Annotated in this window: 54 protein-coding genes, 1 other RNA gene, 1 pseudogene and 1 riboswitch (2 of these 57 cut by a window edge); of the genes and pseudogenes, 20 read left to right on the top strand and 36 right to left on the bottom strand. The window is 62.0% G+C overall.

Going from position 1 to position 55262, the window contains the following annotated elements:
* From ACHMXK_RS14790 to ACHMXK_RS14775, 4 genes are all read left to right on the top strand, one after another.
* Window positions 1-414 carry the 3' portion of a hypothetical protein gene (locus tag ACHMXK_RS14790; RefSeq protein WP_397441312.1) on the top strand. It extends 87 nt beyond the left edge of the window, so the window shows 414 of its 501 coding nt (coding positions 88-501); the start codon falls outside the window, past its left edge; its stop codon occupies window positions 412-414.
* A gap of 34 nt (window positions 415-448) precedes the next feature.
* Entirely contained in the window at window positions 449-874 is a 426-nt protein-coding gene (locus ACHMXK_RS14785) for a hypothetical protein (RefSeq protein ID WP_397441311.1), read from the top strand.
* 75 nt (window positions 875-949) lie between these two features.
* Window positions 950-1612 (top strand): FABP family protein, encoded by a 663-nt coding sequence (locus ACHMXK_RS14780; RefSeq protein WP_397441310.1) that lies wholly within the window; start codon window positions 950-952, stop codon window positions 1610-1612.
* Window positions 1613-1805: 193 nt separating this feature from the next.
* Entirely contained in the window at window positions 1806-2066 is a 261-nt protein-coding gene (locus ACHMXK_RS14775) for a hypothetical protein (protein ID WP_397441309.1), read from the top strand.
* A 291-nt stretch (window positions 2067-2357) separates the two neighbouring features.
* On the opposite strand, the gene ACHMXK_RS14770 is transcribed toward ACHMXK_RS14775, so the two are convergent.
* Complete coding sequence (locus ACHMXK_RS14770; protein ID WP_397441308.1) at window positions 2358-3182, bottom strand: AraC family transcriptional regulator; 825 nt, start codon at window positions 3180-3182, stop codon at window positions 2358-2360.
* A gap of 74 nt (window positions 3183-3256) precedes the next feature.
* On the opposite strand from ACHMXK_RS14770, the gene ACHMXK_RS14765 reads away from it, so the two are divergent.
* Entirely contained in the window at window positions 3257-4495 is a 1239-nt protein-coding gene (locus ACHMXK_RS14765) for an MFS transporter (protein ID WP_397441307.1), read from the top strand.
* 5 nt (window positions 4496-4500) lie between these two features.
* Here the strand turns inward: ACHMXK_RS14765 and ACHMXK_RS14760 are convergent, their stop codons facing one another.
* The 11 genes from ACHMXK_RS14760 to ACHMXK_RS14710 form a co-directional block, all read right to left on the bottom strand.
* On the bottom strand, window positions 4501-5058 hold the full coding sequence (locus ACHMXK_RS14760; protein ID WP_397441306.1) for a DNA-3-methyladenine glycosylase: 558 nt from the start codon (window positions 5056-5058) through the stop codon (window positions 4501-4503).
* Between the two features lie 21 nt (window positions 5059-5079).
* Entirely contained in the window at window positions 5080-5973 is an 894-nt protein-coding gene (locus tag ACHMXK_RS14755) for a DMT family transporter (protein ID WP_397441305.1), read from the bottom strand.
* A 145-nt stretch (window positions 5974-6118) separates the two neighbouring features.
* Complete coding sequence (locus tag ACHMXK_RS14750) at window positions 6119-7210, bottom strand: DNA glycosylase AlkZ-like family protein (protein ID WP_397441304.1); 1092 nt, start codon at window positions 7208-7210, stop codon at window positions 6119-6121.
* A gap of 48 nt (window positions 7211-7258) precedes the next feature.
* Window positions 7259-8137: a sugar phosphate isomerase/epimerase family protein gene (locus ACHMXK_RS14745; RefSeq protein WP_397441303.1), complete on the bottom strand. Its 879-nt coding sequence runs from the start codon at window positions 8135-8137 to the stop codon at window positions 7259-7261.
* Between the two features lie 44 nt (window positions 8138-8181).
* On the bottom strand, window positions 8182-9069 hold the full coding sequence (locus tag ACHMXK_RS14740) for an NAD(P)-dependent oxidoreductase (protein ID WP_397441302.1): 888 nt from the start codon (window positions 9067-9069) through the stop codon (window positions 8182-8184).
* 4 nt (window positions 9070-9073) lie between these two features.
* Entirely contained in the window at window positions 9074-9775 is a 702-nt protein-coding gene (locus ACHMXK_RS14735) for an SDR family NAD(P)-dependent oxidoreductase (RefSeq protein ID WP_397441301.1), read from the bottom strand.
* 11 nt (window positions 9776-9786) lie between these two features.
* Window positions 9787-10752 (bottom strand): Bug family tripartite tricarboxylate transporter substrate binding protein, encoded by a 966-nt coding sequence (locus ACHMXK_RS14730; protein WP_397441300.1) that lies wholly within the window; start codon window positions 10750-10752, stop codon window positions 9787-9789.
* A 120-nt stretch (window positions 10753-10872) separates the two neighbouring features.
* Entirely contained in the window at window positions 10873-12057 is a 1185-nt protein-coding gene (locus ACHMXK_RS14725) for a dihydrodipicolinate synthase family protein (protein WP_397441299.1), read from the bottom strand.
* Window positions 12058-12120: 63 nt separating this feature from the next.
* On the bottom strand, window positions 12121-13284 hold the full coding sequence (locus ACHMXK_RS14720; RefSeq protein ID WP_397441298.1) for a Gfo/Idh/MocA family protein: 1164 nt from the start codon (window positions 13282-13284) through the stop codon (window positions 12121-12123).
* Between the two features lie 111 nt (window positions 13285-13395).
* Window positions 13396-14379, bottom strand: a complete 984-nt coding sequence (locus ACHMXK_RS14715; RefSeq protein ID WP_397441296.1) for a tripartite tricarboxylate transporter substrate binding protein — start codon at window positions 14377-14379, stop codon at window positions 13396-13398.
* Between the two features lie 149 nt (window positions 14380-14528).
* Entirely contained in the window at window positions 14529-15179 is a 651-nt protein-coding gene (locus tag ACHMXK_RS14710) for a TetR/AcrR family transcriptional regulator (protein WP_397441295.1), read from the bottom strand.
* A 165-nt stretch (window positions 15180-15344) separates the two neighbouring features.
* Here ACHMXK_RS14710 and ACHMXK_RS14705 point away from each other — a divergent pair, with 165 nt between their 5' ends.
* Together ACHMXK_RS14705 and ACHMXK_RS14700 are read left to right on the top strand one after the other, a co-directional pair.
* Entirely contained in the window at window positions 15345-15653 is a 309-nt protein-coding gene (locus ACHMXK_RS14705; protein WP_397441294.1) for a hypothetical protein, read from the top strand.
* A gap of 160 nt (window positions 15654-15813) precedes the next feature.
* Window positions 15814-17526 (top strand): thiamine pyrophosphate-binding protein, encoded by a 1713-nt coding sequence (locus ACHMXK_RS14700; protein WP_397441293.1) that lies wholly within the window; start codon window positions 15814-15816, stop codon window positions 17524-17526.
* Window positions 17527-17650: 124 nt separating this feature from the next.
* Here ACHMXK_RS14700 and ACHMXK_RS14695 read toward each other — a convergent pair whose 3' ends face one another.
* The 6 genes from ACHMXK_RS14695 to ACHMXK_RS14670 form a co-directional block, all read right to left on the bottom strand.
* On the bottom strand, window positions 17651-19300 hold the full coding sequence (locus tag ACHMXK_RS14695) for an ABC transporter substrate-binding protein (protein WP_397441292.1): 1650 nt from the start codon (window positions 19298-19300) through the stop codon (window positions 17651-17653).
* 131 nt (window positions 19301-19431) lie between these two features.
* Entirely contained in the window at window positions 19432-20427 is a 996-nt protein-coding gene (locus ACHMXK_RS14690) for a dipeptide ABC transporter ATP-binding protein (protein WP_397441291.1), read from the bottom strand.
* A complete protein-coding gene (locus ACHMXK_RS14685; protein ID WP_397441290.1) occupies window positions 20424-21455 on the bottom strand; it encodes an ABC transporter ATP-binding protein in 1032 nt (343 codons plus the stop codon). The genes ACHMXK_RS14690 and ACHMXK_RS14685 overlap by 4 nt, the downstream gene beginning before the upstream one ends.
* A 133-nt stretch (window positions 21456-21588) precedes the next feature.
* On the bottom strand, window positions 21589-22488 hold the full coding sequence (locus ACHMXK_RS14680) for an ABC transporter permease subunit (protein WP_397441289.1): 900 nt from the start codon (window positions 22486-22488) through the stop codon (window positions 21589-21591).
* A complete protein-coding gene (locus ACHMXK_RS14675) occupies window positions 22485-23495 on the bottom strand; it encodes an ABC transporter permease subunit (RefSeq protein WP_397441288.1) in 1011 nt (336 codons plus the stop codon). The genes ACHMXK_RS14680 and ACHMXK_RS14675 overlap by 4 nt, the downstream gene beginning before the upstream one ends.
* A 238-nt stretch (window positions 23496-23733) precedes the next feature.
* Window positions 23734-24192, bottom strand: a complete 459-nt coding sequence (locus ACHMXK_RS14670) for an SWIB/MDM2 domain-containing protein (RefSeq protein ID WP_397441287.1) — start codon at window positions 24190-24192, stop codon at window positions 23734-23736.
* A gap of 466 nt (window positions 24193-24658) precedes the next feature.
* Between ACHMXK_RS14670 and ACHMXK_RS14665 the strand changes: the two genes are divergently transcribed.
* The gene (locus ACHMXK_RS14665; RefSeq protein WP_397441286.1) at window positions 24659-25129 is read left to right on the top strand and encodes a ribonuclease; all 471 of its coding nucleotides are present in this window, start codon (window positions 24659-24661) and stop codon (window positions 25127-25129) included.
* Here ACHMXK_RS14665 and ACHMXK_RS14660 read toward each other — a convergent pair.
* A complete protein-coding gene (locus ACHMXK_RS14660) occupies window positions 25112-25816 on the bottom strand; it encodes an ArsR/SmtB family transcription factor (protein ID WP_397441285.1) in 705 nt (234 codons plus the stop codon). The genes ACHMXK_RS14665 and ACHMXK_RS14660 overlap by 18 nt on opposite strands.
* Before the next feature lie 89 nt (window positions 25817-25905).
* On the opposite strand from ACHMXK_RS14660, the gene ACHMXK_RS14655 reads away from it, so the two are divergent.
* Genes ACHMXK_RS14655 through ACHMXK_RS14645 form a run of 3 tightly spaced genes read left to right on the top strand, consistent with a single transcriptional unit; the run spans window position 25906 to window position 27818 of the window.
* A complete protein-coding gene (locus ACHMXK_RS14655) occupies window positions 25906-26379 on the top strand; it encodes an OsmC family protein (RefSeq protein ID WP_397441284.1) in 474 nt (157 codons plus the stop codon).
* A gap of 4 nt (window positions 26380-26383) precedes the next feature.
* Window positions 26384-27460 carry a cytochrome P450 gene (locus tag ACHMXK_RS14650; RefSeq protein ID WP_397441283.1) on the top strand — a complete coding sequence of 359 codons (1077 nt, stop codon included), beginning with the start codon at window positions 26384-26386 and terminating at the stop codon, window positions 27458-27460.
* Window positions 27461-27473: 13 nt separating this feature from the next.
* A complete protein-coding gene (locus ACHMXK_RS14645; protein WP_397441282.1) occupies window positions 27474-27818 on the top strand; it encodes an antibiotic biosynthesis monooxygenase family protein in 345 nt (114 codons plus the stop codon).
* Window positions 27819-27835: 17 nt separating this feature from the next.
* Here the strand turns inward: ACHMXK_RS14645 and fdhF are convergent, their stop codons facing one another.
* The 6 genes and pseudogenes from fdhF to oxc form a co-directional block, all read right to left on the bottom strand.
* The gene (gene fdhF / locus ACHMXK_RS14640; RefSeq protein ID WP_397441281.1) at window positions 27836-30673 is read right to left on the bottom strand and encodes a formate dehydrogenase subunit alpha; all 2838 of its coding nucleotides are present in this window, start codon (window positions 30671-30673) and stop codon (window positions 27836-27838) included.
* A 9-nt stretch (window positions 30674-30682) separates the two neighbouring features.
* The gene (locus tag ACHMXK_RS14635; protein ID WP_397441280.1) at window positions 30683-32383 is read right to left on the bottom strand and encodes an NAD(P)H-dependent oxidoreductase subunit E; all 1701 of its coding nucleotides are present in this window, start codon (window positions 32381-32383) and stop codon (window positions 30683-30685) included.
* A gap of 52 nt (window positions 32384-32435) precedes the next feature.
* The gene (frc, locus tag ACHMXK_RS14630) at window positions 32436-33683 is read right to left on the bottom strand and encodes a formyl-CoA transferase (RefSeq protein WP_397441279.1); all 1248 of its coding nucleotides are present in this window, start codon (window positions 33681-33683) and stop codon (window positions 32436-32438) included.
* 127 nt (window positions 33684-33810) lie between these two features.
* Window positions 33811-34257 carry a PAS domain-containing protein gene (locus ACHMXK_RS14625; protein ID WP_397441278.1) on the bottom strand — a complete coding sequence of 149 codons (447 nt, stop codon included), beginning with the start codon at window positions 34255-34257 and terminating at the stop codon, window positions 33811-33813.
* A 116-nt stretch (window positions 34258-34373) separates the two neighbouring features.
* Entirely contained in the window at window positions 34374-35645 is a 1272-nt protein-coding gene (gene frc / locus ACHMXK_RS14620; RefSeq protein ID WP_397441277.1) for a formyl-CoA transferase, read from the bottom strand.
* Between the two features lie 28 nt (window positions 35646-35673).
* Window positions 35674-37390: pseudogene (gene oxc / locus ACHMXK_RS14615) on the bottom strand (oxalyl-CoA decarboxylase).
* A gap of 250 nt (window positions 37391-37640) precedes the next feature.
* Between oxc and ACHMXK_RS14610 the strand changes: the two are divergent.
* A complete protein-coding gene (locus ACHMXK_RS14610; protein WP_397441276.1) occupies window positions 37641-38249 on the top strand; it encodes a Crp/Fnr family transcriptional regulator in 609 nt (202 codons plus the stop codon).
* 75 nt (window positions 38250-38324) lie between these two features.
* Here ACHMXK_RS14610 and ACHMXK_RS14605 read toward each other — a convergent pair whose 3' ends face one another.
* From ACHMXK_RS14605 to ACHMXK_RS14580, 6 genes are all read right to left on the bottom strand, one after another.
* Window positions 38325-39854 (bottom strand): tripartite tricarboxylate transporter permease, encoded by a 1530-nt coding sequence (locus ACHMXK_RS14605; protein ID WP_397441275.1) that lies wholly within the window; start codon window positions 39852-39854, stop codon window positions 38325-38327.
* A gap of 53 nt (window positions 39855-39907) precedes the next feature.
* Window positions 39908-40429 (bottom strand): tripartite tricarboxylate transporter TctB family protein, encoded by a 522-nt coding sequence (locus ACHMXK_RS14600; RefSeq protein ID WP_397441274.1) that lies wholly within the window; start codon window positions 40427-40429, stop codon window positions 39908-39910.
* 112 nt (window positions 40430-40541) lie between these two features.
* Window positions 40542-41564, bottom strand: a complete 1023-nt coding sequence (locus tag ACHMXK_RS14595) for a Bug family tripartite tricarboxylate transporter substrate binding protein (RefSeq protein WP_397441273.1) — start codon at window positions 41562-41564, stop codon at window positions 40542-40544.
* 611 nt (window positions 41565-42175) lie between these two features.
* Complete coding sequence (locus ACHMXK_RS14590; RefSeq protein ID WP_397441272.1) at window positions 42176-43186, bottom strand: 2-dehydropantoate 2-reductase; 1011 nt, start codon at window positions 43184-43186, stop codon at window positions 42176-42178.
* A 20-nt stretch (window positions 43187-43206) separates the two neighbouring features.
* Window positions 43207-43974 carry a fumarylacetoacetate hydrolase family protein gene (locus ACHMXK_RS14585; RefSeq protein WP_397441271.1) on the bottom strand — a complete coding sequence of 256 codons (768 nt, stop codon included), beginning with the start codon at window positions 43972-43974 and terminating at the stop codon, window positions 43207-43209.
* Between the two features lie 9 nt (window positions 43975-43983).
* Window positions 43984-44358 carry a hypothetical protein gene (locus ACHMXK_RS14580; RefSeq protein ID WP_397441270.1) on the bottom strand — a complete coding sequence of 125 codons (375 nt, stop codon included), beginning with the start codon at window positions 44356-44358 and terminating at the stop codon, window positions 43984-43986.
* 149 nt (window positions 44359-44507) lie between these two features.
* Here ACHMXK_RS14580 and ACHMXK_RS14575 point away from each other — a divergent pair, with 149 nt between their 5' ends.
* Window positions 44508-45482: a LysR family transcriptional regulator gene (locus tag ACHMXK_RS14575; protein ID WP_397441269.1), complete on the top strand. Its 975-nt coding sequence runs from the start codon at window positions 44508-44510 to the stop codon at window positions 45480-45482.
* On the opposite strand, the gene ACHMXK_RS14570 is transcribed toward ACHMXK_RS14575, so the two are convergent.
* From ACHMXK_RS14570 to ACHMXK_RS14550, 5 genes are all read right to left on the bottom strand, one after another.
* Window positions 45466-46389, bottom strand: a complete 924-nt coding sequence (locus ACHMXK_RS14570) for a methionyl-tRNA formyltransferase (RefSeq protein ID WP_397441268.1) — start codon at window positions 46387-46389, stop codon at window positions 45466-45468. The genes ACHMXK_RS14575 and ACHMXK_RS14570 overlap by 17 nt on opposite strands.
* Before the next feature lie 22 nt (window positions 46390-46411).
* Window positions 46412-47212: a sulfite exporter TauE/SafE family protein gene (locus ACHMXK_RS14565; RefSeq protein ID WP_397441267.1), complete on the bottom strand. Its 801-nt coding sequence runs from the start codon at window positions 47210-47212 to the stop codon at window positions 46412-46414.
* Between the two features lie 34 nt (window positions 47213-47246).
* Window positions 47247-47426, bottom strand: a non-coding RNA gene (gene ssrS / locus ACHMXK_RS14560) — 6S RNA.
* 47 nt (window positions 47427-47473) lie between these two features.
* Window positions 47474-47833 (bottom strand): cell division protein ZapA, encoded by a 360-nt coding sequence (locus ACHMXK_RS14555; protein WP_397441266.1) that lies wholly within the window; start codon window positions 47831-47833, stop codon window positions 47474-47476.
* The gene (locus ACHMXK_RS14550) at window positions 47830-48087 is read right to left on the bottom strand and encodes a DUF904 domain-containing protein (protein ID WP_397441265.1); all 258 of its coding nucleotides are present in this window, start codon (window positions 48085-48087) and stop codon (window positions 47830-47832) included. The genes ACHMXK_RS14555 and ACHMXK_RS14550 overlap by 4 nt, the downstream gene beginning before the upstream one ends.
* A gap of 35 nt (window positions 48088-48122) precedes the next feature.
* Window positions 48123-48410: riboswitch (cobalamin riboswitch) on the top strand.
* Between the two features lie 81 nt (window positions 48411-48491).
* Between ACHMXK_RS14550 and ACHMXK_RS14545 the strand changes: the two genes are divergently transcribed.
* The 7 genes in view from ACHMXK_RS14545 to ACHMXK_RS14515 are tightly spaced (at most 11 nt apart) and all read left to right on the top strand, a layout consistent with a single transcriptional unit that may run on beyond the window.
* On the top strand, window positions 48492-50324 hold the full coding sequence (locus tag ACHMXK_RS14545; protein ID WP_397441264.1) for a TonB-dependent receptor domain-containing protein: 1833 nt from the start codon (window positions 48492-48494) through the stop codon (window positions 50322-50324).
* A gap of 11 nt (window positions 50325-50335) precedes the next feature.
* Window positions 50336-51682 (top strand): cobyrinate a,c-diamide synthase, encoded by a 1347-nt coding sequence (locus ACHMXK_RS14540; protein WP_397441263.1) that lies wholly within the window; start codon window positions 50336-50338, stop codon window positions 51680-51682.
* Window positions 51675-52526 carry a cobalamin-binding protein gene (locus ACHMXK_RS14535; RefSeq protein ID WP_397441262.1) on the top strand — a complete coding sequence of 284 codons (852 nt, stop codon included), beginning with the start codon at window positions 51675-51677 and terminating at the stop codon, window positions 52524-52526. Before ACHMXK_RS14540 ends, ACHMXK_RS14535 begins: the two co-directional genes overlap by 8 nt.
* Window positions 52519-53100 (top strand): bifunctional adenosylcobinamide kinase/adenosylcobinamide-phosphate guanylyltransferase, encoded by a 582-nt coding sequence (gene cobU / locus ACHMXK_RS14530; RefSeq protein WP_397441261.1) that lies wholly within the window; start codon window positions 52519-52521, stop codon window positions 53098-53100. The genes ACHMXK_RS14535 and cobU overlap by 8 nt, the downstream gene beginning before the upstream one ends.
* On the top strand, window positions 53097-53966 hold the full coding sequence (locus ACHMXK_RS14525) for an ABC transporter substrate-binding protein (protein WP_397441260.1): 870 nt from the start codon (window positions 53097-53099) through the stop codon (window positions 53964-53966). The genes cobU and ACHMXK_RS14525 overlap by 4 nt, the downstream gene beginning before the upstream one ends.
* The gene (locus ACHMXK_RS14520) at window positions 53963-54982 is read left to right on the top strand and encodes a FecCD family ABC transporter permease (RefSeq protein ID WP_397441259.1); all 1020 of its coding nucleotides are present in this window, start codon (window positions 53963-53965) and stop codon (window positions 54980-54982) included. The genes ACHMXK_RS14525 and ACHMXK_RS14520 overlap by 4 nt, the downstream gene beginning before the upstream one ends.
* On the top strand, window positions 54982-55262 hold the 5' end (the start) of the coding sequence (locus ACHMXK_RS14515; protein ID WP_397441258.1) for an ABC transporter ATP-binding protein. 511 nt of this gene lie beyond the right edge of the window; only the first 281 of its 792 coding nucleotides appear in the window; the start codon lies at window positions 54982-54984; its stop codon lies beyond the right edge, outside the window. The genes ACHMXK_RS14520 and ACHMXK_RS14515 overlap by 1 nt, the downstream gene beginning before the upstream one ends.

The raw sequence follows: 55262 nt of genomic DNA, 5'->3' as shown, positions 1-55262 counted from the left end.
GAAATTAGTCACTCAATACTTAACGTTAAGCAAGACGATGAGAGAGGGAAGAAGGTCGTTACCATTTCGATAAAGCAAGGTTCCGTATTTTCTGGTGGCAACACGACCAAGGATGTTCTCGAAGGGCTAATGGCTCATTTTCAAGCAACACAATTTGATGAAGTCAAAATCATCATGGTAGAAACTTTGATGGATAAATACGGGAAAGAATTTCCTGAGCCAATACTGGAACTAACCTATTCCCGCGAGGAACTCGCCAAGGTCAATTTCGAGAATCTTGTTGGTTGGCACATTCTGAATCTCTCGCAGCCTAAGCGCATTGGCAATCTGTCGGTGCATGTATTGCAGCAAGAATGTGCAGAAGAAGGTAATGCCAAGTACGCAGCAGAATTCTGCGAGAAGGCGTTGCGGTAAGGGGCCCCTGAGCTTGGGCGTTGGAGGTCTTACGATGGAAGCAACTACATTTCTCAATATTCTCGGAGCATCGGTGGGCTTCATTTCTGCTGCCTTCTTTGCTCTTGGCTCAGTGACACTTACCGCCAAAGATATTTACAGCACGGTGGTCGTTCGCCACACGATTAACGAGCACTGGTACAAGGCGGTATCAAATCAGCGTGCTGAATATTTGGCCGGTTCAGCGCTCCTGTTCTTGGCCTTCCTGATCCAGCTTATCGCAAACTTGGTTCCGAAAGGTGCCTCATATTCATTTCTCAATTCGCCAGTCTGTGCGTGGTTGTCGTTGGGTTTATTGGTTCTGCTACTACTGATGGCCGCGATCCTATTCCGTCGCCTAGCTGCGGCCTCATGCAGCCGTAAGGTGCGTGACATGTGGGAGCAAAAAATCGCTTCTTACGGGCAAAAAAATGCAAATTAAATTTTGGGCTACGACCTCTAGCCTCTCGTATGTGGACTCCCCCACAAGCGCAAGAAACTGACCTATAGACTAACCATGGAAAACTACCCCAAAGACATCTACACCGAACCCGAGCCGGACGTTGATACGCTGGCCAATCTGGGGCCGCTCACCGGAATGGCAGGCATCTGGACCGGCACGCGCGGTCTTGACGTCAACCCCAAGCCGGATGGCCCTGAAAAGCAGGCTTTCATCGAACATGTGGAGTTGCAGCCCATCGATGCTCAGACCAATGGGCCGCAACTGTTCTACGGCTTGCGCTACCACACGCGGATCGTCAAGCCTGATGATGTCGAGACATTTCACGACCAGGTTGGCTACTGGCTGTGGGAGCCGGCGACGGGCAATGTGCTGCAGACGCTGTCGATACCGCGTGGGCAAACGGCGATGGCTGTCGGTCACGCGGCAGCTGATGCGAAAACGTTTCGCCTCCAGGCGGTGCGGGGATCCCTGACGAATGGGATCGTGTCCAATCCGTTTCTGGAGCACGCATTCAGAACGGAGAGCTACACCATCACGGTCACTATCAACCCTGATGGAAGCTGGTCCTACGAGCAGGACACGGTATTGATCATCCCGGGGCAGGCGGAACCGTTTCACCATACGGATCGCAATACGCTGCGCAAGATTGGCGAGCCTACGCCCAACCCCACGGCACAGGCCGCAGCAAGAAAGCCTGGGATATCCCGAGCGCGATAGGCAAGCCCGACCTGCTGCGGCGGGCTTTGCCAGCCTGTGCAGACATCCGTGGCCTGGCGCCCATAGTTAGGCGTCATGGACTACATTTCTTATTCAGCCAAGAATGTTTCCGGAATTGAGCGTTGCAGAGGAAGAGAATCCACTCTGCTTCTCTTAATGCAAGTATTTGACAGGCCCACTTCCAAGGTTGACCATGCAACACAGATACCACTTTAAACATCTTGACCACCATTACGAGGTCACGGGCGAGTACCGGCAACTCCCTGCCCATCTGGACGGGAAGTTCCTGGTCAAGATGCTCCCGCCCGGCGGGGTCATCCGGCAAGCTGCACCCGCTGTCGCTGGCAGCGATTCGGAAGCTGGCGAAAAGACGTTTGTCGCCAACAATGAACACCACCTGGTGCAGCAACTGGGGCGTGCCTATCCCGGCCTGAGTGGCTTCAAAGGGGTGTGATCAATGGCGTTCCCCATTGATTTCAAAAGCGCGGTTTAGTCGCTCGCTTGAGCCGACGGGTTCCGGCGGCGCGTTTTAGTCACTCATTTCATTCTGCGCCTTGCGCTTTGCGGTTAGCACCGGGCGGATATTTCTGGTCAGTCCAGGACAAGTGTTCGCCGCGTTCGATCTTTTCGAGTTCACGCCCGGTGGGCGCCAGAGTCACGCGATTTCTCCCGGGCGGTGCGTGAGTGGGCTTGAGTTGCTATTTATTTGATAGCTTGTTACGCCCGTGGATTAATGGCTAGAGCCCTATTTTTTGTGAAAATAACTCGGCGATTGCCCCATGGCGGCCTTGAACATGGCTGAAAACGCGCTGTCGCTGGCATAACCGCTGGCGGCGGCCACCTGGCTGACCGGTGTGCCGCGTGCCAGCAGGGGCAGGGCGTGGGCCAGGATGGCTTGCTGGCGCCACTGCTGATAGCTGATGCCCAACTCGTCGCGGAATAAGCGCGCCATGGTGCGTTCGCTGGCGCCTGTGTCGGCGGCCCATTCGGCCAGGGTGGCACGTTCGGATGGCGCGCGCAGCACGGCTTCGCACAAGGCGCGCAGACGTTTGTCGCCTTGCTGGGCATGTGGCAGCGGCACCCCCAGCGGCTGGGTGTCGGCGACTGTGATTTCGTCGAGCAGCAGGGCGCTGAGCAGGGCTTCGCGTGTGGGGCTCAGGCCAGGGCTGTCTAGTGCGTGAACCATTTCACGCAGCAACGGCGACACCACGATCACGCGGCAGCCTTGCCAGCCGGCGGGGGTGGCATCGGCGTGGATGTACAGCGTTCTGAACTCGGCCGCCTCCAGCACGTTGATGGCATGTAAGGCGCCGGGCGCGACCCAGACCGCGCGTGAAGGCGGCACGATGTAGGTCACTTCGTCGGGTGTGGCCGCCGTCACCTGCACGATGCCGCTGGCGCAATAGGCCAGTTGCGCCCAGGCGTGGCGGTGCGGTTCGAAGTGGGTGTCGGCCGGCATGCTGCGCGCCCGCACACGCACAGGCCGCTCGCGGCTGGGCGTGAAGGCGTCTATGCCGTCCACCGAGAGCAAGGGCGGGCGGGCTTTGGCGGGGTCGAGGTGGCGGGGCATGGATTGGCTGGATTTCGCTAAACCCTGTCTTTTTGTCGCATACAGGAATCCTGGGCCGATATTACGATAGCCGCATGAGCATCACAAGCACCGCCCCCACACCTCCTTTCAATGCCGTCTCCCTGCGCCAGGATGCCGGCGTCATCGGCCTGGTCGGCCTGGCCCACCTGATCAGCCACTTCAGCCAGTTGCTGCTGGCGCCGCTGTTCCCCTGGCTCAAGGACGAGTTCAATGTGAGTTACGCGCAGCTGGGCTTTTTGATGACGATTTTTTTCGTCGTGTCATGTGCGGTGCAGGCTTTGTCGGGGTTTGTGGTGGACCGCTTCGGCCCGCGTCCGATCCTGTTGGCCGGTCTGAGTCTGCTGGGTATCGCGGCTTTTGGGTATTCCATCAGCACCAGCTACTGGATGATGGCCGGTTTTGCGGTGCTGGCCGGCATTGGCAACGGCGTGTTTCATCCGGTGGACTACACCCTGATCAACCGCAAGGTCAGCGCGCCGCGCCTGGGCCATGCCTACAGCGTGCACGGCATCACCGGCAGCCTGGGCTGGGCGCTGGCACCGGCACTGGTGGTGACACTGACCTTTGCCTACTCCTGGCGCGTGGCGCTGGCGGCGGCGGGTACGCTGGCCTTTGTGGTGCTGGCCGTGTTGCTGCTGAATCGCGACAAGCTGAGCCTGACGGTGGCGGCCCCGGTCAAGGGTGCACCGGCGGTTGACAGCTCCTTGAGCTTTTTGCGGATTCCCGCGGTGTGGATGTGTTTTGCGTTTTTCTTCTGGTACGCGATTGTGTTGAGTGTGGTGCAGGCCTTTGCGCCTGAGGCCGCGCGCCAGTTGCACGACGTGCCCGTGGCGCTGGTGGCCATGTGCCTGACGATTTACATGGTGTGCAGCGCGGCCGGCATGGTGATGGGCGGCTTTCTGGCCGCGAACCCGGCGCGTTGTGAACGTATTGTGGGCGGCGGCTTCGGCGTGGCGGCCCTGATTGCGCTGGTGCTGGCGCTTGGCAGCTTTTCAGCTTGGGTGGTGCCCGTGCTGTTTGGTTTGATGGGTTTTTCGTCCGGCATTGCCGGGCCCTCGCGCGACTTGCTGGTCAAACGCTCCACACCTGAAAATGCCTCGGGCCGGGTGTATGGCGTGGTGTATGCAGGTCTGGACATCGGCCAGGCCGTGTCACCCTTGATTTTTGGCGTGATGATGGACCACCACATGTACCGCGGTGTTTTGCTGGGCCTGGCGCTGATGCTGGGTGTGCTGATTGCCAGCGCGTTTAATGTGCGGCGTGTGCGGCGCACGCCGCTGGCCATGGCTTGAAATTTCTAGCGAAAAGGCTGGCTTAAAAATACGGAGCCGGCCAGGCCGAAACGCCAGGGCTGGTCCACCGCTTTTGAAATCCCGATACGCGGCCCGCTGATGACGCGGCTGGTGCTGCGAGCCGGCAACAGCTCAAACGGCGGCAGCGTGATCGGCAGACCGCTGTGCGCCAGGGTGATACCCAGCGCCTGACCGACACGTCCCGGCCCGGCACACAATAGTCGCAGTTCTTCCAGCCCGCGCCGCTCGCGCATCCTGTCCAGCCCGGCCAGCGGCTCCAGCGCGCGTATCAACACGCCGGCGCCATGGCCTTCCTCGCGGCAGACCAGGTTCAGGCACCAGTGGATGCCGTAGGAGCGGTAGACATAAGCATGGGCGGGGGGCCCGAACATGGCTGCGTTGCGCGGCGTGCGGCCCGAAAAACTGTGCGAGGCCGGGTCGTCCTGGTCGTAGGCTTCGGTCTCGACAATCCGTCCGCCCACGCCGTCCAGCAGCAAGGTTGCGCCTATCAGGTGGCGCGCCAACTCCGCGGAGGGGCGTAAAAAATCGAGGGCGGTGGGCACGTTAGGTGGTGCCAGGCGGGCTCAGTCTGGCGAGGGTTTGCGTCGCTTTTCATTGTGCAGCACGTACAGGCCCGAACCTATCAACAGGGCGATGCCGCTCCAGGCCAGTGCATTCGGCACGTCGCCCCACACGCTGTAGCCCAGCAGCAGCGCAAACAGCAGCCCGCTGTAACGGAACGGCGCCACCAGCGTCATCTCGCCGTGCCGCATGCTGTTGATGATCAGGTAATAACCGCCGGTCAAAAAGACCGAAGCCAGCGCAAGCAGGGCAAACTCAAACAGGCCAAAAGGCTGCCAGCCCTGAAAGAGGGACAACACGCCGGAGACCACGGTGACGGCCACGGCGGTAGCCAGGGTGATCAGAATCGATGGAATGCCGGCGTGGATGCGGCGTGTCATCAAATCGCGAGCAGCGTGAAACAACGTTCCCAGCAGGCACACCAGCGCGTAATAGTTGAAGCCCTCGGCGCGCGGCTGGATCACCAGCAAGACCCCCAGGAAACCCGCAGCCACGGCCAGCCAGCGCGCGCCGTGCACCCGCTCGCCGAGAAAAAACACGGCAAACACCGTCATGAACAGGGGCGCCGCCAGGTTGATGGCGGTGGCGTTGCCAATCGGCAAATGAAACAGCGAGCCGAGGTAAAGCATGGTGGCAATGGCGTCCACCACGGCGCGGCAGGCGACCCAGCCGCGTGTGGCTTCGGCCAGGCGGGTCGTGGCGCCCAGTGCATGGGCCACCACCAGCACCAGCAGGACAGACATGGCACCGCGCACAAAAATCAGCTGCGCGCTGGGCATGCTTTGGCTGGCAAATTTCACGAGGGCGTCATTGCTGACAAAACAGGCCATGGCGCCGACCATGGAGAGAATGCCGCGGCGGTTCGCGGCGGCTGTGGCAGCAGTGAGCAGGCTCATGGCGCGGCGGCCAGGCCGCAAGTTTTGATTCGTCCGGACCCAGCCATGCGGCTTCCTTGAAAAAAATGAAAGGCCTGTTTATACCGCGCTGCAGTGCCCCGTGTAGCGGATGGACAAGGCGGCAGGAGGGAAGTGTGGCCCTGCATCAGCGCCCGGCCAGGAATTGCGTCATGCCTTGCAACTCGTCATCAAGCGCCGCGCGAAAGGCCGCATCGCGCGGTTTGGCATCGGCATAACCGAAGTTCGCTTGCAGTCCGCCCACCGCGTTCGTCACATTGGCCCAGCCGATCACGCGTTCGTGCCACAACAGGGGCAAGGCGTAGTAGCCGAACTGCCGTTTGGGCGCCGGCGTATAGGCTTCGAACTTGTAGGTCCAGCCCCACAGCAGCGCAAAGCGGCGCCTGTCCCAGACCAGCGGATCAAAGGGTGCGAGCAGACGCACCGCGGTATCGGGCGCATGTTTTCGCGAGGCCGGGTTTTCATCGGCGGGCCAATACCAGGTGCTGCCATCAATGCGGCAGTTCGCCAGCTCTTCACGTGCCAGTTTGAGGGCCGCCTGCGTTTGCGTAGCCAGATGCGGCGCGCCGTAACCCAGCAGGCGTACGAGGTAAGTCAGGCTCGCCGCCGGCAGCGGCGCGTATTTTCGCACCACCAATTCAATCAGCGCCGCGGCACGCTGCGCGCGAGCGGCGGCGCTGTCATCGGCGGGTATATGGGCGACTGTTTCGTAGAGACGTGTGCCGCTCTGACGCAGCGCCACGCGCAGCAGGCCGCGGTAATGCAGGCCATCGAGCAGGCGTGTACTTGCGTTGCTGGAGCCGCCCCAGTAGTTCTTGACGCTGCCGTGCGCAAAGTGTTGCTCCACCTCGCGTGGATGCACCCTGCCGCGCTCGCGGACAAAGGCCAGCACGTCCTCGGCCTGGCGCCGCGTGGCTGCATCCCAGGCGCGTCTGGCTTGCCGCGGATGCATCAGCGCCAGATGTTCGCGCGGCAGAAAGCCGTAGTTGACGAGGCAATCTTCCTCGATCGCCAGCTTGGTGTAGCGGCTTTCCAGATCGCCAGCGCGGTAGTCCTTGACGCGGTGGCGCAAGGTGAGGTCTTGTGCACGCGCCGGCGCGCGTATCGGATCGGCCTGCACGAAGCCCAGCCGCCGGATCGCGCGCAGCAGGGTCGTGGGCGGGAAAAGTGTGCGCGCCACGGCGTAGCGGCGCAGGTCGTCAAGGGTTGGGTCAGCCATGCGGTGAATTTCAGCACATTCGACTGCAATCCGCTGAAGCTGGCCCGGTCAAACTGCGCTGCGGTGCCGTGCTATGCAGACGTCCAGCGTTTCTGCGCCGGGACGTTGCCACCAGTCGAGTGTCGAGAAGATTTCAACCTCGCTGAAGCCGGCAAAACCTGCGTCTTCCACCCAGCCGCGAATTTTCTTGAGCTCCACCACACCATCACCCATCATGCCGCGGTCAGAAAGCAGGTCGCGCGTCGGCGTGAGCCAGTCGCACACGTGGTAGGCCAGCAGCCGCTCCTTGCCTGCGCGGGCGATCTGCTGCTGCAACTTGGGGTCCCACCAGACGTGGTAGATGTCGAGCGCCACGCCCAGCATGCCGCTTTTGCCGACGTCGAGTTCGTCGCAGATGTCGAGGGCATGTTCCAGCGTGTTGATGCAGGCGCGGTCGGCCGCCTGCATGGGGTGCAGCGGTTCTATGGCCAGCGGCATGCCGACTTCACGTGCGTAGTCGAGCGAGGCGGCGATGCCGTCACGCACCTCGTTGCGGGCACGCGCCAGGTCCGTATAGGCCGCCTTGCCTTCCAGTGCGCCCGGCAGGGCGCCGACGACCAGCACCACGCAAGGTGCGTTCAGCGTTTTGGCTTCATCGATGGCCCGGCGGTTGTCGTCCAGCGCGGCTTTCAAACCGGCCGCATCGGCCGCGGGGAAAAAGCCGCCGCGGCAGTAGCCGGAGAGGGCGATGTCGTGGGCCTTCAACTGCTTGGCCACCTTGTCGAGTCCAACCGCCGCCACCTGATCACGCCAGGGGCTGATGGCGCGTATGCCGCGTTCGGCGCACTGGTCGATGATGCGGTCCAGCGGCACCTCGGTGCCTCCTTGCTTGCGCACGGTGGCGGTGTTGATGGACAGCCAGTTGTGGTCTTGGGAAAAGTCACGCATGAGTTTGTTTCAGTGGAGTCAGTGGGAAAAAGTAGGGAAGACGCTCACGGCACGGCCTTGCGCCGGCGCAGCTCACGGATGATGGCGGCGTTGTCGAGCTCGCCGTCGCCGGCATCCACGGCGGCCTGCATCAGCGCGGCGTGGGCCTGCGACAGCGGCAGCGATTGCCCGGACGCGGCGGCCGTGGCCATCATCAGCTTCACGTCCTTGAGGTGCTGGCGGATGCGGGACTGCGGTGCAAAGTCGCCGTCCACCATCATCTGGCCCTTGGCTTGCGCTGCGCCGGAGGTAGCGGGGCTGGACAGCACCAGCGCGAGGAATTGCGCCGGGGCAATGCCCATGTTTTCTGCAAAGACCATGCCCTCGGCCAGCACCGCGCGGTTCAGGCCCAGCACCAGGTTGGTGGCGAGCTTGGCTCTGGCGCCCATGCCGGCGCCGCCCACGTGGATGCGCTTGCCGGCAATAGCGGCCAGCACGGGTTCGCATTCTGTGATCGCCCGGGACGCGCCGCCTAGCAGCAGGGTCGCTTCGCCTGCGGCAATCTGCTGGCTGGAGCCCGAGAGCGGCGCTTCGATGAAATCAATGCCCCGTTCTTGGAGACGGGCGGCCAGGGCCTGGAGCGCATCGGGCGTGCCCGTGGAGCAGTCGATGATGTGGCGCACGCCGGGGACCGACAGCAAGCCGCCTGGCCCTTCCACCACGCTGAGCACATCGTCGGTGTTGAAGACCGCCAGCACCACGCAGGAAGCTGCGGCTGCGACCTCGGTCAAGGTGGCGACGGGGCATCCTCCCTGGCCTGCCAGCGCCGTGCGGGCTTCTTCACGCAGGTCAAAACCCGTGACTGCAAAGCCGGAAGCGATCAGGCGCTGCGCGAGCGCCGTGCCGACCAGGCCGAGGCCGACGATACCGATGGACGTAGCTGGGTGAGACATGTGTTCACGCCGCGAGCGACGCGCCTCCGCAGATCTGGATGTCCTGGCCGGTGATGGCCGCAGCGTCGGCCGACAGCAGGAAAGTGACCAGCGCGGCGATTTCACGGGGCTGGATCAGCCGGCCCAGAGGCGGCAGCTTGGGCGGAACGCTCGTGCGCGCCGGGTCGGCGAGCATGGCCGTCTCGGTGGCCGCCGGAGACACCACATTGACGGTAACCCCAGAAGCCACGGTTTCGGCGGCCCAGCTGCGGGCCAGCGCCACCAGCGCCGCCTTGGTCGCCGCATATTGGCTGCGGCCGGCCATGCCGCGTGCGACGCGGCTGCCGATCAGCACCACGCGGCCCGCGCCTGCCTGCGCCATGGCCGGAACGACCTGGTTGGCGATACGCGTGACGGCGTCTACGTGCAAGCGCCACATCAGCGTCGAATCCTCGCTTGACAGTGTGCCAAGCGGGCCCACACGCAGCACACCGGCGGCATGGATCAGTGCCTGCACAGGGCCGGCCGAGCGCACGGCGTGTTCCGTGGCTGCGGCGTCGCACAGGTCGACTTCGGTGGACGAGAACGCCGGATGCACCAGCCGTGCTGGCGCCAGGTCCAGGCCGACCACATCCCAGCCCTGGTCGAGCAGGCCTTGCGCGATGGCCAGGCCTATGCCCGAACTGCTGCCCGTGACAAGGGCGCGTCTGACGCCCTCAGGGGCCATGGCAGCGTGTTTCATTCGACGCGGATCTTGCCGTCCGTGATGATCTTCTGCGAACGCGCCATGTCGGCACTCTGGAATTTCGCGAAGTCGTCGGGCGTGCCGGGTGTCAGTACCAGGCCTTGCTGGATAAGTTTTTCCCGCATGTCGGTGGCGAGCGCCTTGTTGGTTTCTGCGTTGAGTTTTTGCGTGATCTCGGCCGGCAGTTTGGCCGGCGCCCACAAACCGTACCAGCTGTAGAACTCATAGCCGGGAATCGTCTCGGCCACCGTCGGTACGTCGGGCAGGTTGGGCGCGCGCTTGTCGCCGGTGATGGCCACGACGCGCAGCATGCCGCTCTTGTGGTACTGCAGCGAGCCGAGGATGGGGTCGATGAAGCCGTCGATCTGCCCGCCTATCAGGTCCTGGAAAGCCGGCGCCGTGCCTTTGTAGGGTATGACGGTGTATTCGATGCCGCCGGCGCGTTTGAGCAGTTCGGTGGACAGGTGGCCGGCCGAGCCGATGGAGCCGGTCGCGAAGGTCAGCTTGCCAGGGTTGGCCTTGCCATAGGCAATCAGCGATTTGACGTCGGTGATGGGCAGGTTTTTGTTGATGGCGATGGACAGCGGTGCTTTGGCGACCAGCGCGATCGGTGTGAAATCCTTGACCACGCCGTAGGGCACGGACTTCATGGTCATGGGCGCCGATGTGAAGGTCGAGGCGTTGAACAGCAGGGTGTAGCCGTCAGCGTGAGCCTGGGCCACTGCCGCAGCGCCAATGGTGCCGTTGCCGCCCGGGCGGTTCTCGACCACAAAGGGCTGGCCCAGCTGCTCACCGAGCTTTTGCGCCAGTTGCCGGCCCACGGCGTCCAGCGTGCCGCCGGGCGGGAAGGGAATGATGAGCTTGACCGGTCGGCTCGGGTAAGCCTGCGCCGCAGCGCCGAAAGCCGCGGCTGCGAGGCCGGCGGCCATGCAGGCCTTGAGGAAAATGCGCATCTTCATAACTTGTCTCCTGTTAATTTGCTTATTGAACTGACGTTACTCTGCGGAAAATTCTTCAAGGTGCTTGACCGAAAGGCGTTGCCGGCCGCGACACGCAGTGAGCCGGCAACGGGGAGACCATCACTCGACGCCGTGCAGCGCCAGCAGCGTTTTCATGCGATGCACGGCCAGCTCGGGTTGCTCCAGCAGATTCGCCGCATCGGCCAGGCGGAACAGCTCGGCGAAGTGTTGCAGCGAACGGGTGCTTTGCTGGCCGCCCACCATGGTGAAGTGGCTTTGGTGGCCGTTGAGCCAGGCCATGAAGACCACGCCGGTTTTGTAAAAACGGGTGGGCGCGGCAAAAATGTGGCGCGACAGCGGCACGGTGGGGCCGAGGATGGCGTGGAATTTCTCCACATTGCCCAGCGCCAGCTCCCCCAAAGCGGCACTGGCGGCCGGGGCGATCGCGTCGAAGATGCCGAGCAGGGCGTCGCTCTGGCCGTGCATGGCTTGTTCGCCAAAACCGTCGCCGGCGATCAGCTCGGCGTAGTTGAAATCGTCACCGGTGTACATACGCACGCCGGCAGGCAGGCGGCGGCGCATGGCGATTTCCTTGTCCTTGTCGAGCAGGGAAATCTTGATGCCGTCGACCTTGTCCGGATGGGCGTTGATGATGCCCAGCGCCGTGTCCATGGCTTGTTCAACGTTGTTGCTGCCCCAGTAACCGGCGAGTGCCGGGTCGAACATCTCGCCCAGCCAGTGCAAGACCACGGGTTGTTGGGCCTGGCTCAGGATGCGGTCATACACCCGTTCGTAATCGGCAGGCGATTTGGCGACGCGGGCCAGCGCACGGCTGGCCATGACGATGAGTTTGCCGCCGAGCTTTTCAATCGCGGCCATTTGTTCTTCGTAGCCGGCGATGACTTCATCGACGGTTTTGACGTTGTCCAGCACCAGGTGGTCGGTGCCGCAACCGGACGCGACCAGCGCGCCCGGCAGGTCTTTGGCGGCATCCAGCGAGCGGCGAATCAGCTCCAGCGAGGTCGGCCAGTCCAGGCCCATACCGCGCTGGGCGGTGTCCATGGCTTCGGCCACACCCAGGCCCAGCGACCAGAGGTGGCGGCGATAGCCAATGGTCGCGTCCCAGTCGACAGCGCAATGGACCCAGGGGTCCACCGCGGCCAGCGGGTTGGCCACCACATGGGCGGCCGAGTAGGCGATGCGGTTGAATTTGGTGCCCTTGGCGGGCCGTACCGGTGTGGTGCCGCGCAGCGTGTAAGGCTGCAGGCTGCCCGCGGCAAGGGGCAGGGTGAGTGTCAAGGGCATGAAATCTACCTTTTTATGTATCAAATATGCCTGCAGCCCATATACCACGGGCGCAGGAAGCTATTAAACCTGTAGCGGAGGAACGTCCACCCAGCGGCGCTCTTTCCAGCTCTCGAGTGCGGCTTCGACCAGTTGCACGCCTTTGGCGCCTTCGGGCAGGGTCCACTTGTAGGGCTCGTTTTCGACGACGTGGCGGATGAAGTGTTCCCACTGGATCTTGAAGCCGTTGTCGTAGGTTTGCGAGTCCGGAATCTCCTGCCACTGGTCCATGAAGTTGATGGTCTGCTTTTCGTCGGGGTTCCAGATCGGACGTGGTGTGGACACGCGCGACTGGGCGCGGCAGGAAGACAGGCCGGCGACGGCCGAGCCGTGGGTGCCATCCACGTGGAAGGTGACCAGGTCATCGCGGCGCACGCGGGTGGCCCAGGACATGTTCATCTGCGCAATCACGGGCTCGCCGTTGTGGCCAATCAGTTCAGCGGTGGCATAGGCCGCGTCGTCGGCGGTGGCCTTGTAGGGCTTGCCGGCTTCATCCCAGCGTTCGGGGATGTGGGTCGCGCCAATGCAGGAGACCGACTTGACTTCGCCGAACAGGTTGTCCAGCACGTAGCGCCAGTGGCACATCATGTCCAGGATCATGCCGCCGCCGTCTTCCTTGCGGTAGTTCCACGAGGGGCGCTGGGTGGGCTGCAGGTCGCCTTCAAACACCCAGTAGCCGAATTCCAGGCGCACCGACAGCATGGTGCCGAAGAAACCGGCGCGGCGCAGCATGTCGAGTTTGCGCAGACCGGGCAAAAAGAGTTTGTCCTGCACGGCGCCGTGTTTCAGGCCGGACTTTTCAGCAAGGCGGGCAATCTCGACGGCTTCGTTGAGGTTGGTGGCAATCGGTTTTTCGCAGTAGACATGTTTGCCGGCGCGAATCGCTTTGGCCAGCAGGGTCGGGCGCATCTGTGTGGTGCCGGCGTCGAAGAACACGGTGTCGTCCGGGTTGGCCAACGCCTTGTCGAGGTCGGTGCCCCAGCGTTCGATGTTCCAGGCCTTGGCCAGGGCTTCCATCTTCTCGGCGTTGCGGCCGATCAGGATGGGGTCGGGCATGACCTTGTCGCCGTTGGACAGCGTGACGCCGCCTTGTTTGCGGATCGCGACGATGGAGCGGATCAGATGCTGGTTCATGCCCATGCGTCCGGTGACGCCGTGCATGATGAGTCCTAGTCGTTGGGTGGCCATGAGAGAGGTCCTTGTGAGTGAGTGAAGAATGCGGCGGCCGCGCCTGAGCCAAATGCGTCCAGGCACGGGGCCTGGATCACTCGGCCCGGGCGCTAACCGGGCGGGAAAAAATTACTGGGGGGCGGGGGAGAGACCGGCGGCTTTGACCAGCTTGGCATTGCTGACGATCTCGTCCTTGATGTAGGCATCAAACTGCGCCGGCTTCATGGTCCAGGCGTCGGCGCCCAGCTTGGCAAAACGTTCCTTGACTTCGGGCGAAGCCAGGGCCTTGAGCACTTCGTCGTGCAGGCGGTTGACGATGTCGCGCGGCGTTTTGGCGGGCGCCATCATGCCGATCCAGAAGTTGAACTCGGAGCCGGGCACGCCGGACTCGGCCGTGGTTGGCACGTCGGGCAGGGCGCTGGCGCGTTTGGGCGAACCCACGGCCAAAGCCAGCAACTGGCCTTCCTTGATCTGGCCGATCACCGGGGCGATGGGCGAGAAGTAATAGTCGACACGGCCCGACAACACCTCGGTCACGGCTTCGGCGGAGCCCTTGAATGGGATGTTGGTGGCCTGGATATTGGCCGCCAGCTTGAATTTTTCAGCGTTCAGGTGGGTGGCACTGCCCTGGCCGGCCGAAGCGTAATTCAGCGCGCCGGGTTTGGCCTTGGCGGTGGCCAGCAGGTCTTTCAGCGTCTTGATGTTTTTGGTCGGCGAGATCACCAGCACGTTGGGGGTGGAGGAGATCGGTGTCACGCCGGCAAAGTCGCCCACGGTGTCGAAAGGCAGCTTGGCAAAGGTCGAGGGGCTGACCGTGTGCGAGGAGGAGTGAATCATGATGGTGTAGCCGTCCGGCGCGGCCGTGGCCACGGCCTGCTGGCCGATGGTGCCGCTGGCGCCGCCGCGGTTGTCGATCACCAGCGTCTGGCCCATGCTGGCACCCATCTTGTCGGCGATGGCGCGGGCAATGATGTCGGTGGTGCTGCCGGCGGCAAAAGGCACGACCACGCGGATCGGCTTGCTCGGGTAGGCGGCCTGGGCGCTGGCAAGCAGCGGCGACAGGGCCGCCAGGCAGGTGAGGGAGGCCAAGGCGGCGCGGCGTGTCAAGTTCATGTTGTCTCCTGGAGGGGCAATGAAGGGGCGGCACCTGCTGGTCAAGCGGCCGGCAGGATGATGCAAACCGGAGTTTACGTCTAATTCACCATTGAGTGAATTATGAATTGTAAAAACAAGGCCCTTGCCGCGTCAATTCCCGCTCTGGATCAGTTTCTAAGTACATACCCTAGGATGACATCGCACATGTGCGACAGGCGTTCATGGTGGGCTTTGGGGGTCATCAGGTCACGTCCGAAAATCGCCGACAAGGTGTGGTTGTTGGAGAGGTAAAAGTAGGCCATGCCGGCGATCGAGACATAGAGCTGGATCGGGTCTATGCCGCCGCGAAACAGGCCTTCGCTGCGCCCGCGTTCGAGAATTTCCGCCAGCGTCTGGATCAACGGCGAGTTCATGTCGCGCACCCGGCCGGACATCGCCAGGTGCCGGCCCTGGTGCAGGTTTTCACTGTTGAGCAGCGTCAAAAACTCGGGGTGGGCCAGGTAATATTCCCAGGTGAACTGGGTCAGCCGCTGGATCGCCTGGGCCGGCGGCATGTCGCGCAGGTGCAACTGGGTTTCGGCCTCGCGGATGTCGGCGTAGGCGTTCTCCAGCACGGCCAGAAATAACTCGTCCTTGCTGGTGAAGTAGTAATAAATCAGGCGCTTGTTGACGTCGGCGCGTTCGGCGATCCGGTCCACACGTGCACCGCCCAGGCCGTGTTGTGCAAATTCATCTCGGGCGGCCAGCAGGATCGCGAGTTGGGAGCGGTCGGCATCGCGTGAGCGAGGCTCTGTGGGTTTGGCTTTGGCGCTTGGCATGGGCTTAATTTAACTGTTTGGTGAATTAATGCAAGATCAGCATCGACAGGTCGCGCGAGGCGGCATGCCCGATCGCGGCATTGGATGACAGCGACTGTAACAAGCCCGTGCCATCATGAAGCAGGCATCGGCCACCCGCGTTGTTGCCATTTCAAGGAGACGGCCATGCATGATTCGACCACGCCCAAAGACGGAGACTTCGCGACTTGGGTGGACGAAAAGGCCGAGGCGCTCAAGTTTGAGCTCGGCGAAAAATTTCCGGTGCCGCCAACCGAGCTGCATTCTCCTTCGGTGCATGTGGAGACAGGCAGGCAAAAGCTCGAGGAAGTGTTGCTTGAGCATGAGCAGCCGACGCCCGAGTTTCTGGAGGAGCTTGATGCTCTGCAAAACGCGCCGCCGCTGAGCGACGAAGAACTGGCCAAACAGGCGCTGGCCGCCGGCGGAGACGACGGCGACAACAAGACCCCCGAGTAAAAGAGCCCCCACGGTCGCTCACTTCGTGTAGCTCCCTGCCCCCCGAGGGGGCCGCTACGCCTGCGGGCTGGCAAAGCCAGTCCCGCGGCCCCTGCTGGTGTGGAAAGACCATCCATGTCGGGCGCTGCGTCTGTCCCTGTTCCCGCGGCACAATATCAAGATGACTCAACAACTTGCCGGCCATCTTCTTGTTCAATGCCTTGTGGCCCAGGGCGTCACCCATGTCTTCGGTGTTCCGGGGGAGAGCTACCTGGCGGTGCTCGACGGCTTTCATGCCTACCACGACAAAATCAGTTTTATCACCAACCGGCAAGAAGGCGGCGCCGCCTTCATGGCCGAAGCGCATGGCAAGCTGACCGGTCGGCCCGGCATCTGTTTTGTGACACGCGGGCCGGGCGCCACCAATGCCTCCATCGGCGTGCACACCGCTTTTCAGGATTCCACGCCCATGATTCTGTTTGTCGGCGACGTGGCCAGCGACACGCGCGACCGCGAGGCTTTCCAGGAGGTGGACTACAGCAGCTTCTTCGGTCCCAGTACCAAAGGCATGGCCAAACGGGTGGAGCGTATCGACGATGCGCGGCGTATTCCCGAATACGTGGCCCGGGCTTTTGCCACGGCCATGAACGGCCGACCCGGCCCGGTGGTGCTGGTGCTGCCGGAAGACATGTTGACGCAAATGGTGGACATCGCGCCGTTGCCGCGTGTGGAGGCGGTGCAAGCCTGGAGCGACCCCGGCTCGCTGCGCCAGTTGCGCGAGATGTTGCTGCAATCACAGCGCCCGCTGGTGATTGCCGGCGGCGGCGGCTGGACGCCGCAGGCAGCGCAGGCCTTGCAGCGTTTTGCCGAAAACTGGTCGCTGCCGGTGGGCAATGCCTTCCGCTTCCAGGACACTTTTGACAACCACCACCCGCTGTACGCCGGCGACGTGGGCATAGGCCTGAACCCCAAGCTGGCCGCGCGTATCAAGCAGGCCGACCTGATTCTGGCCATCGGTCCGCGCCTGGGCGAAATGACGACCGGCGGCTACACCTTGATAGAAGCGCCGCGTCCCCGGCAAAAGCTGGTGCACATCCACGCCAGCGCCGAAGAACTCAACCGCGTCTTCCAGGCCGATTTGGCGATCAACGCCACCATGAACGCGGCGGCGCGTTCGCTGGAGGTCTTGACGGCACCGGTGTCCGTGGCCTGGGAGGCATGGACGGCCTCCGCCAACCAGGACTACCTGGCCAATCTGGACCCGGCCAATGCCGGTGTGGTGCTGCCGGGCAACATCGACATGCCGGCCATCGTCGCCAGCTTGCAAAAGTTGTTGCCGGTCGATGCCGTGTTGACCAATGGCGCCGGCAACTTTGCAAGCTGGGTGCACCGCTTTTTCAAACACCACGGCCTGGTCAAGGGCTTGAAGACCCAGCTGGCACCCACCGTGGGCGCCATGGGTTATGGCGTGCCGGCCGGGATTGCCGCCGCCATCACCACCGGCCGGACGGCGTTCACGATTGCCGGCGACGGCGACTTTTTGATGAACAGCCAGGAACTGGCCACCGCCGTGCAACATGGCGCAAAAAGCATCATCCTGCTGCTCAACAACGGCATGTACGGCACCATCCGTATGCACCAGGAGCGCGAATACCCGCGTCATGTCAGCGGCTCGAATCTGCAGAATCCGGACTTCTGCGCGCTGGCGCGGGCTTATGGCTACACCGCCACACGTATCACACGCACCGAGGAGTTTGAAGCGGTCATGCGCCAGGCGCTGAAGGGCAAGGAAGGGGCGCTGATCGAGATCATGCTGGACCCGGAGGTCATCAGCACACGCGGCACTTTGTCGGCCATCACGCAGACGGCGTTGAATCGGTCGCTATCAAGTTGATAGCTGCTTGCGCCCGTAGGGTCTGGGCTAGAGGCATTATTTCCTTAAGAAAATGACAAAAGGCCGGTTCTGCCGGCCTTTTGTCATAAACCGGGCCATCCCATGACCCGGAGTTCAAAAACGCTTATTCCTTGATGTCCACGCCGTAGAAGTTGTGGCGGCCAAAGGGGCTGTTTTTGTAGTCGATCACGTTTTTGCGCACCGGCTTGAGCTGCACCGCGTGGGCAATCGTGAACCAGGGCGCCTGTTCCTTGAAGATGACTTGCGCCTGCTGATACAGCTTGGTGCGTTCGGCCTGGCTGGTGACGGTTTTGGCTTTGAGCACCAGGTCTTCATAAGGCTGGTAGCAGAACTTGGCAACGTTGCTGCCGCTGGCCGACTGCGCCGAGGCGCAACCCAGCAGGGTGTACATGAAGTTGTCCGGGTCGCCGTTGTCGCCGGTCCAGCCCAGCATGCCCATCTGGTGTTCACCGGCCTGCAGGCGTTTGCGGTACTCGCCCCATTCAAAACTCTTGATCTCGGCCTTGACGCCGACCTTGACCAGGTCGGCCTGCATCAGCTCGGCAATCCGTTTGGCGTTCGGGTTGTAGGGGCGTTGCACCGGCATGGCCCACAGGTCGGTGCTGAAGCCGTTGGGGTAACCGGCCTCGGCCAGCAGCTTCTTGGCGGCCTCGGGGTTGTAGGCGTCGTCCTTGACCGCGTCGTTGTACGACCACATGGTCGGCGGGATCGGGTTTTTGGCGGCGATGCCGGTGCCCAGGTAAACGCCGTCCACGATGGCTTTTTTGTTGATGGCCATGTTGATGGCCTTGCGCACACGCACGTCGTCAAACGGTTTTTTGGTCGTGTTGTAGGCCAGGTAACCGACGTTCAGGCCGGGCTGCTCCAGCACCTGGATGTTGGGGTCCTTGCGGATGGCCTCGAGGTCGGCCGGGTTCGGGTATGGCATGACATGGCACTCGCCTTTTTGCAACTTGGCCCAGCGCACCGAGGCATCCGTCGTGATCGAATACACGAGATCGTCGATCTTGGCCTTGCCGGCCCAGTATTGCGGGAAGGCCTTGTAACGAATGACGGCGTCTTTCTGGTACTGCACCAGGTAGAAGGGGCCGGTGCCGACCGGGTCCTGGTCGATTTTTTCCGGCGTGCCGGCTTTCAGCATGGCGTCGGCGTATTCCTTGGACTGGACCGCCGCATACGGCATGGCCAGGTTGGCCAGGAAAGGCGCCTCTGGTTTTTCCAGGGTGATCTTGACGGTGTAGTCGTTGACTTTTTCCACCGCCTTGAGCAGCTTGGGCATGCCCATGTCGCTGAAGTAGGAGTGGTTGGGGCTGGTCACCTTGAAGAAAGGGTTGTCTTCCTTCCACTGGCGCTCGAACATGAACAACACATCGTCGGCATTGAAGTCGCGTGTGGGTTTGAAGCTTTTGCTGCTGCCATGCCATTTCACGCCCTTGCGCAGATGGAAGGTGTATTCCTTGCCATCGGCGGAAATGTCCCACTTCTCGGCCAGGCCCGGCATCACCTTGGTGCCGCCGCGCTCGAACTCGACGATGCGGTTGTAAATCGGCTCGTTGGCATCAAAGGATGTGCCCGTGGTGTTGACGCCGGGGTAGAAGTTTTCCGGGCTGCCTTCCGAGCAGAACACCAGTGTTTTGGCCGCCACGGGGGACAGCGCCAGCAGCGCGGGCAAGGCCAGGGTGCAGAACAAGGCACGTTGGAGCGGGCGCAGTTTTCCTTGGCCGAGGCTGGCAGTGGGTTGGGTCTGACTCATTTGACGAACTCCCTTTGGCGGTTGAATGCTGCAAAGCAGCGGGCTGGCGGCCAGTGGCTGCACCGATGTGCGGCGCGGGTCACGACCATGAAAAGCGTGGCGTATCCATGCTGGGTCAGCACGGCGACAGCTCACGCAACGAGGAACTTTTCCGCATGATGGCAAGCTACCTGCCGCTTGGCAAGTTCGCGCAGTTCCGGCCTTTCGGCGCGGCAACGGTCGGTCACATGCGGGCAGCGGGTGGAGAAAATGCAGCCGGTAGGCGGGCTGAGCGGTGAAGGCAATTCGCCCTTGAGCACAATGCGCTGCCGCACGGCGCTGCTGCCGGCCAGGCCCGGTGTGGACGCCAGCAAGGCTTGGGTATAGGGGTGCAGGGGTTTTTCAAACAGGGTGGTTTTGTCGCCGTGCTCCACCGTGTGGCCCAGGTACATCACCAGCACGTCATGGGCGATGTGGCCCACCACACCCAGGTCGTGCGAGATGAACAAATAGGCCAGGCCCAGTGTCTGCTGCAGGTCGGCCAGCAGATTCAGCACCTGGGCCTGGATAGACACATCCAGCGCCGACACCGGTTCGTCGGCCACTACCAGGGCGGGGCGCAACATCAGGGCTCGCGCGATGGCGATACGCTGGCGCTGTCCGCCTGAAAACATGTGGGGATAACGGTCGTAGTGTTCGGGCCGCAGGCCCACCCGGGCGAGCATGGCGCGGGCCTGGGCGGCCCGTTCGGCCGCCGGCAAACGGGTGTTGATCTCCAGCGGTGCTTCCAGAATGGCGCCTATCTTTTTGCGCGGATTGAGCGAACCAAAGGGGTTTTGAAACACCAGTTGCACGGCCTGGCGCAGGCCTTTGCGCTCTTGCTGCGGCGCATGGATGGCATCCACACCCTGGATGAACAACTGGCCGGCGCTGGGCGTTTCAATCAGGGCCACCATGCGGGCCAGGGTGGACTTGCCGCAGCCGGATTCGCCCACCACCGCCAGGGTCTTGCCTGCCTGGAGTTCAAAAGACACACCCCCCACGGCCTGCAGGTGGTCGGGTGCGCGAAAAAAACCGCGGCGTATCTCGTAGACCCGCTGGAGATTGCGGGCCTGGACCACAGGCGGCGCGACGGGGGCGGTGCTCATGCTTCGGCCCTGGCCAGCGGCGTATCGCGCAAGATGGCGGCTTCGCGGCCGGGGTCGCCCAGCGGGTAGTGGCAGCGCACCTTGCCGCCCACGGGTGTGCCGGCTTCCCAGGCGCGCAGCAGCGGGCGTTCCTTGCATGTGTGTTCGGTGGCGTAGGCGCAGCGCGGCGCAAACAGGCAGCCGGCCGGCCGGTCATAGAGACCGGGCACCATGCCGGGAATGGTCGCCAGGCGGCTGCTGCCGTCGCTGCGTTCGGGCAGGGCGGCCAGCAGCGCTTCGGTGTAGGGATGCTGCGGCCTGTTGAACAGCGCGTGGGCGTTTTGTTCTTCCATGATCTGGCCGGCATACATCACGGCCACACGTTGCGCCATCTCGGACACCACGCCCATGTTGTGGGTGATCAGCACCAGCGCCATGCCGCGTTCTTTCTGCAGGCTGCGCAGCAGGTCCAGGATTTGCGCCTGGATGGTCACGTCGAGCGCGGTGGTGGGTTCGTCGGCAATCAGCAGGCGCGGGTTGCAGGCAATCGCCATGGCAATCATCACGCGCTGGTTCATGCCGCCCGACAACTGGTGCGGGTAGGCCTTGAGTCGGCTTTCCGGCGCGGGAATACCGACCTGCTCCAGCAGCGTGATGGCCTGGCGTGTGGCGGCCTTCTGATCCAGCTTCAAATGCAGGCGCAAAGTTTCGGTGATCTGGAAACCGATGGTGAAGCAGGGGTTCAGGCTGGTGGTGGGGTCCTGGAAAATCATGGCCACGTCTTTGCCTATGAGCTTGTTGCGCTCGCGCTCGGACAAGGCCGGCAAATCGTGGCCGGCAAAACGCAGCTTGTCGGCGCTCACCCGGCCGGGGTAAGCGACCAGGCCCATCAGCGCCATCATGGTGACACTTTTGCCGGAACCCGACTCCCCCACAATGCCCAGCACCTCGCCTTCCTCGAGCGACAGGCTGACACCGTCCACCGCCTGCAACACACCGTTGTGCGACGGAAACTCGACGGACAGGTTTTCTATTTCTAACAGGGCCATAGTTAGTCACTCCCCCTTCTCGGCTCACTTCGTGTAGCCGGATCCCCCCTCCGGGGGCAACAGCTGCGGCCCGGCGAAGCCGGTTCCGCGCTGTTACTTGCGAAGAGATTCATGGGGCGTGGGTGGATCTTGTTCATCGTTTGAGTTTGGGATCGAACGCGTCACGCAATCCGTCGCCCAGCAAATTGAAGGCCAGGACCGTGATCAGGATCGCCAGGCCGGGAAAGGTGACCACCCACCAGGCGCGCAGCACAAACTCCCGCGCATCGGCTAGCATGGTGCCCCATTCCGGCGCGGGTGGCTGGGCGCCCAGGCCCAGAAAGCCCAGTGCCGCGGCGTCCAGGATGGCGGTGGACACACCCAGCGAGGCCTGCACGATCAGCGGCGCCGCGCAGTTGGGCAGGATTTCGCTGAACATCAGCCGCAAACGACTCGCGCCGCACATGCGGGCGGCCGTCACGTAGTCGCGCGAGGTCTCCGCGATCACGGCGGCGCGGGTGATACGCACATAGTGGGGTAACACCACGATGGCGACCGCCAGCATGGCATTCATCAGGCCGGGACCCAGGATGGCGACGATGACTATGGCCAGCAGCAAGCTGGGCAGGGTCAGGATGATGTCCATCAGGCGCATCACGGCAATCTCGAAGATGCCGCGGAAAAACCCCGAGAGCAGCCCCAGCACGGTGCCCACGACGACCGACAGCGCGACCACGGCCAGGCCAATCACCAGGGACAAACGGGCGCCATACATCAGGCGTGACAGGATGTCGCGGCCTATGGCGTCGGTGCCCAGCGGGTAGGCCCAGGAGCCGCCAGCCTGCCAGGCCGGCGGCTGCAGAAATACCGCGCTGTTGGTGATGTTGGGTGGATGCGGCGCCAGCACCGGCGCAAACAGCGCAATCAACAACACCGCCAGCACAATCACCAAGCCCACCACCGCGCCGTGGTTGGCGCTGAAATAACGCCAGAATTCGCGTATCGGATGGGCAGGAGCCAAAGGGGCGGCGGTGCGCAGTGTGGCCGTGTTCATCGCTGGTGCCTGATCCGTGGATTGATGATGCCGTAGGTGATGTCCACCAGCAGGTTGACCGCCATCACGATCATGCCCAGCAGCAAAATGCCGCCCTGCAGCACCGGGTAGTCGCGGCGGCTGATGGCTTCAATCAGCCATTTACCGACACCGGGCCAGGAAAAAATCGTCTCGGTCAGGATGGCGCCCGTGAACAACACACCGACCTGCAGGCCAATCACGGTGACCACCGGGATCAAGGCATTGCGCAGCGCGTGCAGGGCCACGACACGAAAGTTGGACAAACCTTTGGCGCGCGCCGTGCGGATGTAGTCCTCGCCCAGCACCTCCAGCATGGCCGAACGTGTCATGCGTGCGATCACCGCCAGCGAATTGGTGCCCAGCACCACCATGGGCAGGATCAGGTGGGAGACGGCCGACCAGAAGGCACCCTTGTCGTCCGAAAGCAGGGAATCGATCAACAAAAAGCCGGTCGTGGGTTCGATGAAATATTGCACCGACAGCCGGCCCGACACCGGCGTCCAGCCCAGTTGCACGGAAAACAGCAGGATCAGCAGCAGGCCCCACCAGAAGATGGGCATGGAATAACCGGTCAGCGAGACCCCCATGACGCCGTGGTCCAGGATGGAGTTGCGTTTGACCGCCGCCAGAATGCCGGCAGGAATACCGACCAGCAAGGCAAACAGGATGGCGCACAGCGCCAGTTCGATGGTGGCCGGGAACAGTGTCAAAAATTCACGGAGCACCGGCTCTTGCGTGATGATGGATTTGCCCAGGTCGCCGTGGAGTACACGACCGATGTAAATGCCGTATTGCACCAGCACCGGGCGGTCCAGTCCGTACGCCTTGAGCAACTGCGCGTGGCGCGCGGGGTCTATGCCGCGCTCGCCGGCCATGGTTTCTATGGGGTCGCCCGGCACCATGCGAATCAAAAAGAAGGCCAGCAAGGTCATGCCCAGGAAGGTGGGAATGATCAGGCTGAGGCGGGTCAGGATAAAACGCAGCATGGTGGCTAGACGTCAAACAGCTCGTTCAGCTCAACCTGGAGCTAGCTGCACTGCGTGGATGGGGGGAGGGCTTCAACATAGCCCTCCATTATTCGCAGTGCGGCGCGTAATGTGCTCCCCAGTAACCCCTAGGGTAGAACCCGCCTGCCGGCGATGGCCTTTTAGCCTCGCGGGGTATTCATCAGGCATAAAAAAAAGGCCGGTGGGTACCGGCCTTTTGGAGTGCGGCGAAAGCCGATTATTTGACGTGCTTGCCGATCAGGCCAGCCATCTCAAACATCGACACTTGCGCCTTGCCGAAAACGGCGCGCAATTTTTCGTCAGCGTTCACCATGCGCTTGTTGACTTTGTCCTGCAGGCCTTTGGCTTTGATGTAAATCCACAGCTTGCGAACGATCTCGGTGCGGGGCAGCGCAGCAGCGCCAACCACGGCCGACAGAGCGGGGCTCAGTGTCAACGCCTTCATGAAGGCTGCGTTGGGCGTACGCTTTTTGGCGGGCGCTTTTTTGGCAGGGGCTTTTTTGGCCACTACTTTTTTAGCAGGAGCAACTTTCTTTGCCACTACTTTTTTAGCCGGAGCGACTTTCTTCGCAGCGACTTTCTTTGCAGGAGCTGCTTTTTTTGCAGCTACTTTTTTGGCCGGTGCAGCTTTTTTTGCAGCTACTTTTTTTGCCGGTGCTTTTTTTGCAGTTGCCATGATTGATTTTCCTTCTAGAAGTTGATAAATCACCAATGCAGATAACTACTCTTCACTGGCAAGGGGGATGCTACTGGAGAAAACCACGGTTTCATAGGGAAAACGGAATATTTTTGGTCTTTTATGTTGCGGATTTACCTCTGAAAATCAAAAAACCACCAGTGGGAATCACGCCGCAGCTCATTCACGGCACACCCGCGGCATCTGCTTCTGTAGAAAAAACACTCTGCTAGTCAGTCATTCGAGCGCGCTGAAACGGCTCAAGCTCTGCGAGAGATATCTCCCATAACACCTTGCTACGACACGGCATTTCACCGGTAAAGCGGGTGCCCCGGCCCGCCACAACAGCGTGGCTCGCCTCAGGGCCAAGCCCGACAACGCCAGCGAAAGCGCTGCGCAAGTTCGGTCTCCTTGCGCAAATCTCCACGGCGTTTCCCCGCAATGCCCTCTGAAAAAGGGCCAGCGCGTGGCCGGCTCGCAGGGAAAACCTCCAGGCCCTCCTCAAGAAAGTCACAGCAAAAGGACCGCTGCCAGCGTCTCGTTTGCCACTTGCGATTTCTGCGATGCCCATAAAAATGACAGCCCGGGCCGCTTTCGGGTCTTGCCGCCCGTGTTCAAAAATTTTGGCAGCGTATACAAATTTTGCGGCCCGGTGGTCACCGTGAAATGTTTTGAAGACAACTCGCTGGTCAAGGCCGCCGCCAAAAACGGCTGGGCCGGCGTGTTGATCGACGGCTGTGTGCGGGACGTGGCGGAGCCGGCGCAGTTTCCCTTCGGCATGTGTGCGCTGGCCGCCATGCCCTGGCCCACTGAAAAACGCAAGGAAGGCCAGCAGGGTGTGGCGATTCAGATCCAGGGTGTGTGGGTCTACCCCGGCGACTGGTTGTATGCCGACGAAGACGGCGTGGTGGTGATGCCCTCAGCCGGGCAGGCTTAAACCCAGTTGCTTGAATTGGGCCTGGCCGAGCTCGGTGATGCACACGACCCGGCTGTGTTTTTTCCGTTCTATCCAGCGCGCGGCCTGCAGCTGTTCGGCCAGTGCGGCGCCCAAAGCACCGCCCAGGTGGTCGCGCCGCTCTGACCAGTCCAGACAGCGGCAGGCCAGTTGCCGACGCCGCGCCCGGGTACTGGCGAGGTCTATACCCAGGGCCGTGAAGGCCTTCGTGCCTTTGGGGGTGATGGCCAGCTGTTTGGCGGCGGCATCGGTCGTGTCGTTGACCAGCCAGCCCTTGTGCAGCAGGGTGGACAGCAGCCCGGTGCCCAGGCTGCCGGCCAGGTGGTCGTAACAATAACGGGCGTGGCGGATAGGTTCGTTGCTGGCTGGGGCGGCAGCAGCAACCCGCTGGCGCGGCGGTGCCACACGCATCAAGGACTCCACCAGCTGCGCCACCTGTTCGGACGCCAGTCGGAAGTATTTGTGCCGGCCCTGTGAGGTGCCCGCCAGCAGGCCGTCATCCAGCAGGCGTTTGAGGTGGGCGGTCGCCGTGGCGGGCGTGATGCCGGCGCCCAGGGCCATCTCCTTGGCGGTCAGCGCGCGGCCTTCCATCAGCAGCACCAGCATCTGGATGCGGCGTGGATCACCCACGGTGGCGGCCAGCCGGGCAAGGTCGGGTTCTGCATTCATAGTTTCATCTTAAGCAAACTGTTGTCGCTCGACAAGTGATGCCTGGCCCGCGACACTGGCATCTTTCCATCAAGCAGATTGGGCACACCATGGCGGCGTACAGCGCACACATTCTCTGGCATCGCGGCGAGCAGGATTTTCTGGGCAACCGTTACAGCCGGCGGCACCTGATGTCTTTTGACGGCGGCGCCGAGGTGGCAGGTTCTTCCTCGCCGCATGTGGTGCCCTTGCCATTTTCGGATGCGGCAGCGGTCGATCCCGAGGAGGCGTTTGTGGCCTCTCTGGCCAGTTGCCACATGCTCTGGTTTCTGTCCATCGCGGCCAAACACAAGTTTTGCGTGGACCGTTATGCCGACACGGCCGATGGTGTGATGGCCAAAAACGCCGAAGGAAAAATGGCGATGACTGTGGTCACGCTGCGGCCAGCGGTGGCTTTTTCCGGCGAGCAAAGGCCTACGCGCGAGCAGATCGCCCAGCTTCACCACGAAGCCCATGAAGCATGTTTCATCGCCAGCTCGGTCAAGACCGAGGTACGCTGCGAGCCGGTGTATGCCGATGCCTGACGCCGTGTGGTTACCACCCTCCAACGTGATAGAGGCGGTCACCCATGTCGACCCCTGGCCTTTTTACCGGCAGCTGCGCGAAGAGCGGCCGTTGTATTTTGACCAAGGCTTGAGGATCTGGGTGGCCAGCAGCTATGCGGTGATCAACGAGGCCTTGCACCTGGAGATGCTGCGTGTGCGTCCGCCGGCCGAACCTGTGCCCCAGGTCTTGCGGGGCACGGCGGCGGGCGAGGTTTTTGCGCAACTGGTGCGTATGACGGACGGATCCTTTCATGCGGCCCACAAGCCCGCGGTGGCGCAGGCGGCGCGCCGCTGGACACTGGCCGACGTGGCCAGGGCCAGCGAAGCGGCCACGGCGGAGTTGTGGGCCACCCAGGACTTCATGCACGAGTTGCCGGTGCAAACCATGGCGCGCCTGCTGGGTGTGCCCGGCGCGCAGTTGGCGGATACCTGCCGTTGGGTGCAAGCTTTTGTGCGGGGCATCGCGCCCGGTGCTGACCTGGCCGCCGTGTCGCTGGCGGCCGACGCGGCTACGGCCCTGATGGCCCAGGGCCAGGCGCTGGGTTTGCAACCGGTGCAGGCTGCCAACCGGATCGCCTTGATGCAGCAGTCGTTGGACGCCACGGCAGGACTGCTGGGGCAGACGGCGCTGCTGCTGGCACAACACCCGTCGCTGGCGGCGGCGGCTGACCATTCGCTGGACGCGATGCGTGGTTTTGTCGCCGAGGTCGAACGCCATGGCGCGCCGGTCCAGAACACCCGGCGGTTTGCCGCCGGGCGGGTGTTGCTGGCGGGGCAATGGATAGCAGCCGGGCAGGGCGTGCTGCTGGTGCTGGCCAGCGCCAACCGCGATGTTGCGCTGAATCCGCAGCCAGACCAGTTCGATCCGCAACGCGGCGCGCGCCACAGCATGGGTTTTGGTGCCGGTGTCCATGTGTGTCCGGGTGCTTCAGTCGCTATCGAAATCGTAGCTTCTTGCGTCCGTCGGATAAGGGCTGGAGGCCAATTTGATGCCTGTTTCGGGCGCCCAGCCGGTTTCCAGCCCTCCGGCAATACGCGTATCCCTGTCTTCACACGCTGAAAGGACAACACCCATGGTCTCCGTGATTTTTGAAGTCTGGCCTGACCCGGCGCACCGCGAGGGTTACCTGAACTGGGCGGCCGAGCTGAAAACCGAGCTGCTGAAGATGGACGGTTTTATTTCCATCGAGCGCTTCCAGAGCCTTTCCGAGCCCGACAAGCTGCTGTCCCTGCAGTTCTGGCGCGACGACGCCTGCCTGACGGCCTGGCGCAATCTGGAGGCGCACCGCGCGGCCCAACACGCGGGCCGCAGCACCATGTTCAGGGATTACCGGCTGCGTATCGCCGAAGTGACGCGCGACTACGGGCTCAAGGAACGCGAGCAGGCCCCCGCCGATTCGCGCCAGGCCCACGGTTAGACCGCGGGCCTGGCCGTCTAGACGCCAGCCAGTGCGATCGCGTTTGCCAGCGCCTGGCCACCGCCGTAGCTGTCCTGCACCGGCGGCACACCGCCCAGCGAGACACGGATCGCGCAGTATTTGAACTCCGGGATCTTGGCGAAGGGGTCGAGTGCGGCGTTGGTCAGCTTGTTGATGGCGGCCTCGTAGTAGCAGAAGGGCACAAACACCGCGCCGCGCGGCGAACTTTCGTCGGCGCGCGCATACAGCGCGACCTTGCCGCGGCGGGACTCAATGGTCACCACGTCACCCGGCTTGCCGCCCAGGGCCGCCAGGTCCAGCGGGTGCACCAGTGCCACCGGATCGGGCTCGATGGCGTCCAGCACCGTCGCGCGTCGCGTCATGCTGCCGGTGTGCCAATGTTCAAGCTGGCGGCCGGTGATCAGCACCAGGGGGTACTCGGTGTCGGGCCGCTCGTTGGCCGGGATGATGTCGGCCGGCACAAAGCGGGCACGCCCGGTCTCGCGCGGGAAGTCGTCGACAAACACCACGGACTGGCCCGGGTCGCCTTCTTTCAGGCAGGGGTAGGTGACCGAATGCTCTCGCTCCAGCCGGTCCCAGGTGATGCCGCCTATGCTGGGCATGGTGTGGCGCATTTCGTCGAAAACTTCGCTGACGTGGTTGTAGTGCCAGTCCAGGCCCATGCGTTTGGCGATCTGCTGGATGATCCACAAATCCTGGCGCGCATCGCCGGGTGGGTTGATGGCCTTGCGGCCCATTTGTACCAGCCGGTCGGTGTTGGTGAAGCTGCCATCTTTTTCGGGAAAGGCGCTGGCCGGCAGGATCACGTCGGCCAGATAGGCGGTTTCGGTCAGGAAGATGTCCTGCACCACCAGGTGGTCCAGCGCCGCCAGCGCTTCGCGTGCATGGTTGGCGTCGGGGTCGGACATGGCCGGGTTTTCGCCCTGCACATACATGCCGCGTATGCCGCCTTTCTTGATCGCGTGCATGACCTCGACCACGGTCAGGCCTGGCGTGTCGTCCAGCGAACCGGCGGGCACATTCCAGGCCTTTTCGAAGCTGGCGCGCACGACCGGGCTGGACACATGCTGGTAGTCGGGGAACATCATGGGGATCAGGCCCGCGTCGGACGCGCCCTGCACATTGTTCTGGCCACGTAATGGGTGCAGGCCGGTGCCAGGTCGGCCGATCTGGCCGGTCATCAGCGCCAGCGCGATCAGGCAGCGCGCGTTGTCGGTGCCGTGTACGTGTTGCGACACCCCCATGCCCCAGAGGATCATCGAATTCTTGGACGTGGCATACAGGCGCGCCACGTAACGCAGCGTGTCGGCGTCGATGCCGCAGATGGGCGCCATCAGCTCGGGCGTGTAACCCTCGACGTTTTTACGCAGTTCCTCGTAACCGATGGTGCGGCTGTCGATGAAGGCCTGGTCCACCAGGCCTTCGGTCACGATGACGTTCATCATGGCGTTGAGCATGGGCACATCGGTATCGGGCTTGAACTGCAGGTGGCGGTGCGCCATGCGGGTCAGGTCGGAGCGGCGCGGGTCCAGCACCAGCAGCTTGCTGCCGTTTTTGATGGCATTCTTGATCCAGGTGGCTGCGACCGGGTGGTTCACCGTCGGGTTGGCGCCAATGATGACAATCACCTCGGCCTTGGTCACGTCCATCACCGGGTTGGACACGGCGCCCGAACCTATGCCTTCGAGCAAGGCTACGACCGAGGAGGCGTGGCACAAACGGGTGCAATGGTCCACGTTGTTGCTGCCGAAGCCGGTGCGCACCAGCTTCTGGAACAGGTAGGCCTCTTCGTTGCTGCCCTTGGCGGAACCGAAACCGGCCAGCGATTTTTTGCCATGCTGGTCGCGGATGGCGGCGAGTTTGCCGCCGGCGAACTCCAGCGCTTCTTCCCAGCTGGCTTCGCGGAACACGTCCATCACGCGGTCCGGGTCCATGCTGAAGTCGCCGGTTTTGGGCATGCCGGTGCGGCGTATCAGCGGTGTTGTCAGGCGCTGCGGATGGTGGGCGTAGTCAAAGCCGTAACGGCCTTTGACGCAGAGCCGGCCATGGTTGGACGGGCCGTCGCGGCCTTCGACAAACAGAATCTTGTCGTCCTTGACGTTGTAGGTCAGCTGGCAGCCGACGCCGCAATAAGGACAGACCGAGGCCACCTGTTTGTCAGGCACGGCCAGTGCGGCCTCGCGTGCCGGCATCAGCGCGCCGGTGGGGCAGGCCTGTACACATTCGCCGCAGGCCACGCAGGTGGAGGCGCCCATGGCGTCGTCCATGTCGAACACAATCTTGGCCTGGTCGCCGCGAAAGGCCAGGCCGATCACGTCGTTGACCTGTTCGTCGCGGCAGGCGCGCAGGCAACGGGTGCACTGGATACAGGCGTCGAGGTTGACGGCAATGGCCGGGTGCGACAAGTCCTGGCGCACCTGCTGGCGCGCTTCGAAACGGGGCTTGCCGACACCAATTTTGGCGGCCCACTGGTCTACCTCGTTGTGGCGGGTGTAGTCCTTCTCGGGCATGTCGGACAGCAGCAGCTCCAGCACCATTTTTTGCGAGGCCACGGCGCGTTCGCTGTTGGTGATGACTTTCATGCCGGCGGTCGGCGCCCGGCAGCACGAAGGCGCCAACACACGTTCGCCGTTGATCTCAACCATGCAGGAGCGGCAGTTGCCGACCGCTTCCAAACCTTCCTTGTAACAAAGGTGGGGGATTTCCACCCCTTCGCGCTGGGCCACCTGCAGCAGGGATTCGGTGGCGCGGCCTGTCACTTCACGGCCATTGAGGCTGAAACTCACGAGCGGCGCGTCGAGTTCGGCGAGTTCTTGTCGGGTGATCGCGTTCATCGTGCTCTCTCAGTTCAGTTCATTCGGAAAATATTTGACTACGCAGTCCATGGGATTGGGCGCGGCCTGGCCCAGGCCACAAATCGATGCGTCACGCATGACCTGTGACAAGTCGGCCAGCAGGGCGAGGTCCCATTTGGGCTGCTCCATCAGGTGCGCCGCCTTGGCGGTGCCGACGCGGCAGGGTGTGCACTGGCCGCAGGACTCGTGGTGGAAAAACCGCATCATGTTGCGCGCCGCGGCGGTGGCCGTGTCCTGGTCGGACAAGACCATCACGGCGGCGGAGCCGATAAAACAGCCATACGGTTGCAAGGTGTCGAAGTCCAGCGGGATGTCGTTCATGGTGGCCGGCAGGATGCCACCCGAGGCGCCACCCGGCAGGTAGGCGTAGAACTTGTGGCCATCGAGCATGCCGCCGCAGTGTTCGTCGATCAGTTCCTGGATGGTGATGCCGGCGGGTGCCAGCTTGACGCCGGGTTCTTTCACGCGGCCGGACACGGAGAACGAGCGCAAACCCTTGCGCCCGTTGCGGCCGTGCGAGGCAAACCATTCGCCGCCTTTTTCCAGGATGTCACGTACCCAATACAGGGTTTCGAAGTTGTGTTCCAGGGTCGGACGGCCAAACAGGCCGACCTGCGCCACATAAGGCGGGCGCAGACGCGGCATGCCGCGTTTGCCCTCGATGGACTCGATCATTGCCGACTCTTCGCCGCAGATGTAGGCGCCGGCGCCGCGGCGCAGCTCGATGTCCGGCAGGCCGGCCATCAACGGCGACTGCCGAAGCTTGGCCAGTTCAGCTTCCAGCATGGTGCGGCAGCCGTGGTATTCGTCACGCAGGTAAACGTAAATTTTCTCGATGCCGACGGCCCAGGCGGCGATCAACATGCCTTCGAGGAAACGGTGCGGATCGCGTTCCAGATACACGCGGTCCTTGAAGGTGCCGGGCTCGCCTTCGTCGATGTTGACGGCCATCAGGCGTGGACCTTGTTCGGCCTTGACGATGCGCCATTTGCGGCCCGAGGGAAAACCAGCGCCGCCCAGCCCACGCAGGCCGGAATTTTCCATGGTCTTGATGACCGCCTCGACATCCTGTTTGCCTGAGACACATTGCTGGAGCAGGGTGTAACCGCCAGCAGCCTGGTAAGCGACGAAGTCCACAAAACCCTCAGGCACATGTTTGACGGCGCCTGCCGCGACGGTGGCCACAACGGCCTCGCAGCTCGCATTCGGCACCGGGTTTTGACCTACCACCACGGCCGGCGCCTGCTCGCAACGCCCAATGCAGGGGGCGGCGATGACCCGGACTTCGCGGCCCAGCAGGGTCGGGAGTTTGGCCAGCAGGTCTTGCGCACCGGCCATTTCGCAGGACAGGCCATCACACACCCGCACGGTGAGCGCTGCCGGCGCGGCTTCGCCTTCCTTGACCACGTCGAAGTGGTGGTAGAAGGTGGCGACCTCATAGACCTCGGTCTGCGCCATACGCATTTCCTGCGCCAGCGCCGCCAGGTGGGCGGCCGACAGGTGGCCGAAGCGATCCTGGATCTTATGCAGGTGTTCGATCAGCAAATCCGGCTGGCGCGACGCGTTGCCCAGCAGGCCTTGTACATCGGCCAGGGCCTCAGGGTCCACGCGACGGCCCTTGGGGGCCTGGCGTTTTCGCTGCTTGGTGGAGGCCTCTATGACGGCGATGGGGATGATGGGGTGGTTCATGGGCTTGCTGTTACTTGCTGGCTGGCGAAGATGGCGTTGAAGGATGTCCGGCTCAGATGACGTGTTCGGTGCGCAGTTCTGCGATGTACTCGGCGCTGTAACCGAGTTGGCTCAAGACCTCGTCCGTGTGTTCGCCGAGTAGGGGTGAACGTGTGACTTCGGTGGCGCTGTCCGAGAGTTTGATCGGATTGCCCACGGTCAGGTATTTGCCGCGTGTGGGATGGTCCACCTCGACGATGGTGCCGGTGGCCCGCAGTGCGGGTTCTTCGGCAATTTCCTTCATCGAGAGAATCGGACCGCAGGGTATGTCGTATTTGTTGAGGATGTCCATGGCCTCGAACTTGGTCTTGGTCATGGTCCACTGCTCGATACGCGCAAAAATCGGCTTCAAATGCAGCAGGCGGGCGGCGGCTGTGGCGTAGGCCTCGTCGGTGATCCAGCCTTCCTCGCCGATCACCTTGCAAACGGCAGGCCACACGGCGGCCTGGGTGATGAAGTAGATGTAGGCATTGGGGTCGGTTTCCCAGCCCTTGCACTTGAGGACCGAGCCCGGCTGGCCGCCGCCGGATGCATTGCCGGCGCGCGGCACGGCGTCGCCGAACTTGCCGTCCGGGTATTGCGGGTACTCGTGCATGGTGCCGGTGCGCTCCAGCCGTTGCTGGTCGCGCAGTTTGACCCGGCACAGGTTGAGCACGGCATCCTGCATCGGCGCCAGCACCTTCTGGCCACGGCCGGTGGTGTTGCGTTGATAGAGCGCGGCCACGATGCCCAAGGCCAGATGCAGGCCGGTGCCGCTGTCACCGATCTGGGCGCCCGTGACCAATGGCGGGCCGTCGTCGAAGCCGGTGGTGGATGCGGCGCCGCCGGCGCACTGAGCCACGTTTTCGTAGACCTTCAGGTCCTCGTACGGTCCGGGGCCGAAGCCCTTGACCGAGGCGACGATCATCCGCGGGTTGATGGCGTGGATGTGCTCCCAGGTCATGCCCATGCGGTCCAGCGCGCCCGGCGCGAAGTTTTCCACCAGCACGTCGCAGGTCTTGATGAGTTCGTCCAGCACCTGTTTGCCCTTGGCATTTTTGGTGTTGAGCGTGATGGAGCGCTTGTTGTGGTTCAGCATCGTGAAATACAGGCTGTCCACGCCGGGGATATCGGCAAGTTGGCCGCGCGTGGCGTCGCCTTCGCCGGCGCGTTCCACCTTGATCACGTCGGCGCCGAACCAGGCCAGCAGTTGCGTGCAAGTAGGACCCGACTGGACATGGGTGAAATCAAGGATGCGAACGCCGTCTAACGCTTTGCTCATGAAAAATTCCTGCTGGGGTTGAAGTGGCTTACCTGACCATGGTTCTCGCCATGGCGCCTGCCGTTTTGGCGGCCGGTTCAAGCTCTATATTAATTATCGCGCCCGCGAGGTGGTTTTGCCGCCTGGGTTACAAGGGGGAAGCTTGGGGGGCAATCTGGCTTTCCAGCTCCATCAGGCGTTTGCGCAGGCCGCGCTCCTCGGCGAAGCGGCTGGTTTCGTCGCGGATGACCGCCACAATGGCCGAAACCTGGCCGTCCGGCGCATGTAGCAGGGCCACGGTGAAGGCGATGGACAGCCCGTGCCCGTCCTTGTGCACGGCCGGCACCCGTAAAACGTCGTTGCCGTAACGGGTTTTACCGGTCGCCATGGTCTTGTGGTAACCGTCCCAATGGCGCTGCTGCTGGCGTTGCGGAATGATCAGGTCCAGCGATTGGCCCAAAGCTTCCTCTTCCGTGAAGCCAAACATGCGCTGGGCCGCCGGGTTCCACAGGGTGATGGCGCCGCTGGCGTCGGAGGCGACGATGGCATCACCCACGGCCTCGACAAGTTGTTTCAGGTCGGTTGTTGTTTGCATAAGTCCACTCCTGGTGCTGGCCAATAAATAGGCTGGCGGGGCCTTAAACAAAGACGGCGTCCAATCTGAACGCCGTCTTTGCGAGTCATGAAGACCGGTGTATCACATGAGCTTGGTCAAACGGCTTTTGCAGCATGCATGGTCGCGATCTGGTCCTTGCTGTAGCCGAGTTCGGCGAGAACTTCGTCGGTATGTTCGCCCAGCAGCGGCGATGCCGTTACTTCGGGCTTGGTGTCAGAGAACTTGATCGGGCTGCCCACTGTCCAATAGCTACCGCGCACTTTGTGCGGTACTTCAACGATGGAGCCACTGGCGCGCAAGGATTCGTCATGCAACAAATCCTTCATCGACAACACGGGCGCGCAAGGAATATCAAACTTGCGGAAGATGTCCACGGCTTCGAACTTGGTCTTGTCAGCGATGAATGCCTCAATCGTGGCGAAGATGTCCATGATGTGCGGCTGGCGTGCTTTGGCCGTGGTGTAGGCGGGGTCGGTTTTCCACTCGGGTTTGCCCAGTGCGTCGCAGATCGGCTCCCAGGCGTGGCCCTGAACCGTGAAATAGATGTAAGCGTTGGGGTCGGTTTCCCAGCCCTTGCACTTCAAAATCCAGCCGGGTTGTCCGCCACCGCCGGCATTGGCGCCACGCGGCACCACGCCGTCTTTGAAGGCTTCCATTTCATGCGGGTATTGCGGGTACTCTTCCAGGTAGCCAAGGTTGTCCAGACGCAACTGGTCGCGCATTTTGACGCGGCACAGGTTGAGCACACTGTCCTGCATGGACACGGCGACTTTTTGGCCCTTGCCAGTCTGCTGGCGGCCGATATAGGCCGTCAAAATACCGATAGCCAGGTGCATGCCGGTATTGCTGTCGCCCAGAGCGGCAGCCGAAATGGTGGGGCCTGAGTTCTCGCCCTTCCAGTAGCCGGTGGTGGACGCTGCGCCGCCTGCGCACTGGGCCACGTTTTCGTAAACCTTCAGGTCTTCGTAGTGGTGGCCGTCAGAGAAACCCTTGACGGATGCCAGAATCATTTTTGGGTTGAGTGACTGGATGTGTTCCCAGGTGAATCCCATACGGTCCAGCGCGCCCGGTCCGAAGTTTTCAACCAGGACGTCGCTTGTTTTGATGAGTTTTTCCAGGATGGCCTTGCCCTCGGGCTTCTTCGTATCCAGGGTCAGGCCGCGCTTGTTGCTGTTGAGCATGGTGAAGTACAGCGCGTCAGCGCCTTCGATGTCGCGCAACTGGCTGCGGGTGACGTCGCCAGAGCCAGGACGCTCGACCTTGATCACGTCAGCGCCGAACCAGGCCAGCATCTGAGTGCAGGCGGGACCGGCCTGAACGTGGGTGAAGTCGATGATCTTGATGCCCGCGAGTGGTTTGTTGCTCATTTTGCTTTCTCCTTAAATAGTGACTTGCTTACTTCTTCTTCGCGCTTTGCGGATTCAGGCTGGTGATGCGACCGCTTTCGGTGCCTGCGGTTTCGTCGATGATGGCGTTGATCAGGGTCGGCTTGCCCGAGGCCACGGCCTCTTCCAGCGCCTTGGCCAGTTCCGCAGGGGTGTTGGCCAGCACACCCACACCGCCGAAGGCCTGCATCATCATTTCGTAGCGGGCGTTCTTGACGAACACCGTGGGCGCCACATCGCCGCCGCGTGGGTTCACGTCGGTGCCTTTGTAGATGCCGTTGTTGTTGAAGACAATCACGCAGATCGGCAGGTTGTAGCGACAGATGGTTTCGACTTCCATGCCGCTGAAACCAAAAGCGCTGTCACCCTCGATGGCGATCACGGGTTTACCCGTGGTCACGGCGGCGGCGACGGCATAACCCATGCCGATACCCATGATGCCCCAGGTACCGACGTCCAGGCGCTTGCGTGGCTCGTACATGTCGACAATGCTGCGCGCGAAATCCAGGGTGTTCGCGCCTTCGTTGACAACGATGGCGTCCGGACGCGCTTTGACGGCATTGCGAATCACGTTCAGCGCGCTGTGGAAGTTCATGACTTCGGGGTTCAGCGCCAGGGTGGCCGCCATCTTGGACAGGTTTTTGTCCTTGCGCTCGGCGATGCCCTGGATCCACTCGGTTGGCGGTTTGGCCCAGCCGGCGCCCATGCCGGCGAGTAATGCCGAGACGCAGGAACCAATGTCGCCGACCAGCGGGGCGGCGATGGGCACGTTGCTGTCCATTTCGGTGGGGGGAAATGTCAATCTGGATGAACTGCCGGGTATTGGCATTGGCCCCACCCCAGGTCTTGCCCTTGCCGTGCGACAGCAGCCAGTTCAGGCGCGCGCCGACCAGCATCACCACGTCGGCCTCGGCCAAGACGTGCGAGCGGGTGGCCGAGGCCGATTGCGCGTGGGTGTCAGGCAGCAGGCCCTTGGCCATGGACATGGGCAGATAAGGGATGCCGGTCTTTTCGATCAGGGCGCGGATATCGGCATCACACTGGGCATAGGCGGCGCCTTTGCCGAGCACGATCAGCGGACGCTTGGCACCCTTGAGCAGATCGAGCGCACGTTGGACCGAATCGGGCGCAGGGAGCTGGCGCGGTGCGGCGTCCACCACCTTGATGAGTGAACGTTTGCCGGCCGCGGCATCCATGGTTTGTGCGAAGAGTTTGGCGGGCAGGTCGAGGTAGACGCCGCCAGGACGGCCGGACAGGGCAGAGCGGATGGCGCGCGCGATGCCGACGCCGATGTCCTCGGCGTGGAGTACACGAAAAGCCGCCTTGCAAAGAGGCTTGGCGATGGCCAGCTGGTCCATTTCTTCGTAGTCGCCTTGCTGCAGGTCGACGATCTCGCGTTCGCTGGACCCGCTGATCAGAATCATCGGGAAGCAGTTGGTGGTGGCGTTGGCCAGCGCGGTCAAGCCGTTCAGAAAGCCTGGTGCCGAGACGGTGAGGCAGATGCCGGGCTTTTGCGTCAGGAAACCGGCGGCCGCGGCGGCGTTGCCGGCATGCTGCTCGTGGCGAAAGGAAATCATGCGAATGCCCTCGGCCTGCGCCTTGCGCGTGAGGTCGGTGATGGGGATGCCGGGCAGACCGAAAATCGTGTCGATGCCGTTGAGCTTCAGCGCGTCGATGACAAGATGAAACCCGTCGGTCGTTTCCTGTGATTGCGTGTCGTTGGTCATGGTGAATGTCTCTTCGTTTGGCTTCGATAAAGGTTGATCAATGGGGCTGGCGTTTCAAAAGCGCGCCGACCAGCGTCAAGGCTTGTCAGCGTGGATGTGTCATCCCGCTCTTATGCCCAGACGTGTCTTAAGCACCGTCGAGGTATCATAGGAATCGATTCAGGTTTCTCTATTGACCACGGTCAATTTTTGTTGCATTTGACCTCTCTCAAACAGAGGAATTCTGCATCCCGCTCAACCTTACGTCGCCATGTTGTCCGTACAAAACCATCCCGAAAGAAATATCATTCGCGTCCAGTTGGGGCAAAACCTGGTCCTGAAAGGGATGACGGCGGAGCAGAGTGCGGAGCTGGAGTCTCATCTGGTGGTGGTGGATTGCCAGAAAGGCGATACCCTGTTGCATCAGGGCGCGCATGAGATGGAGCAGTATTTCATCCTGGAAGGCATCCTGAAACGGGTGGTCACCAACCAGGAGGCCAAGGAAATGATCCTCAGGTTTGCCGACGAGCGCGACATGGAAACCAGCTACGCGGCTTGGCGCCTGGGCACCCCCACACCTTACAGCACCGTCTCCGTCACCAAGGGGCGGGTGGTCAAGTTGCCGCTGTCGGAATGGGTGGCCTTCCTGGAGCGCCACTACGACATCAAGCAGTCTTTCGAGTATTACGTCATGCGCCTGATGAGTGAAATCATGGCGCACACCATCACGCTGCATCTGCTGGATGCGCCCGGGCGGGTCAAACGTTTTGTGCGCAAACATCCGGAGCTGTTCGAACGTCTTCCCAAGAAGGAGTTGGCGTCTTACCTCAACCTCTCGGCCGAAACCCTGAGCCGTCTCAAGCAGCGCGGCAAGATTTGACGCGCTAGCGCCAGTCCAAAACAAGAAAAAAGCCGGGTGTTGCCACCCGGCTTTTTGCGTTTGAAGGAGGGGTGCTCAGTCGACCGGCTGTTCTGCCGCAAATTCAGGCCGCTTGGGTGGGCGAATCTTGGCCAGCACACGGGACACCAGCGGCCAGAACAACAAGACCAGGGCCAGCGTGGTGATGCCGCCTACCAGTGGGTTGGACCACATGATGGACAACTCGCCCTGCGACACCAGCATGGCCTGGCGGAAGGAGTCTTCTGCCTTGTCGCCCAGCACCAGGGCCAGGACCAGCGGTGCAAGCGGGTAGTCCAGTTTCTTGAAGAGATAACCTATCACGCCGAACAACATCATGAACCAGATGTCCAGCATGGCGTTGTGAACGGTGTAAGCACCAATCGCGCAGATCACGACAATCACCGGTGCAATGATGGAGAAGGGGATACGCAGAATGGAGGCGAACAGAGGCACGGTGGTCAGCACCACGATCAGACCGACCAGGTTGCCCAGGTACATGCTGGCAATCAAACCCCAGACAAAGTCTTTTTGCTCCACGAACAACAGCGGCCCGGGCTGCAGGCCCCAGATCAGCAAACCACCCAGCAAGACGGCCGCTGTTGGCGAGCCCGGAATGCCCAGGGCCAGCATGGGCAGCAGGGCGCTGGTGCCGGCGGCATGCGCCGCGGTTTCGGGTGCAATCACACCTTCGATTTCGCCGGTGCCGAACTTCGATCCGTTCCTGGACATTTTCTTGGCCAGGCCATAACTCATGAACGAGGCCGGTGTCGCGCCGCCAGGGGTGATGCCCATCCAGATGCCGATCAGCGAACTGCGGATGGAGGTCATCCAGTATTTCGGCAGTTTCTTCCAGGTTTCCAGCACCACCTTGGGATCGATCTTGGCGCTTTTACCGGAGAAGGCCAGACCTTCTTCCATCGACAGCAGAATTTCACCAATGCCGAACAAGCCAATCACGGCGATCAGGAAGTCGAAGCCGCGCATCAGGTCGGGAATGCCAAAAGTCAGGCGCAACTGGCCAGTGACCGTATCCATGCCCACGGCCGCCAGGGCAAAACCGATGGCCATGGAGGCCAGGATTTTGAACGGAGAGCCTTTGCCCATGCCGACAAAGCTGCAGAAGGTCAGCAGGTACACGGCAAAAAACTCGGGGGGACCAAACTTGAGGGCAAACTTGGCGACCAGAGGCGCCAGGAAGGTGATCATCACCACGGCAACAAAGGCGCCTATGAAGGAGGATGTGAACGCCGCCGTCAGCGCCGCGCCGGCGTGTCCGTTTTGCGCCATCGGGTAGCCATCGAAGGTGGTGGCCACCGACCAGGGCTCGCCCGGGATGTTGAACAGGATGGAGGTGATGGCGCCACCGAACAGCGCACCCCAGTAGATACACGACAGCATGATGATGGCTGAGGTGGGTGACATGGTGAAGGTCAGGGGCAGCAAAATGGCCACACCGTTGGCGCCACCCAGGCCGGGCAGCACCCCGATCAGCACACCAAGAATGATGCCCACAAACATGAGGACCATGTTCATCGGTGTCAGGATGACACTGAATCCGTGAAAAAGCGCGTTTAGTTCTTCCATGTCATTGTCCGGTCAGTAATTTTTCAATGGGCTTGATGCAGGGTGAGCGTGGCTCAATAGCCGAGGAAACTCAGAGGATCGAACTGGCCTTTGAACAAAGGCACCTTGAACCAGACCTCGAACATGAAGAAAAACAGCACAACCACAACGAGGGCTGTGATCACACTCTTGATCCGGGAAAACTTGCCCAGGATGATCATGAACAGGGCGATGTAAAAAGCCGAAGCGACGTAGAGGCCCACGAACTGGACCACCAGCACGTAAAGCAAGGCCGGCAACAGCACGGACAAAACGCGTTTGAGCTGCTCGCCGTCAACAAAGATGTCGGTGTTTTTGTTTTTGCCAAACAAGGCCTGGTACAGGGTGCCGGCGCCGGAAATGCAAAGGATAAGGCCGATGTAAAAAGGGAAATAGCCCGAGCCTGGGCCGTCGCTGGTCCAGCCTGAGCCCAGCGCGCGACTCCCCTGAAGGACCACAGCCCCCATGATGACGATACATAAGGCGACGACGGCTTCGACGACATAGGTGGCGACGCCCGTGCGACGCGCCATGCCGGATTCTTGGTTTGGCTCCATCAGGAACTCCCGCTGAGTTGGTTGCCCTGTGCCAGGGCGAACGGTGATCGAATGGCGGGCCAGCGCAAGAAGGCCGGCCCGCAGTGCAAACCCCGCATGTGCGGGGCTGGCCTTATTTGGCGATGAAGCCGGCTTCTTTCATCAGGTCCCGGTGCATGTTCTCGGCACTGCCGAGCCATTTGCTGAAGTCTTCGCCAGACATGGCGGTCTGGTTGAAAGCACCTTTTTCCATGTAGTCCTTCCACTCGGGCGTGTCGCGGACTTTCTTGAGCATGTTGACGTAAAACTCAAGCTGATCCTTGGTGACGCCCGGTGGCATGAAAATGCCGCGCAACATCACGTAGTCGGCAGGCACACCCGCTTCCTTGCAGGTGGGAATGTCGCCCCAAGACTGGGTGTCCGTGACCTTGGTTTTGTAAGGCATGCGTTTTTCGTCGAACACGCACAAAGCACGCAACTGGCCCGCACGCCATTGGGCGACGGCTTCAATCGGGTTATTCACTGTGGAGTCGATGTGTTTGCCAACCAGTTGCACAGCCACTTCGCCGCCGCCTTTGAATGGCACGTAGATGAACTTGGTGCCAGTGGCGCGCTCGATGCCAACGGTCAAAATCTGGTCTTCCTGCTTGGAGCCGGTACCGCCCATCTTCATTTTATTGGGGCCGGCGGCTTTCACGGCGGCTAGGTAGTCTTTGGCATTTTTGGCGGGGTTCTCGGCATTGACCCACAACACAAACTGGTCCAGCGCCATCATGGACACGGGTGTCATGTCACGCCAGTTGAAGGGCACACCGGTTGCCAGCGGTGTGGTGAACAGGTTGGACAAGGTGACAACGATTTTGTGCGGATCGCCTTTGGCGCCCTTGATTTCCAGGAAACCCTCGGCACCGGCGCCGCCGGACTTGTTGACAACGATCAGGGGTTCTTTCATCAGCTTGTGCTTGATGACGATGCCCTGGATCAAACGGGCCATCTGGTCGGCGCCACCACCGGTACCCGCAGGCACCACGAATTCGACCGGCTTGGTGGGCTCCCAGGCCGCATGGGCTGGCATCGTCATCAGCGCCGCCGCGGCCAGGGCACCTGTCGCCGCCACGGTCAGTCCACTCCTGATACTTGCAAGTTGGGTCTTCATCGCTTTGTCTCCTGTGTTTGGTAACTTTGATGTTGAGGCCGGGATTTCTTGGTGAATCCCTGGCCGGAACGTATCACAACGGTATGGTGTTACCAAGTGGGCGAAAAATTCTTGACGAGGGTCAAGTTTGCCCAATTTTCGAGTCGCGCTAGGGGTTTGTCCGGAGTCCTGGACACGGTGGCCGGATAGCGTAATTCCCTAGAGAAAACGAGTCCGTCCGCAACAGTATGAATTTCAGTTCGACGGGTATGTGCCTCAAGTCGGGGAGGCTTCTCAATTTTCACAGGCGCGACAGCTCATGAAAAGGCGATGGTGGCTGTTTTTTGGGTTGGTCTGCGTGTCTGCCGTTCACGCGCAATCGTGTGAAGGCGGTTTGTGCCCGAACCCGCAAATGATTCGCGGCGAGGCTCGTCTCAAACCGAAAGTGCGTTGCGGGCGTTGGTCGATTTTTCCGGCTCGCAGGACTGTCGGTGGCACCAGTCCTCAACATCAAGGAACCGCGGCATTCTGACTGCTGTCAAGAAGCCGGGTCCGCTTTGCCTGATCTACGGCAGCCCGGTCGAGCTGAAGACGCTGACGTCCGATCAACAAGCCAGGGTGTGGCCGGGGGCTCAGATGGCGGGCTGAAGCCGCAGCTGCCCATGTTCGGCTTCCATGGTTTTGGCAAGCAACTTGACCAGGGCATACACCGTGTCGATGTGGGGCGTGGGTGTCTGCGTGAGGCGCCCGAGTTCCACGACCGATCCCACAAGTGCATCGATCTCCGGCGCCCGGCCGGCTTCGATGTCCTGCAGCATTGAGGTTTTGTGTTTGCCCACCTTCTCCGCACCGGCGATACGTTTTTCCAGCGTCACGCGAAACGCGATGCCCAGCTTGTGGGCCACGGCCTGCGCTTCAAGCATCATGCTGGCCGCCAGTTCGCGTGACAAGGGGTATTGGCAGATATCCAGCAGGGTGGCGTGAGCCAGGCTGCTGATGGGGTTGAAAGTGAGATTGCCCCAGAGCTTGAGCCAGATCTCCGCGCGGATGTTGTCCAGTACCGGGGCCTTGAAGCCGGCCTTGCCAAAATATTCGGAGATACGTGTGACCCGCTCGCTGGTCGTTCCATCCAGTTCACCGACCGGAAAGCGGTCACCTTCAATGTGCCTGACCACGCCGGGTGCCACCAGTTCCGACGCCGGATACACAACGCAGCCTATCACGCGTTGTGGCGGAATTTTTTCCACGAGAAGGCCGCTCGGGTCCACGCTGTGCACCCGGCAGCCTTCATGGGGACCGCCGTGTTTGTGAAAATACCAGTAAGGGATACCGTTCTGCATGGTCACCACCGTGGTGTCTGGCCCGAAAATTTTGGGCAGCTCATCGGCCACCGCTTCCACCTGATGCGCTTTCAGCGCCAGGATCACCATGTCCTGCGGGCCGATTTCGGCATAGTTGTTGCTGGCCTTGACGTTGGCCGCGATGTGTTCGGTGCCGTCGTGCATGATGAGTTTCATTCCATTCTTGCGGATGGCTGCCAGGTTGGCGCCTCGCACCATGAAGGTCACGTCTTCGCCGGCCAGTGCCAGTTTCACGCCTACGTAGCCACCTATGGCGCCGGCCCCAATAATCGCAATTTTCACAGCACTTCTCCCGATAAAATTTATTCGAACCGATTGCTGAGTCTGCCGATGCCGGCAATCTCCACCTCGACGGTGCTTCCCGTTGGCATGGACCCCACCCCGACCGAGGTGCCGCACAGGATGACGTCGCCGGGATACAGGGTGATGTCCTGGGAGATCAGACTCACCAGTTGTTGCACGGAAAAACGCATGTCGCTGATGGGGTAGTCCTGGCGAACCTCGCCGTTGAGCATGGTTTTGACCACCAGCTTCGTCGGATCCAGGCCAGTCGCCACCACCGGGCCAAAAGGGCAGAAAGTATCGAAACCTTTGGCGCGCACCCATTGGGCAAACGAGGCATCGCGGTTCAGGATGTCGGCAACCGTCACGTCGTTGGCACAGGTGTAGCCAAACACGTGATCCAAGGCGTCCCCTTCTGGGACCAGCTTGCAGGCCTTGCCGATGACAATGCCCAACTCGCCTTCGAAGACCACCTTGCCGCCACATGCCGGTTTGCATATGGTGCCGTTCGGGGCCAGGTAGGTGTTGGGCGCCTTGATCAGGTACAGCGGTTCCGCCGGTACGGCCAGCTTGAGTTTCTCGCCCAGCGCCCGGAAATTGTTCCACAAGGCGATGACTTTGCTGGGTTGAACCGGTGTCAACAAGTTGACCTCGGCCAGCGGCATCCAGCGCTCAGTGGGGACGGCACAAGCAAACATGTCGCCCTCGCAGACCCGGATGCGATCGCCTTGCAAGATTCCAAAGTGAATGTTGCTGCCTTCCGAGAAACGCACCCAATGGTTTGGCATTTGGGTCTTTCAGGTCAAAGCAGTCGACGCTGGCCGGTGCGTCGGTGTACTGCTTGATGCGTGCTGTCGTGGGCCATCTGGCGCGCAGCCGTAAGAGTTGCTTATCCAACTGTGCGATGCAGGGCGGGGCCGGTTGGCGACTGTGCTGGTGTGGCAGCGCAACTGGGCAGCTTCGATGGCGTCGATCAGAAAGTCAGCCTCGTAGGCGCGCAGCAGGTGGGCTTGTTCGGTTTCAAGGTAGACACGCACCGCATTCCGGCCATGCGCCTGCAGACGGGCATAGGTCGCGGCATCCCAATACCAGGTCAGGCCGAGTTCCTCGAAAGCGGCGTTGTATGCGTGACGATGGGCTTCGGCCGTTTGGCCGAGCAGGGCGTTGAGCATGGCAGTTCTCCTCTTGGGCTATTGCTCTCAGGGCAAGGGCGGCGCGCGATGCACCGGGCTTGAGCGCAAATGTAGAGAAGAAGAATGATTAGTAATAGTTAAAGTATTTGATAATATGCATAACTGATAGATTATGTATGGAGGGTCCTGTGAAAAATGCGACGCTGCGTCAGCTCAAGGTGTTCGAGGCCGTGGCCCGCAACCTGAGTTTTTCACGCGCTGCCGAAGAGTTGCACCTGACACAACCGGCGGTGTCTATCCAGGTCAAAAAACTGGAAGACCACGCCGGCTTGCCGCTGTTCGAGCAGCTGGGCAAAAAAATCCATCTCACGCCTGCGGGCGAAGAAATGCTTCACTCCAGCCGGATCATCATCCAGCAGTTCAAGGAAGTCGAAGAGGCCATGGCCCAATTCAAAGGTATTTCCAGCGGCAAATTGAACGTGGCGGTGATCAGTGCCGGCGACTATTTTTTTCCGCGCCTGTTGGTGGAATTTGCGCGCTGCCACCCCGGTGTGACCCTGAACTTCGGCGTCTGCAACCGTGAAGAGTTGCTGGACCAGTTGACGGACAACCTCACCGATCTGGCCATCATGGTGCGGCCGCCGCTGGACATGGACACCGAGCACGAACCCTTTGCACCCCATCCCTATGTGGTGGTGGCCGCACCCGACCATCCGCTGGCCACCAAAAAACGCATTCCGCTGTCGCGCCTGGTGCGTGAGCCGTTTGTGGTGCGTGAAAAAGGTTCGGACACCTGGAGCTCCATGGAGGAGGGTTTTGGCGCGCACCTGGCCGAGTTGAACATCGCCATGGCGATCAAGAGCACAGAGACCATCAAGCAAGCCGTGATCGCCGGCATGGGGGTGAGTTTTTTGTCGGCGCACACCATCAGCCGCGAGTTGCAGGTCGGCAGCCTCCGGGTGCTGGATGTCCAGGGCTTTCCACTGATGCTGCACTGGTATGTGGTGCATCGCCGTAACAAACGCCTGACCCCGGTGGCGCAAGCCTTCAAGAGCTTTTTGATGAGTGACGGCGCGGCCCTGATCGAGCAGACCATAGGTTATCGACCCAAGTCGACAGCGTCCGCCAAGGGGCCGCGAGCCAGACTTAGTGGCCTGAAATGAGCAGCTTGCGCTCGCGCGCAAAGTCGGCGGCATTCATTTTTTTGCCGCCTTCGGGGCGCAGTTTCAACACTTCGATCTGCCCGCCATGTGTATTGATCAGGAGGCCGGCCTCCGTGATGGCCGCGATTTCACCGGGCTTGCCACGCACGCCCGAGAAGCCGCGCACCGGATGTTTGTGGCAGTCATAAAGCCAGACACGGGTTCCGTCGAGGACGGTCCAGGCTCCCGGCGCGGGGTTGCAGGCGCGGATCAGGTTGTAGACCTGGTTCAGGTGGTTGGCCCAGTTGATGCGGGACTCTTCTTCGTGGTACCAGCCTTCGTAGCTGGCTTGTGATTCATCTTGCGCCTGTTCTTCGTACCGGTCGGATGTCACCAGGTCGGCCGCTTCTAGCAGGGCCGCCACACCTAGGGGGAACAGCTTGTTGAAGTAGAGCTCACCCAGCGTTTCATCCGGCCCGATGGGACAGGATTTCTGCAAAATAATCGGCCCTTCGTCCAGTCCGTCGGTCGGGCGAAAAATACTGATGCCGCTGTGGGTTTCACCCAGCGCAATCGGCCAGCTGATAGCCGACGGTCCACGGTGCCGCGGCAGCAGGGAGGGGTGAAACTGGATGGTGCCGCAACGCGGAATGTTCACAAACGCCTGCGGTGCGAATTGCACCACATAGGCCATGACGCCGATGTCGGCATTGAGTTCCCGCATGGCGTGTTCGGCGTAGCTGCTCTTCAGGCTGCTGAACTGGAACACCGGCAGGTGCCGCTCCTGGGCCGCCACGCGCAAGGCATCGGGCTTGGCGCCGGCTTTTTCCGGCATGCAGAACACCCCCACCACCTCGTCCCCACGCGCCAAAAAGGCCTCCAGGGTGGCTTTGCCGAATTCCTGTTGGCCGATGAATGCGATTTTCATGGGTGGAGAAGAGTGTTTGTTTTTAGCGCAGCAGGAAGTAGGCTGCCAGCGCGTACAGCACCAGCGCAAATACTTTTCGGAGTGGCCGGATGTCCATGCGGTGGGCGGTGCGTGCGCCAAAAGGCGCGGTGCACATGCTGGCCAGCGAGATGACGATCAGGCCAGGCAGGTAAAGATAACCGATGGCGCCGGGCGGCATTTGCGGCAAACCCTGGCCGGCCCAGATGTAGCCCAGGGTGCCGGCCAGCGCGATCGGGAAACCCAGCGCGGCCGAGGTACCCACGGCATCGTGGATTTTGACGTTGCACCAGGTCATGAAAGGCACAGAGACAAAAGCGCCACCCGCACCGACCAGCGAAGACAACATGCCAATCACGCCGCCCATGCCAAAAGTGCCCAGGGGGCCGGGCAAGGTGCGGCTGGGTTTGGGTTTGCGGTTCAGGAACATTTGCGTGGCGGAAAATGCCACAAAAATCGCGAACAGGATGCTCAGGACTTTGCCCGGCAGGGCCACCGCCAGTTGCGCACCCAGCAGCGAGCCCAGCAGGATGCCGGGTGCCAGCACGCGAACAATGGGCCACAGCACCGCGCCGCGCCGATGATGCGCACGCACCGAGGACATGGAGGTGAAGCAGATGGTGGCCAGCGAGGTGGCCACGGCCATCTTCACTGTGTATTCAGGCGGAAACCCCTTGGCCGAGAGGATGAAGGTCATGAACGGCACCATCAACATGCCGCCGCCTATGCCTAACAGGCCGGCGAGAAAACCGGTGGCGCTGCCCAAGAGCAGGAGTTCGAGAATCAGCAGGGGTTCGAGAAACATGCGGGCCGGGCCGGGCCCGAAAAGAGAACAAAAAAAGGTGTCTGCAAGTGCCACCGGACCGTCATCCTGAACCAGGGTTCAGGTGGGCGAGGGCAGTCAGGCTTCGGGTTCGTCTAACGCGAGACGATCACGCCTGCCTGACAATTTACCAAGCCCGAGCTCAAAGAGCATTGGTACAAGGAAATATAAAGCCCAGTGCGCACTGCAGACCAGATGATTGTAGGCGCTTGCGGCTGGCTTTGCCGGCACCCGTTGTTGCTTTTACAGCAGGCGGCCGTCCACACCCAGCGCGCTGTCCAGGCGTTGCAGCAAGGACGCCAGTTGCGGCTGGGCCGCACCGTCGGTGGACGCCGAAAAACTGGCGGCCTCGGGTTCCGCCGCCGTGGTTTGGCTGGCGCGTGAGGCTTTCAGCGCATTGGCTTCGAGTTCCGACAACTCGAAAGCCAGGTTCAGTGCGGCCAGTACCGCGATACGGTCACGCGCCTTGATTTTTCCGGCGTCGCGGATCTTGCACATGGCCGCGTCGACTTTTTCCACCGCGTCCAGCAAGCGGACATCGCCGCCTTCGGGGCAACCGAGCAGATAACTCTGCCCCATGATTTGGACGTCAAGCTGCTTCATTGGTCTGATCTCGCGGATGTTCTGACGCTGACCGAGCCGAGGGACAGGGTGGAGGATGAGTCCGGCAGCCGCTCGAGCAGCGCGTCAACCCGGGCCCGGGCGGCGCTCAGGCGTGAGCGCAGGGAGTCGCGCTCCTGCGTCAACTCGTGCACCTGCTCGCTGAGCAGGGTATTGGTGCGCTGCAATTCCTCGTAGCGCACCAGGAGCCGCTCGACGCGTTCGGCAATCTGGTCGATTTGGTTTTGATTCGACATGGCAGCCTGATTGTAGGGTTAGCCAGATTTTGGCGCGTAGAATCTCGCCTGTTGGTGCTCGCGGTGTGGTTCACACGCTGCAGTTCAACGGGAAGCAGGAGGAAGTCAAGGCCATCCGGACCGGGTTAGACCCAGTGCGCAAGCGCCGCGACTTTTAACCTGCGCTGCCCCCGCAACGGTAAAACGGACGAATGTTTCCCTGAAATCAACTTCAGGTCGCATTCAGCCCTCATCACAGCCACTGAACGTTTGAACATACGTTTGGGAAGGCGATGAGGACAGTTCCGTCAGCCCGGATACCGGCCAACAAGGTGAACGCGCACGTCTTTCAATGGGCCGAGCGTTTGTAACGCTCAAGTACCGGCGGGGAAGCCGGTGAGGGCATTTTGTTGATTGCTTCCATCATGAAATCTGGTGTTTTTTGTGTGCGCCTTGCCGCACTTCCCTTGGCCCTGGCCGCTGCTTTTCCGGTTTTTTCACAATCCGACACGACCCCTCAGCTGGGCGAGACGGTGGTGTCCGCGACGCGTACGCCTACCCGCGCCGATGAGCTTGTCAGCGATGTGGTGGTGGTGAACCGGGATGCGCTTGAAAAAATGGCGGGAAGGACGCTGCCTGAAATTCTGGCGCGTGTTCCCGGTGTCCAGTTCTCCTCCAACGGCGGCCTGGGGAAAAACAGCAGCATCAATATCCGTGGCACCGAGGCGCGCCATACCATCTTGCTGATTGACGGTGTGCGCTACGGCTCGGCGACATCGGGCACGCCGAACTGGGACAACATTCCGGCGGACATGATTGAGCGCATTGAAATTCTCAAGGGGCCGGCATCCGCCCTCTACGGCAGTGACGCCGTGGGCGGTGTCGTGCAGATATTCCTGCGCAAGGGCGCACAGGGTTTCCGTCCCTATGCCTCGGGAACCTTGGGCAGCAACAGCTACCAGCAGCTCGCGGCGGGGTTTACAGGCGGCTCGGGCGCCGTCAGCTACGCGCTGGGCGTGCAGAAAACGCACGATGGCGGTTTCTCCGCCACCAACCCCCGGGTGGGCGCCAATTACAACCCGGACAACGATGGCTTGGACCAAAACTCGGTGAACGCTTCGGTGGCCTTGCAGATCAACGACGCGTGGAAGGTGGACGCGGGCCTGCTCTATTCAGACAGCGTGAGCCATACGGACGATGGCCCTGGCCGCGACACCCGTTATGCGGGACTCACGACGACGACCCGGGCCGGGGTGGAGGGCCGCGTGCTGCCGGGCTGGAAAACACAGCTGCGCTACAGCCAAAGCGTGGACTCCAACCGGGCCATTGTGGCCGCGCCCACCTTGTTTCCCAGCCTGTTCAAAACAACCCAGGATCAGATCACTTGGCAGAACGATATCGACACGCCCATCGGCGTGGCCCTGGTTGGCGTGGAGCAGTTGACGCAGAAGGTGGACAGCACGACCGTTTACTCCGTCACCCAGCGCACGCTGTCATCGTATTTTCTCGGGCTCAACGGCAGCCAGGGCCGGCACAGCTGGCAGGCCAATTTTCGCAATGACAGCAATTCGCAGTTCGGTAACAACAGCACCGGCTTCGTCGGGTATGGCTTCAGTCTGACGCCGGCCTGGCGGGTGAATGTTTCACACGGCACCAGCTTTGTGGCGCCTACCTTCAATCAGCTTTATTTCCAGAGTTCCTCGTTCAAGGGCAACCCCTTGCTGCAACCCGAACGCGGCGCGAACACGGACATCGGGATCACCTGGAGCGAGGCCGGCCACACCGTAAAGCTGCTTCGGTTTGACAACAAGATTCGCGGTTTCATTGCCAACCCGCTGGCGCCCGTCAATGTGCCGCAGGCGCGGATCGACGGTTACACGCTGGCCTATGACGGCTCATTCGGCGCCCTGACGCTCAGGGCCTCGGCGGACACACTGAACCCGCGCGATGAACTCACCGGGAAACGCCTGCCACGTCGCAGCGCCAACCAGCTCCGACTGGGGGCCGACTATGGCACGGGCGCCTGGCTTTTTGGCGGCTCGGTGCTGAGCGCCGGCGGCAGCTTTAACGATGCCGCCAATCGCCAGCCGCTGGACGGCTACACCACGGCAGACCTGTATGCTGATTACAAGCTGAACAAGGACTGGAAGTTGCAGGCCAAACTCAACAACCTGACCAACAAGCAGTACGAAACCATACTGGGCTACAACCAGCCTGGTCGTGCGGTTTATGTGACCCTGCGGTATCAGCCAAAATAAAGGAGCGCGCCTTGTCTGCTACCCGCTGTCCCGTTGTCCTGATCGCCGCCCCGGCCTCCGGCCAGGGTAAAACCACGGTCGCCTGTGCCCTGGCGCGTCTGCACGCACGCCAGGGCAGTCGCGTGCGAGTGTTCAAGTGTGGTCCGGATTTTTTGGACCCCTACTGGCTCAGTCTGGCCAGCGGCGCACCGGTCTACCAGCTGGACTTGTGGATGACTGGCGAGGCCGACTGCGCGCAGCGTTTGCACGCTGCCGCGCAGGAGGCCGACCTGCTCATTGTTGAAGGCGTCATGGGCCTGTTCGACGGCCAGCCCAGCGCGGCTGACCTGGCGCAGCGTTTTGGCCTGCCGGTGCTGGCGGTCATAGACGCCGGCGCCATGGCCGGCACCTTTGGCGCATTGGCCTGGGGCCTGCAGCATTACCGCGAAGGCCTGCGTTTTGCCGGTGTGCTGGCAAACCGGGTTGCTTCCGACGGCCATGCGCTCATGCTGGAGGAAGGTTTGCGTGACCCGGCGCAATGGCTGGGCGCCTTGATGCGCAGCGCGGCGTTCAGCCTGCCAGAGCGTCACCTGGGCCTGGTGATGTCCGATGAAATCGACGATGCCATGGGCCGGCTGGATGCCGCCGCCGATGCGCTGGCCGGCACCAAACTGGGACAGATGGGGCTGGCCGAATTACAAGCCTGGGCGGTGACTTTCGAGCCGCCGGCTGATACGGCGGGGGCGACCGCGCCTTTGTTGCAGGGCCAGACCATTGCCGTGGCGCGCGACGCGGCCTTTTGTTTTTTATACGCCGCCAATCTGGATTGTTTGCGTGCGCTAGGGGCGGAACTGGTGTTTTTCTCGCCGCTGGCGGACGCCGCCGTACCCACCTGCGACGCACTCTGGCTGCCGGGCGGTTATCCGGAATTACACGCCGAGACACTGGCGGCCAACAGCGCCATGGCCAGCAGTATCCGAGCCCATGTGTCGGCCGGCAAACCGGTCTGGGCCGAGTGTGGCGGCATGATGGCTTTGTTTGAACAACTCAGCACCGTGGATGGCGTCAGCCACCCGATGTGGGGGGTCTTGCCCGGCAGCGTGACCCTGCAAAAACGCCTGGCGGCGCTGGGGCCGCAGCAGCTTGAGGTGGACGGCGGGACTTTGCGCGGCCATGCTTTTCATTACTCCACCTGTCTCACGCCGCTGCCGGTGGCCGCACGCACCCAGGCGGCGCCCGGCCGCAAATTACGCGGCGAGGGGGAGGCCTTGTATGTGGCGGGGCCAAGCGGCGCGGTACAGGCCAGCTATTTCCACGCCTGGTTTGCATCGAATCCGGCGGCTGCCGCGCAGCTTTTCCTGAAAGATGGCCATGACTGAATCCCTCAAAGACTGGCGCAGCCTGGCTGCCGCCCAGGGCATAGCGGGGTATGGCCCGCAACGCATCGTCTGCCTGACCGAAGAGCCCACCGAGTGGTTGTATTTACTGGGCGAGGAGAGGCGCATTGTGGGCATCTCGGGTTACACCGTGCGCCCGCCACGTGCGCGTGAGGAAAAACCCAAGGTCAGCGCTTTTTTGAGCGCCAAGATCGACAAGATTGTGGAGCTGCGGCCGGACTGCGTGATTGGTTTTTCCGACCTGCAGGCCGACATTGCGTCGCAGCTGGTCAAAAAAGGCATCCAGGTCACCATCTTCAACCAGCGCAGCGTGGCTGAGATCTTTTCGATGCTGTACCAGCTTGCCGCCATGGTCGGCCAGGAGGCGCGTGGCCTGGCGCTGATGCAGGGCATGCAGCAGCGCCTGCTGGAAATCGAGCAAGCGGCCGCAAGCCTCAAACGCCGGCCGCGTGTGTTTTTTGAAGAGTGGTACGACCCGCACATCAGCGCCATAGCCTGGGTGTCCGAAGTCATCGGTATTGCCGGTGGCGACGACTGTTTCCCCGAGTTGGCCTGCCAGGCCATGGGCAAGGACCGCATCATCGCCGACGGCGGCGAGATCGTCAGGCGCAACCCCGACATCATTTTCGGCTCCTGGTGCGGCCGCAAATTCAGGCCCGACCATGTGCGGGCCAGAGCCGGCTGGGACAACGTCAACGCCGTCCAAAACGACCAGCTGTTTGAAATCAAGTCCGCCGAAATTTTGCAACCCGGCCCGGCCGCACTGACGGACGGCGTCGAACAAATCCACCGCATCATCATGGACTGGAATAAACACTATGGCTGAAGTTGCCCGCAGCGAACTGATCCTGGGTGGTCAGAGAAGCGGCAAGTCGCGCCGTGCCGAAACACTGGCGCAGGGCTGGTTGATGCAATCGCCGCAGCACCGGGCCGTGCTGATTGCCACGGCCCAGCCCTGGGACGAGGAGATGCGCGCGCGTATTCTGCGTCACCAGCAGGACCGCGCCGAACGGGTGCCGGGCATGGCCACGGTCGAGGAGCCGCTACAGCTGGCGCAAGCGATCCGCCAACACAGCCGCAGCGACACCTTGATCGTCGTCGACTGCCTGACCTTGTGGCTGACCAATTGGCTCATGCCGGCCGAAAGTTCAGAGTCAAATCAGGCTCCAGCCCAGTACCCACAAGCGCAAGCAGCTATGCTTTTGGAAGCGATTGAAGCTTGCCCCGGGCCGCTGGTGCTGGTCGGCAACGAGATCGGGCTCGGCGTGATTCCCATGGGCCGTGAGACCCGGGACTTTGTGGATGCGTTGGGCCGGCTGAACCAGGCTGTGGCGCAGGCCTGTGCGCGGGTCACCTTCATGGCCGCCGGTTTGCCTTTGACCTTGAAAGGCCAGCCATGAAACGCAGCACGGCCTTGTTCCTGTTCTTGTGTGTCACCTTGTTGGGGCCGGCCCGCGCCCTGCAGGTGACGGACGACCGCGGCGTAAGCGTCACCTTTGCGCAAAGTCCGCAGCGTATTGTCAGCCTGCTGCCGTCGCTGACCGAAGGTGTTTGCGCGCTGGAGCAATGCCAGCGCATCGTGGGGGTGGACCGTTATTCCAACTACCCGGCCAGCGTGCGGCGTTTGCCGGTGATGGGCGGCGGGCTGGACCCAAACATCGAAGGCATTGTGGCGCTCAAGCCTGACGTGGTGTTGCTGGCGGTGTCTTCACGCGCCAGCCAGCGCCTGGAGTCGCTGGGCATCAAGGTGGTGGCGCTGGAGCCCAAAAGCCATGCCGACGTGCGGCGTGTGCTCTCGGTGCTGGGCGTGTTGCTGGACGTGCCGGAAGACGTGGGCGCGACACGCCTGTGGCGCATCATCGACAGCAGTGTCTCGGCCGCGGCCCAGTCGCTGTCGCCGAAAGCGCGCAATGTGCGTGTTTATTTTGAAGTCAGCCGCGGGCCGTATGCGGCGGGCGAGTCGTCGTTTATCGGCGAAACCCTGGCACGCCTGGGTGTCAAAAACGTGGTGCCGGCTTCGTTAGGGCCTTTTCCCCGCCTTAACCCCGAGTTTGTGGTGCGCGCCAACCCGGACGTGATCATGGTGGGCAACCGCAGCATGCAGGCCCTGGTTGCCTACCCGGGTTGGTCCAGCATCAAGGCGGTGAAAGAGCAGCGTATTTGTGTCTTCGGCGTGGACGAGTCCGACGTGGTGGTGCGGCCCGGCCCGCGCATGGCCGAGGCCGCGCGCCTCATGGCCAAGTGCCTGGAAGACAAAGCGCGATGAGTCTTCACTTCAGCCATCAACAGAGCAAGGCCTTTGTACTGGCGGCCGGTTTGCTGATCGCCAGTGTGTTGCTGCTGTTGCTGGGCATCAGTGTGGGCAGCACCGGTTTTGAAAGTGTGCTGAACATGGGCCGTGATCCCCAAGCGCAACAAATTATTTGGGAGATTCGCCTGCCGCGCACCGCCGGTGCCTGGCTGGCCGGCGCCTTGCTGGGGCTGGCCGGCGCGGTGGCGCAAGGCCTGTTTCGCAACCCGCTGGCCGACCCTTATCTGCTGGGCAGTGCCTCAGGCGCCTCGCTGGGCGTGGCCCTGGCCATGGCGCTGTTTGGCGTGTCGCCGCTGGCGACCCATTGGCTGGCACGTATAGGCCTCACCGGTGCGGCGTTTATCGGTGCCGTGTTGGCCGTGTTGTTGACCCTGCTGCTGGCCAAAGGCGTGCAGCACACCTTGCGCCTGTTGCTGGCCGGCGTGATTGTCGGTGTGGTGCTGGGCGCGCTCAGTTCGCTGATCCTGCTGCTGACGCCCGACATCATGCAGGCCATGCAGTCCTTCATGTTGGGCAGCACGGCCTTTGTCGGCTGGACTGCCTGCGCGGTGATGGCTGCGGTGTTTCTCGCCAGCGTGATCGCGGCCTGGATGATGAGCCATGTGCTGGACGGTCTGGCCCTGGGCGAAGCCACGGCACAAAGCCTGGGCCTGCGCCTGCCGCAAATGCGGGCCGCGCTGGTGGCGGTGTTGGCCCTGAGCACCGGCACGGCCGTGGCGCAAACCGGGCTGATCGCATTTGTCGGCCTGGCCGCGCCGCACCTGGTGCGTTCGGTGGTCAAGACCACCCACGGCCGGCTGATTGTGTTGTCCAGCCTGATGGGCGCGGTCTTGCTGGTGGCCGCCGACATCCTGGCGCGCTGGCTGATTGCGCCGCAGGAATTGCCTGTGGGGGTGTTGACCGCCGTGCTGGGCGGCAGTTATCTGTTGTGGCTGATGCACCGCCAGACCGGGCGGGGGGCAGGGCTGTGATGTCACCAACTTCTCCACTTGCTACGCATTCGATAGCTATTGACGCCCGTGGGATAAGGGCCAGGCTAGGAAATGTTGAGGTTTTACACGGCATTTCGCTCCAGCTGCCGCTGGCGCGCTGGACCAGTGTTGTTGGCCCCAACGGTGCCGGCAAATCCACCTTGCTCAAGGTGCTGGCCGGTTTGTTGCCGCACAGCGGCGAGGTGGCCTTGCTCGGGCAGTCGCTTCACAGCCTGCGTGCCCGCGAGCGCGCGCAGCAGTTGTCCTGGCTGGGCCAGAA

The organism is Polaromonas sp. UC242_47, assembly GCF_044452385.1.
Classification (GTDB): Bacteria; Pseudomonadota; Gammaproteobacteria; order Burkholderiales; family Burkholderiaceae_C; genus Polaromonas.
This window is presented reverse-complemented; position numbering and strand designations above follow the sequence as displayed.

Excerpts from the sequence above, each read along its gene's own strand:
- ACHMXK_RS14785 (WP_397441311.1), top strand. The coding sequence starts at position 449 with ATGGAAGCAACTACATTTCTCAATATTCTCGGAGCATCGGTGGGCTTC.
- ACHMXK_RS14780 (WP_397441310.1), top strand. The coding sequence starts at position 950 with ATGGAAAACTACCCCAAAGACATCTACACCGAACCCGAGCCGGACGTT.
- ACHMXK_RS14775 (WP_397441309.1), top strand. The coding sequence starts at position 1,806 with ATGCAACACAGATACCACTTTAAACATCTTGACCACCATTACGAGGTC.
- ACHMXK_RS14770 (WP_397441308.1), bottom strand. The coding sequence starts at position 3,182 with ATGCCCCGCCACCTCGACCCCGCCAAAGCCCGCCCGCCCTTGCTCTCG.
- ACHMXK_RS14765 (WP_397441307.1), top strand. The coding sequence starts at position 3,257 with ATGAGCATCACAAGCACCGCCCCCACACCTCCTTTCAATGCCGTCTCC.
- ACHMXK_RS14755 (WP_397441305.1), bottom strand. The coding sequence starts at position 5,973 with ATGAGCCTGCTCACTGCTGCCACAGCCGCCGCGAACCGCCGCGGCATT.
- ACHMXK_RS14750 (WP_397441304.1), bottom strand. The coding sequence starts at position 7,210 with ATGGCTGACCCAACCCTTGACGACCTGCGCCGCTACGCCGTGGCGCGC.
- ACHMXK_RS14745 (WP_397441303.1), bottom strand. The coding sequence starts at position 8,137 with ATGCGTGACTTTTCCCAAGACCACAACTGGCTGTCCATCAACACCGCC.
- ACHMXK_RS14740 (WP_397441302.1), bottom strand. The coding sequence starts at position 9,069 with ATGTCTCACCCAGCTACGTCCATCGGTATCGTCGGCCTCGGCCTGGTC.
- ACHMXK_RS14735 (WP_397441301.1), bottom strand. The coding sequence starts at position 9,775 with ATGGCCCCTGAGGGCGTCAGACGCGCCCTTGTCACGGGCAGCAGTTCG.
- ACHMXK_RS14730 (WP_397441300.1), bottom strand. The coding sequence starts at position 10,752 with ATGAAGATGCGCATTTTCCTCAAGGCCTGCATGGCCGCCGGCCTCGCA.
- ACHMXK_RS14725 (WP_397441299.1), bottom strand. The coding sequence starts at position 12,057 with ATGCCCTTGACACTCACCCTGCCCCTTGCCGCGGGCAGCCTGCAGCCT.
- ACHMXK_RS14720 (WP_397441298.1), bottom strand. The coding sequence starts at position 13,284 with ATGGCCACCCAACGACTAGGACTCATCATGCACGGCGTCACCGGACGC.
- ACHMXK_RS14715 (WP_397441296.1), bottom strand. The coding sequence starts at position 14,379 with ATGAACTTGACACGCCGCGCCGCCTTGGCCTCCCTCACCTGCCTGGCG.
- ACHMXK_RS14710 (WP_397441295.1), bottom strand. The coding sequence starts at position 15,179 with ATGCCAAGCGCCAAAGCCAAACCCACAGAGCCTCGCTCACGCGATGCC.
- ACHMXK_RS14705 (WP_397441294.1), top strand. The coding sequence starts at position 15,345 with ATGCATGATTCGACCACGCCCAAAGACGGAGACTTCGCGACTTGGGTG.
- ACHMXK_RS14700 (WP_397441293.1), top strand. The coding sequence starts at position 15,814 with ATGACTCAACAACTTGCCGGCCATCTTCTTGTTCAATGCCTTGTGGCC.
- ACHMXK_RS14695 (WP_397441292.1), bottom strand. The coding sequence starts at position 19,300 with ATGAGTCAGACCCAACCCACTGCCAGCCTCGGCCAAGGAAAACTGCGC.
- ACHMXK_RS14690 (WP_397441291.1), bottom strand. The coding sequence starts at position 20,427 with ATGAGCACCGCCCCCGTCGCGCCGCCTGTGGTCCAGGCCCGCAATCTC.
- ACHMXK_RS14685 (WP_397441290.1), bottom strand. The coding sequence starts at position 21,455 with ATGGCCCTGTTAGAAATAGAAAACCTGTCCGTCGAGTTTCCGTCGCAC.
- ACHMXK_RS14680 (WP_397441289.1), bottom strand. The coding sequence starts at position 22,488 with ATGAACACGGCCACACTGCGCACCGCCGCCCCTTTGGCTCCTGCCCAT.
- ACHMXK_RS14675 (WP_397441288.1), bottom strand. The coding sequence starts at position 23,495 with ATGCTGCGTTTTATCCTGACCCGCCTCAGCCTGATCATTCCCACCTTC.
- ACHMXK_RS14670 (WP_397441287.1), bottom strand. The coding sequence starts at position 24,192 with ATGGCAACTGCAAAAAAAGCACCGGCAAAAAAAGTAGCTGCAAAAAAA.
- ACHMXK_RS14660 (WP_397441285.1), bottom strand. The coding sequence starts at position 25,816 with ATGAATGCAGAACCCGACCTTGCCCGGCTGGCCGCCACCGTGGGTGAT.
- ACHMXK_RS14655 (WP_397441284.1), top strand. The coding sequence starts at position 25,906 with ATGGCGGCGTACAGCGCACACATTCTCTGGCATCGCGGCGAGCAGGAT.
- ACHMXK_RS14645 (WP_397441282.1), top strand. The coding sequence starts at position 27,474 with ATGGTCTCCGTGATTTTTGAAGTCTGGCCTGACCCGGCGCACCGCGAG.
- fdhF (WP_397441281.1), bottom strand. The coding sequence starts at position 30,673 with ATGAACGCGATCACCCGACAAGAACTCGCCGAACTCGACGCGCCGCTC.
- ACHMXK_RS14635 (WP_397441280.1), bottom strand. The coding sequence starts at position 32,383 with ATGAACCACCCCATCATCCCCATCGCCGTCATAGAGGCCTCCACCAAG.
- frc (WP_397441279.1), bottom strand. The coding sequence starts at position 33,683 with ATGAGCAAAGCGTTAGACGGCGTTCGCATCCTTGATTTCACCCATGTC.
- ACHMXK_RS14625 (WP_397441278.1), bottom strand. The coding sequence starts at position 34,257 with ATGCAAACAACAACCGACCTGAAACAACTTGTCGAGGCCGTGGGTGAT.
- frc (WP_397441277.1), bottom strand. The coding sequence starts at position 35,645 with ATGAGCAACAAACCACTCGCGGGCATCAAGATCATCGACTTCACCCAC.
- ACHMXK_RS14610 (WP_397441276.1), top strand. The coding sequence starts at position 37,641 with ATGTTGTCCGTACAAAACCATCCCGAAAGAAATATCATTCGCGTCCAG.
- ACHMXK_RS14605 (WP_397441275.1), bottom strand. The coding sequence starts at position 39,854 with ATGGAAGAACTAAACGCGCTTTTTCACGGATTCAGTGTCATCCTGACA.
- ACHMXK_RS14600 (WP_397441274.1), bottom strand. The coding sequence starts at position 40,429 with ATGGAGCCAAACCAAGAATCCGGCATGGCGCGTCGCACGGGCGTCGCC.
- ACHMXK_RS14595 (WP_397441273.1), bottom strand. The coding sequence starts at position 41,564 with ATGAAGACCCAACTTGCAAGTATCAGGAGTGGACTGACCGTGGCGGCG.
- ACHMXK_RS14585 (WP_397441271.1), bottom strand. The coding sequence starts at position 43,974 with ATGCCAAACCATTGGGTGCGTTTCTCGGAAGGCAGCAACATTCACTTT.
- ACHMXK_RS14580 (WP_397441270.1), bottom strand. The coding sequence starts at position 44,358 with ATGCTCAACGCCCTGCTCGGCCAAACGGCCGAAGCCCATCGTCACGCA.
- ACHMXK_RS14570 (WP_397441268.1), bottom strand. The coding sequence starts at position 46,389 with ATGAAAATCGCATTCATCGGCCAACAGGAATTCGGCAAAGCCACCCTG.
- ACHMXK_RS14565 (WP_397441267.1), bottom strand. The coding sequence starts at position 47,212 with ATGTTTCTCGAACCCCTGCTGATTCTCGAACTCCTGCTCTTGGGCAGC.
- ACHMXK_RS14555 (WP_397441266.1), bottom strand. The coding sequence starts at position 47,833 with ATGAAGCAGCTTGACGTCCAAATCATGGGGCAGAGTTATCTGCTCGGT.
- ACHMXK_RS14550 (WP_397441265.1), bottom strand. The coding sequence starts at position 48,087 with ATGTCGAATCAAAACCAAATCGACCAGATTGCCGAACGCGTCGAGCGG.
- ACHMXK_RS14545 (WP_397441264.1), top strand. The coding sequence starts at position 48,492 with ATGAAATCTGGTGTTTTTTGTGTGCGCCTTGCCGCACTTCCCTTGGCC.
- ACHMXK_RS14535 (WP_397441262.1), top strand. The coding sequence starts at position 51,675 with ATGACTGAATCCCTCAAAGACTGGCGCAGCCTGGCTGCCGCCCAGGGC.
- cobU (WP_397441261.1), top strand. The coding sequence starts at position 52,519 with ATGGCTGAAGTTGCCCGCAGCGAACTGATCCTGGGTGGTCAGAGAAGC.
- ACHMXK_RS14525 (WP_397441260.1), top strand. The coding sequence starts at position 53,097 with ATGAAACGCAGCACGGCCTTGTTCCTGTTCTTGTGTGTCACCTTGTTG.
- ACHMXK_RS14520 (WP_397441259.1), top strand. The coding sequence starts at position 53,963 with ATGAGTCTTCACTTCAGCCATCAACAGAGCAAGGCCTTTGTACTGGCG.